The sequence below is a fragment of the Pseudomonas sp. KBN12P06040 genome (assembly GCF_037574965.1).
In the GTDB taxonomy this organism is placed as follows: domain Bacteria; phylum Pseudomonadota; class Gammaproteobacteria; order Pseudomonadales; family Pseudomonadaceae; genus Pseudomonas; species Pseudomonas aeruginosa.
Window position 1 is genome coordinate 6,078,587 of record NZ_JBBELS010000001.1, and the last position, 55,587, is coordinate 6,134,173.

Annotated in this window: 50 protein-coding genes and 1 other RNA gene (2 of these 51 only partly in view); 18 read left to right on the forward strand and 33 right to left on the reverse strand. The window is 65.4% G+C overall.

Annotation, left to right across the window (positions count from 1 at the left end; all coding sequences use genetic code 11):
• Nucleotides 1–65: the 5' end (the start) of a YecA/YgfB family protein gene (locus tag VQ067_RS28560; protein ID WP_003099193.1), read on the reverse strand. It extends 490 nt beyond the left edge of the window; the window shows 65 of its 555 coding nt (coding positions 1–65); its start codon is at nt 63–65; the stop codon falls past the left edge of the window.
• A 188-nt stretch (nt 66–253) separates the two neighbouring features.
• On the opposite strand from VQ067_RS28560, the gene VQ067_RS28565 reads away from it, so the two are divergent.
• The 4 genes from VQ067_RS28565 (at nt 254) to VQ067_RS28580 (ending at nt 1,607) form a co-directional block, all read left to right on the forward strand.
• Nucleotides 254–463, forward strand: coding sequence for a TIGR02449 family protein (locus VQ067_RS28565; protein WP_003096314.1), 210 nt, complete (start codon nt 254–256; stop codon nt 461–463).
• Entirely contained in the window at nt 460–774 is a 315-nt protein-coding gene (locus tag VQ067_RS28570; protein WP_003096316.1) for a cell division protein ZapA, read from the forward strand. The genes VQ067_RS28565 and VQ067_RS28570 overlap by 4 nt, the downstream gene beginning before the upstream one ends.
• Before the next feature lie 33 nt (nt 775–807).
• Nucleotides 808–986: non-coding RNA, 6S RNA (gene ssrS / locus VQ067_RS28575), on the forward strand.
• A gap of 9 nt (nt 987–995) precedes the next feature.
• Complete coding sequence (locus tag VQ067_RS28580; RefSeq protein WP_003096321.1) at nt 996–1,607, forward strand: 5-formyltetrahydrofolate cyclo-ligase; 612 nt, start codon at nt 996–998, stop codon at nt 1,605–1,607.
• 50 nt (nt 1,608–1,657) lie between these two features.
• Here VQ067_RS28580 and VQ067_RS28585 read toward each other — a convergent pair whose 3' ends face one another.
• Nucleotides 1,658–1,789: a hypothetical protein gene (locus VQ067_RS28585; protein WP_003096323.1), complete on the reverse strand. Its 132-nt coding sequence runs from the start codon at nt 1,787–1,789 to the stop codon at nt 1,658–1,660.
• Nucleotides 1,790–1,973: 184 nt separating this feature from the next.
• On the opposite strand from VQ067_RS28585, the gene VQ067_RS28590 reads away from it, so the two are divergent.
• A complete protein-coding gene (locus VQ067_RS28590; protein ID WP_003096326.1) occupies nt 1,974–2,432 on the forward strand; it encodes an EVE domain-containing protein in 459 nt (152 codons plus the stop codon).
• A 9-nt stretch (nt 2,433–2,441) separates the two neighbouring features.
• Here VQ067_RS28590 and VQ067_RS28595 read toward each other — a convergent pair whose 3' ends face one another.
• The 4 genes from VQ067_RS28595 to VQ067_RS28610 all read right to left on the reverse strand — a co-directional run bounded on the left by VQ067_RS28595 (nt 2,442) and on the right by VQ067_RS28610 (nt 8,016).
• Nucleotides 2,442–3,566 (reverse strand): ABC transporter permease, encoded by a 1,125-nt coding sequence (locus VQ067_RS28595; protein WP_031757046.1) that lies wholly within the window; start codon nt 3,564–3,566, stop codon nt 2,442–2,444.
• Between the two features lie 3 nt (nt 3,567–3,569).
• Nucleotides 3,570–6,320, reverse strand: a complete 2,751-nt coding sequence (gene rbbA / locus VQ067_RS28600) for a ribosome-associated ATPase/putative transporter RbbA (protein ID WP_003110670.1) — start codon at nt 6,318–6,320, stop codon at nt 3,570–3,572.
• Nucleotides 6,317–7,390 (reverse strand): HlyD family secretion protein, encoded by a 1,074-nt coding sequence (locus VQ067_RS28605; RefSeq protein WP_003136086.1) that lies wholly within the window; start codon nt 7,388–7,390, stop codon nt 6,317–6,319. Before VQ067_RS28605 ends, rbbA begins: the two co-directional genes overlap by 4 nt.
• Nucleotides 7,391–7,596: 206 nt before the next feature.
• The gene (locus VQ067_RS28610; protein ID WP_033961851.1) at nt 7,597–8,016 is read right to left on the reverse strand and encodes a flagellar basal body-associated protein FliL; all 420 of its coding nucleotides are present in this window, start codon (nt 8,014–8,016) and stop codon (nt 7,597–7,599) included.
• Nucleotides 8,017–8,170: 154 nt separating this feature from the next.
• Here VQ067_RS28610 and VQ067_RS28615 point away from each other — a divergent pair, with 154 nt between their 5' ends.
• Nucleotides 8,171–9,148, forward strand: coding sequence for an NADPH:quinone oxidoreductase family protein (locus VQ067_RS28615; protein WP_003096329.1), 978 nt, complete (start codon nt 8,171–8,173; stop codon nt 9,146–9,148).
• A gap of 250 nt (nt 9,149–9,398) precedes the next feature.
• Nucleotides 9,399–10,748 (forward strand): glycerol-3-phosphate transporter, encoded by a 1,350-nt coding sequence (glpT, locus tag VQ067_RS28620; protein WP_033991278.1) that lies wholly within the window; start codon nt 9,399–9,401, stop codon nt 10,746–10,748.
• Between the two features lie 33 nt (nt 10,749–10,781).
• On the opposite strand, the gene VQ067_RS28625 is transcribed toward glpT, so the two are convergent.
• The 5 genes from VQ067_RS28625 to trxA form a co-directional block, all read right to left on the reverse strand.
• Nucleotides 10,782–11,750: a CDP-6-deoxy-delta-3,4-glucoseen reductase gene (locus tag VQ067_RS28625; RefSeq protein WP_003096331.1), complete on the reverse strand. Its 969-nt coding sequence runs from the start codon at nt 11,748–11,750 to the stop codon at nt 10,782–10,784.
• Nucleotides 11,750–13,216, reverse strand: a complete 1,467-nt coding sequence (ubiD, locus tag VQ067_RS28630; protein WP_003096332.1) for a 4-hydroxy-3-polyprenylbenzoate decarboxylase — start codon at nt 13,214–13,216, stop codon at nt 11,750–11,752. Before ubiD ends, VQ067_RS28625 begins: the two co-directional genes overlap by 1 nt.
• 78 nt (nt 13,217–13,294) lie before the next feature.
• Entirely contained in the window at nt 13,295–15,283 is a 1,989-nt protein-coding gene (locus VQ067_RS28635; RefSeq protein WP_033991277.1) for an acyltransferase family protein, read from the reverse strand.
• 69 nt (nt 15,284–15,352) lie between these two features.
• A complete protein-coding gene (rho, locus tag VQ067_RS28640) occupies nt 15,353–16,612 on the reverse strand; it encodes a transcription termination factor Rho (RefSeq protein WP_003096334.1) in 1,260 nt (419 codons plus the stop codon).
• 244 nt (nt 16,613–16,856) lie between these two features.
• Nucleotides 16,857–17,183, reverse strand: a complete 327-nt coding sequence (gene trxA, locus VQ067_RS28645; RefSeq protein ID WP_003096336.1) for a thioredoxin TrxA — start codon at nt 17,181–17,183, stop codon at nt 16,857–16,859.
• Between the two features lie 198 nt (nt 17,184–17,381).
• Here trxA and ppx point away from each other — a divergent pair, with 198 nt between their 5' ends.
• Nucleotides 17,382–18,887, forward strand: coding sequence for an exopolyphosphatase (gene ppx / locus VQ067_RS28650; RefSeq protein WP_003099207.1), 1,506 nt, complete (start codon nt 17,382–17,384; stop codon nt 18,885–18,887).
• Here the strand turns inward: ppx and ppk1 are convergent.
• Entirely contained in the window at nt 18,874–21,084 is a 2,211-nt protein-coding gene (gene ppk1 / locus VQ067_RS28655) for a polyphosphate kinase 1 (RefSeq protein WP_003096343.1), read from the reverse strand. The two genes, ppx and ppk1, sit on opposite strands and share 14 nt — an antisense overlap.
• A gap of 17 nt (nt 21,085–21,101) precedes the next feature.
• Nucleotides 21,102–22,115: a porphobilinogen synthase gene (hemB, locus tag VQ067_RS28660; protein WP_003096352.1), complete on the reverse strand. Its 1,014-nt coding sequence runs from the start codon at nt 22,113–22,115 to the stop codon at nt 21,102–21,104.
• Nucleotides 22,116–22,358: 243 nt separating this feature from the next.
• On the opposite strand from hemB, the gene VQ067_RS28665 reads away from it, so the two are divergent.
• The 3 genes from VQ067_RS28665 (at nt 22,359) to VQ067_RS28675 (ending at nt 24,351) form a co-directional block, all read left to right on the forward strand.
• Nucleotides 22,359–22,949: a DedA family protein gene (locus tag VQ067_RS28665; protein WP_003096354.1), complete on the forward strand. Its 591-nt coding sequence runs from the start codon at nt 22,359–22,361 to the stop codon at nt 22,947–22,949.
• A gap of 164 nt (nt 22,950–23,113) precedes the next feature.
• Nucleotides 23,114–23,782, forward strand: a complete 669-nt coding sequence (gene elbB / locus VQ067_RS28670; protein WP_003099212.1) for an isoprenoid biosynthesis glyoxalase ElbB — start codon at nt 23,114–23,116, stop codon at nt 23,780–23,782.
• Nucleotides 23,783–23,877: 95 nt separating this feature from the next.
• Nucleotides 23,878–24,351, forward strand: a complete 474-nt coding sequence (locus VQ067_RS28675) for a thioesterase family protein (RefSeq protein WP_003111254.1) — start codon at nt 23,878–23,880, stop codon at nt 24,349–24,351.
• Here the strand turns inward: VQ067_RS28675 and VQ067_RS28680 are convergent.
• From VQ067_RS28680 to VQ067_RS28705, 6 genes are all read right to left on the reverse strand, one after another.
• The gene (locus VQ067_RS28680; protein ID WP_003099218.1) at nt 24,336–24,818 is read right to left on the reverse strand and encodes a YaiI/YqxD family protein; all 483 of its coding nucleotides are present in this window, start codon (nt 24,816–24,818) and stop codon (nt 24,336–24,338) included. The two genes, VQ067_RS28675 and VQ067_RS28680, sit on opposite strands and share 16 nt — an antisense overlap.
• A 66-nt stretch (nt 24,819–24,884) precedes the next feature.
• Nucleotides 24,885–26,786, reverse strand: coding sequence for a cytochrome c/FTR1 family iron permease (locus tag VQ067_RS28685; RefSeq protein WP_023980291.1), 1,902 nt, complete (start codon nt 26,784–26,786; stop codon nt 24,885–24,887).
• A gap of 104 nt (nt 26,787–26,890) precedes the next feature.
• Complete coding sequence (locus VQ067_RS28690; RefSeq protein ID WP_003096365.1) at nt 26,891–27,520, reverse strand: LysE family transporter; 630 nt, start codon at nt 27,518–27,520, stop codon at nt 26,891–26,893.
• 229 nt (nt 27,521–27,749) lie between these two features.
• Nucleotides 27,750–28,508: a TerC family protein gene (locus VQ067_RS28695; protein ID WP_003096367.1), complete on the reverse strand. Its 759-nt coding sequence runs from the start codon at nt 28,506–28,508 to the stop codon at nt 27,750–27,752.
• Between the two features lie 6 nt (nt 28,509–28,514).
• Nucleotides 28,515–29,093 (reverse strand): mechanosensitive ion channel family protein, encoded by a 579-nt coding sequence (locus VQ067_RS28700; RefSeq protein WP_003111256.1) that lies wholly within the window; start codon nt 29,091–29,093, stop codon nt 28,515–28,517.
• A complete protein-coding gene (locus VQ067_RS28705) occupies nt 29,093–31,009 on the reverse strand; it encodes an ATP-binding cassette domain-containing protein (protein WP_023098227.1) in 1,917 nt (638 codons plus the stop codon). The genes VQ067_RS28700 and VQ067_RS28705 overlap by 1 nt, the downstream gene beginning before the upstream one ends.
• A gap of 45 nt (nt 31,010–31,054) precedes the next feature.
• Between VQ067_RS28705 and VQ067_RS28710 the strand changes: the two genes are divergently transcribed.
• Nucleotides 31,055–31,534, forward strand: a complete 480-nt coding sequence (locus VQ067_RS28710) for a TIGR02444 family protein (RefSeq protein WP_003096377.1) — start codon at nt 31,055–31,057, stop codon at nt 31,532–31,534.
• On the opposite strand, the gene VQ067_RS28715 is transcribed toward VQ067_RS28710, so the two are convergent.
• On the reverse strand, nt 31,531–32,604 hold the full coding sequence (locus tag VQ067_RS28715) for an AlgP family protein (RefSeq protein ID WP_060853551.1): 1,074 nt from the start codon (nt 32,602–32,604) through the stop codon (nt 31,531–31,533). The two genes, VQ067_RS28710 and VQ067_RS28715, sit on opposite strands and share 4 nt — an antisense overlap.
• Nucleotides 32,605–32,729: 125 nt before the next feature.
• On the opposite strand from VQ067_RS28715, the gene VQ067_RS28720 reads away from it, so the two are divergent.
• The gene (locus tag VQ067_RS28720; protein ID WP_009314493.1) at nt 32,730–33,359 is read left to right on the forward strand and encodes an FKBP-type peptidyl-prolyl cis-trans isomerase; all 630 of its coding nucleotides are present in this window, start codon (nt 32,730–32,732) and stop codon (nt 33,357–33,359) included.
• Nucleotides 33,360–33,420: 61 nt separating this feature from the next.
• Here the strand turns inward: VQ067_RS28720 and rsd are convergent, their stop codons facing one another.
• The 8 genes from rsd to algZ all read right to left on the reverse strand — a co-directional run bounded on the left by rsd (nt 33,421) and on the right by algZ (nt 40,875).
• Nucleotides 33,421–33,903, reverse strand: coding sequence for a sigma D regulator (rsd, locus tag VQ067_RS28725; RefSeq protein WP_003120370.1), 483 nt, complete (start codon nt 33,901–33,903; stop codon nt 33,421–33,423).
• A gap of 279 nt (nt 33,904–34,182) precedes the next feature.
• Nucleotides 34,183–34,674 carry a disulfide bond formation protein B gene (locus tag VQ067_RS28730; RefSeq protein WP_003099230.1) on the reverse strand — a complete coding sequence of 164 codons (492 nt, stop codon included), beginning with the start codon at nt 34,672–34,674 and terminating at the stop codon, nt 34,183–34,185.
• Nucleotides 34,675–34,853: 179 nt separating this feature from the next.
• Nucleotides 34,854–36,092 (reverse strand): heme biosynthesis protein HemY, encoded by a 1,239-nt coding sequence (locus VQ067_RS28735; protein ID WP_009314494.1) that lies wholly within the window; start codon nt 36,090–36,092, stop codon nt 34,854–34,856.
• Nucleotides 36,089–37,219, reverse strand: coding sequence for a uroporphyrinogen-III C-methyltransferase (locus tag VQ067_RS28740; protein ID WP_009314495.1), 1,131 nt, complete (start codon nt 37,217–37,219; stop codon nt 36,089–36,091). The genes VQ067_RS28735 and VQ067_RS28740 overlap by 4 nt, the downstream gene beginning before the upstream one ends.
• A gap of 26 nt (nt 37,220–37,245) precedes the next feature.
• Nucleotides 37,246–38,001: a uroporphyrinogen-III synthase gene (locus VQ067_RS28745; protein WP_003114032.1), complete on the reverse strand. Its 756-nt coding sequence runs from the start codon at nt 37,999–38,001 to the stop codon at nt 37,246–37,248.
• On the reverse strand, nt 37,998–38,939 hold the full coding sequence (gene hemC, locus VQ067_RS28750) for a hydroxymethylbilane synthase (RefSeq protein WP_009314496.1): 942 nt from the start codon (nt 38,937–38,939) through the stop codon (nt 37,998–38,000). Before hemC ends, VQ067_RS28745 begins: the two co-directional genes overlap by 4 nt.
• Nucleotides 38,940–39,047: 108 nt before the next feature.
• Nucleotides 39,048–39,794, reverse strand: a complete 747-nt coding sequence (gene algR, locus VQ067_RS28755) for an alginate biosynthesis regulator AlgR (protein ID WP_003096397.1) — start codon at nt 39,792–39,794, stop codon at nt 39,048–39,050.
• Nucleotides 39,795–39,798: 4 nt separating this feature from the next.
• The gene (gene algZ, locus VQ067_RS28760; RefSeq protein WP_003096404.1) at nt 39,799–40,875 is read right to left on the reverse strand and encodes an alginate biosynthesis two-component system sensor histidine kinase AlgZ; all 1,077 of its coding nucleotides are present in this window, start codon (nt 40,873–40,875) and stop codon (nt 39,799–39,801) included.
• Nucleotides 40,876–41,099: 224 nt separating this feature from the next.
• Between algZ and argH the strand changes: the two genes are divergently transcribed.
• Complete coding sequence (argH, locus tag VQ067_RS28765) at nt 41,100–42,494, forward strand: argininosuccinate lyase (protein WP_033953682.1); 1,395 nt, start codon at nt 41,100–41,102, stop codon at nt 42,492–42,494.
• A gap of 143 nt (nt 42,495–42,637) precedes the next feature.
• Here argH and VQ067_RS28770 read toward each other — a convergent pair whose 3' ends face one another.
• The 5 genes from VQ067_RS28770 to VQ067_RS28790 all read right to left on the reverse strand — a co-directional run bounded on the left by VQ067_RS28770 (nt 42,638) and on the right by VQ067_RS28790 (nt 51,172).
• Complete coding sequence (locus VQ067_RS28770; RefSeq protein WP_019485038.1) at nt 42,638–43,261, reverse strand: hypothetical protein; 624 nt, start codon at nt 43,259–43,261, stop codon at nt 42,638–42,640.
• Between the two features lie 578 nt (nt 43,262–43,839).
• Nucleotides 43,840–47,109 (reverse strand): hypothetical protein, encoded by a 3,270-nt coding sequence (locus tag VQ067_RS28775; protein ID WP_003096407.1) that lies wholly within the window; start codon nt 47,107–47,109, stop codon nt 43,840–43,842.
• Nucleotides 47,106–49,181 (reverse strand): type VI secretion system Vgr family protein, encoded by a 2,076-nt coding sequence (locus VQ067_RS28780; protein WP_023096313.1) that lies wholly within the window; start codon nt 49,179–49,181, stop codon nt 47,106–47,108. The genes VQ067_RS28775 and VQ067_RS28780 overlap by 4 nt, the downstream gene beginning before the upstream one ends.
• A gap of 199 nt (nt 49,182–49,380) precedes the next feature.
• Nucleotides 49,381–49,899: an Hcp family type VI secretion system effector gene (locus VQ067_RS28785; protein WP_003083317.1), complete on the reverse strand. Its 519-nt coding sequence runs from the start codon at nt 49,897–49,899 to the stop codon at nt 49,381–49,383.
• Between the two features lie 292 nt (nt 49,900–50,191).
• Nucleotides 50,192–51,172, reverse strand: coding sequence for a magnesium transporter CorA family protein (locus VQ067_RS28790; RefSeq protein ID WP_003096411.1), 981 nt, complete (start codon nt 51,170–51,172; stop codon nt 50,192–50,194).
• 101 nt (nt 51,173–51,273) lie between these two features.
• Between VQ067_RS28790 and VQ067_RS28795 the strand changes: the two genes are divergently transcribed.
• From VQ067_RS28795 to VQ067_RS28810, 4 genes are all read left to right on the forward strand, one after another.
• Nucleotides 51,274–51,549 carry a hypothetical protein gene (locus VQ067_RS28795; protein ID WP_003114340.1) on the forward strand — a complete coding sequence of 92 codons (276 nt, stop codon included), beginning with the start codon at nt 51,274–51,276 and terminating at the stop codon, nt 51,547–51,549.
• Nucleotides 51,550–51,681: 132 nt separating this feature from the next.
• Entirely contained in the window at nt 51,682–52,449 is a 768-nt protein-coding gene (locus VQ067_RS28800; RefSeq protein WP_003096415.1) for a substrate-binding periplasmic protein, read from the forward strand.
• A 42-nt stretch (nt 52,450–52,491) separates the two neighbouring features.
• The gene (locus VQ067_RS28805; protein ID WP_003096418.1) at nt 52,492–52,725 is read left to right on the forward strand and encodes a TIGR02647 family protein; all 234 of its coding nucleotides are present in this window, start codon (nt 52,492–52,494) and stop codon (nt 52,723–52,725) included.
• Between the two features lie 148 nt (nt 52,726–52,873).
• Nucleotides 52,874–55,587, forward strand: the 5' portion of a protein-coding gene (locus VQ067_RS28810) for a class I adenylate cyclase (protein ID WP_340080951.1). It continues 139 nt past the right edge of the window; 2,714 of the gene's 2,853 nt are visible here — the first part of the coding sequence; its start codon is at nt 52,874–52,876; the stop codon falls past the right edge of the window.

Here is a 55,587-nt window from a genome sequence, read left to right on the forward strand (position 1 = left end):
ACCGGCATGGCCGCCTCGGCGAGAAGGGAGGAAAAGGCGCTGTAGGCGGAATTCTGAGTGGACATCTCGGGACCCTGACGGCTGGGCGCCATTGGGGCGCTACACGTGAAATGAAGATGGTTATCCTAGCACCGCCCGCCCCGGCAAGACCATGCGACCGGTTGCCGGCGCGCCGGCCCGGCCGGGGCATTGGCCCCGACCGGGGACGATCCTATATAGTTGTCCAATCACCCCAATTCCCAAGCGAGAGCCCATGGAAGACGCCGATCTGCAATTGTTGACGGCCAAGTTCGACCAGCTGCTCCAGAAGCTGGAACAGCTCAAGGCGGAGAACCGGCTGCTGCGGGCGAACGAAAAGTCCTGGCGCGAAGAGCGCGCTCATCTGATCGAAAAGAACGAAATGGCGAGACACAAGGTCGAAGCGATGATTTTGCGTCTGAAAGCCTTGGAGCAGGACACATGAGCCAGTCGAATACCCTCACCGTGCAGATTCTCGACAAGGAATACTGCATCAATTGCCCGGACGACGAGCGCGCCAACCTGGAAAGCGCCGCCCGTTACCTGGACGGCAAGATGCGCGAGATCCGCTCCAGCGGCAAAGTCATCGGCGCCGACCGGGTTGCCGTGATGGCCGCCCTCAACATCACCCACGACCTGCTGCACCGCAAGGAGCGCCTGGACCAGGAAAGCAGCTCGACCCGCGAGCGCGTGCGCGAACTGCTCGATCGCGTCGACCGCGCCCTGGCGAATCCGGCCGATGCCGGCGAAGCCTGACCCGGGCACGGCCAATTCGGGTATACTGGCCTCCGCTCCCTGGTGTGTTGGCCAGTCGGTGATGTCCCTGAGCCGATAACTGCAACAACGGAGGTTGCCAGTTGGACCGGTGTGCATGTCCGCACGACGGAAAGCCTTAAGGTCTACTGCAACCGCCACCTTGAACTTTCGGGTTCAAGGGCTAACCCGACAGCGGCACGACCGGGGAGCTACCTTTCCACATGATCGAATCGCAAGACCTCAGCCGCCCGGCCCTGCGCCGCAAGCTCCGCCAGGCGCGCCGCGCGCTCTCCCCCCTGCAGCAACGCCTCGCCGCCCGCGCCCTCTATCGACAACTGGCGCAGCATCCCCTTTTTCGCCGTGCCCGCCATATCGCCCTGTACCTGCCCAACGACGGCGAGATCGACCCGCGTCCGCTGCTGCGTGCGGCGCAGAAGCGCGGCAAGGCCACCTACCTGCCGGTGCTGGCGCCCTGGCCGCGGACGCGCATGGTGTTCCAGCGGGTCGGCAGCGGCGAACGCTGGACCCGCAACCGCTTCCGCATCAGCGAACCGCTGGCCGACGCCGGCCGCCAGCGCAAGGCCTGGGCGCTGGACCTGGTACTGCTGCCGCTGGTGGGGTTCGACGAACAGGGCGGGCGCCTGGGCATGGGCGGCGGCTTCTACGACCGCAGCCTGGCCTACCTGGCGAGGCGCAAAAATGGTCACAAACCGACGCTGATCGGCCTGGCCCATGAATGTCAGAAGGTGGATCGACTGGCGCTGGCCAGCTGGGACATTCCCCTGGCGGGAACGGTGACCGATGCGGGCTGGTACGTGGCAGGGAAACGCTAGGAAGGAGGGAGAACCCTGGGTACCGCGTTCCATGCGATACCCGGCGAGTCTTACGGCTGTTGCGTCACCTGGGCGGGCGTACTGGCCTGTCGTTCCCAGAGGCTCTGGGTATAACCGGTGGTGACGACCCCAAGTCCGAAGATGATGACCAAAACCCACAGCAAGTCTGGCTTGCGCTTCATCGATTGCCTCCCCCTTCCAGGCAATTTTCGAGGCCGGTCCTTGCGATTATCTTATCGCCTGAGCACCCTGCCCCGCTGAAAAACGGCATTTTCCGATAAGCTGAAGTCATACGCAATTACACCGGCGACCGGTGGTCACGCGCAGACGTTTCCTACGTACATCTACGAAAGAGGAGCAAAGTTCATGCCTGCCTACTGGCTGATGAAATCCGAGCCGGACGAACTCTCGATCCGCGACCTGCAGCGCCTCGGAACCGCCCGCTGGGATGGCGTGCGCAACTACCAGGCGCGCAACTTCATCCGCAGCATGAACCCCGGCGACCTGTTCTTCTTCTACCACTCCAGTTGCCCGCAGCCCGGCATCGCCGGTATCGCCCGCATCGAGGGCGAAGCCTATCCCGATCCCACGGCCCTGGATCCCGCCAGCCCTTACCACGACCCCAAGGCCAGCGCCGAGAAGAATCCCTGGAGCGCCCGCGACGTCAGCTTCGTCGAAGCCTTCGCCGAGGTCGTTCCACTGGCCCGGCTGAAGGCGCAGGACGCCCTGGCCAACCTCGCCCTGGTGCAGAAGGGCAGCCGTCTCTCGGTGATGCCGGTCAGCGCCGAGGAATGGCAGGCGATCCTGCCGCTGGCGAAACGCTGAAGCCATCGCTCAGGCCATCTGCGAGATGGTCCGGCGGAAACGCCAGAGCGCGCCGAAGAAGAACGCCGAACCGATCGCCACGATGCCGGCGAACTGCGGCCAGACGATGTCGAAACCGGCGCCGCGGAACAGGATCGCCTGGGCCAGGCTGACGAAATGCGTGGTCGGAGCCGCCAGCATGATGTTCTGCACCAGTTCCGGCATGCTTTCCCGTGGCGTGCTGCCGCCCGAAAGGATGTTCAGCGGCAACAGCACGAGGATGGTCAGCAGCCCGAGCTGAGGCATCGAGCGCGCCACCGTGCCGAGGAATATGCCCATGGAGGTGGTGGCGAACAGATGCAATCCGGCGCCGAGCAGGAACAGCCCCACCGAGCCGCTGATCGGCACGTCCAGCCAGCCACGCACCACCCACTGCAACGAGAGCCCCGCCGCCACCAGCACCACCAGCCCCATCGACCAGACCTTGGCCATCATGATCTCGAAGGCCGACAGCGGCATCACCAGCAGGTGCTCGACGGTGCCGTGCTCGCGCTCGCGGATCAGCGCGGCGCCGGTGAGGATGATCGACAGCATGGTGATCTGGTTGATCACTTCCATCACCCCGCCGAACCAGGCCTGGGTCAGGTTCGGGTTGAACTCCATGCGCACCTCGATCTGCGCCGGCATGCTCGGCTCCGCGCGGTAGCGGCTGACGAACTCGCGCACCTCGGTGGCGACGATGTTCTGGATGTAGCCCGCGCCGGAGAACGCCTGCCCGGTCTGGGTCGCGTCGACGTTGACCTGGATCGAGGGCTTGCGCCCGGCCAGCACGTCGCGCTGGAAGTCCGGCGGGATATCGAGGGTGAAGGTATACAGGCCGACGTCCATGCCGCGATCCATCTCGGCATGCCCGATCATTTTCGGCGGCCGGAAGTACGGGGGCTGGAAGGCATTGACGATACGCGACGAGAGTTGCGAGCGGTCCTCGTCGACCACCGCGATCGGCGCGTGATGCAAGGTTTCCGGAATACCGGTAGCGGAACTGTAGACGCCCAGGGTGAAGGCCCAGACGATCAGTGCCAGCATCGCGTAGTCGCGGCCGAGGCTGCGGAACTCCTTGATGCCCAGGTTGAAGATGTTGGCCAGGCTGCGCATCGCTCAGTCCTCCTGCTTCTTCAGGCAGGCCACGCTGAGCAGGGTCAGCACCACGATGGAAGCGGCAAGCGGCAGGTAGTAGGCCCAGAGATCGGGCAGGCCCAGCGATTTGGAAAAGGCGCCGCGGCTGACCACCAGGAAATGCGAGGTCGGATAGAGCTTGCCGATCCAGGCCGCCGCACCTTCCAGCGAGGACACCGGGTGGATCAGCCCGGAGAACTGGATCGCCGGGATCATGGTGGCGATCGCCACGCCGAATACAGCGGCGATCTGGCTGCGCATGAACGTCGAGAGGAACAGCCCGAGGCCGGTGCTGGTGACCACATAAAGGAAAGCGCCGATGGTCAACGCCAGGAAGCTGCCCTTGAGCGGCACGCGAAATACCACGATGGCCAGGACCAGCATCAGCAGGAAGTTGATCATGCCCATGGCGACGTAAGGCAACTGCTTGCCGACCAGGAACTCCAGGCGCGTCACCGGGGTGACATAGAGGTTGGTGATCGAGCCCAGTTCCTTTTCGCGCACCACGCCGAGGGCGGTGAGCATGGCCGGGATCATGATCAGCAGCAGCGGGATCACCGCCGGCACCATCGCCTTCAGGCTTTCCACGTCGGGGTTGTAGCGATAGCGCACCTCGGTGCTGGCCGCCGCGCTGGCCTCGGCCCCACCCACCTGCCGCGAGAGGTCCGCCAGGTAGCTGGTGTGCAGGCCCTGCACGTAGCCGAGCACGGTGTTGGCACGGGTCGGCATCGCTCCGTCGATCCACACGCCGATGGCAGGATCGGAGCCACGCTTGAGATCGCGCCCGAAGTTCGGCGGGATCTCCACCGCCAGGCTCAGCTCGCCGCTGCGCAGGCGCCGGTCGAGGTCGTCCGGGTCGGTGATCGGCGCATGTTCGACGAAATAGCGCGAGCCGGCGATATTCAGCGCGTAGGCCTGGCTGGTGGTGGTCTGGTCACGGTCGAGGACCGCCCAGGAGAGGTCCTCGACGTCCATGTTGATGCCGTAGCCGATGATGAACATCAGCAGCGCGGTGCCGAGCAGGGCCAGGGTCAGGCGGATCGGGTCGCGGCGCAGTTCCATGGCTTCGCGGCGCGCATAGCTGAACAGCCGCAGGGGGCTGAAGCGTTGGCGTTGCGCCTGGCGCCCCTGGCCATCGCCGGGCTGCTCCGCGACGGCCGGCGCCTCGGCCGGTTGCGCTGGCGCGGCGGCACCGGCGGCTTCTTCCAGGTACGCGATGAAGGTCGCTTCCAGGGTCGGCAGGCCACGCTGGCGCACCAGCTCATCGGGAGTATCGCTGGCCAGTACCTTGCCGGCATGCATCAGCGAGATGCGATCGCAGCGCTGGGCCTCGTTCATGAAGTGGGTGGAAATGAAGATGGTCACCCCGTCGCGGCGCGACAGCTCGACCATCAGTTCCCAGAAGCCGTCGCGAGCCACCGGGTCGACCCCCGAAGTGGGCTCGTCGAGGATCAGGATCTCCGGCTTGTGGATCACCGCCACCGCCAGCGACAGACGCTGGCGGATGCCCAGCGGCAGGTCGTCGGGCAGCTCGTCGGCCACCTTCTCCAGGTCGAAGCGCCGGAGCATTTCGCCGACCCGTGCCGGGATACCATCCGCCGGCAGGTGGAACAGCCGGGCGTGCAGCACCAGGTTCTGCCGCACGCTCAGCTCGGCATACAGGGAAAAGGCCTGGGACATGTAGCCGACCCGGCGACGGGTCGCCATGTCGCTGGCGTCCACCGCCTGGCCGAACAGCGCGCACGTGCCTTCGCTGGCCGGCAGCAGGCCGGTGAGCATCTTCATGGTGGTGGACTTGCCGCAGCCGTTGGAGCCGAGGAAGCCGAAGATTTCCCCACGCTCGATACGGAAGCTGACGTGATCGACCGCGACGAAGTCGCCGAAACGACAGGTCAGGCCCTCGGCCTCGATGGCGATCCGCGGCGCGCCTTCGCTCTGCGGTCGCGGCGGGATCACCAATCGATGGTGGCCGGCGCGCTTGCTTTCCGGCAGCAGGGCGATGAACGCCGACTCGAGGCTCTGCGTCCCGGTACGCTCGCGCAGCTCCTGCGGCGTACCGGTGGCCAGGACCTTTCCGTCATCCATCGCCACCAGCCAGTCGAAGCGCTCGGCTTCCTCCATGTAGGCGGTGGCGACCAGCACGCTCATGCCTTCGCGGCCCGCGCGGATACGGCCGATCAGCTCCCAGAACTGGTTGCGCGACAGCGGGTCGACGCCGGTGGTCGGCTCGTCGAGGATCAGCAGGTCGGGATCGTGGATCAGCGCGCAGCACAGCCCTAGCTTCTGCTTCATGCCGCCGGACAGCTTGCCCGCAGGACGCTCGGCGAACGGCGCCAACCCGGTGCTTTGCAGCAGATCGGCGATGCGCCGCTCGCGCTCGGCCTTGTCGTGGCCGAACAGCCGACCGAAGAAGTCGACGTTCTCGAACACCGAGAGCGTCGGGTAGAGGTTCTTGCCCAGCCCCTGGGGCATGTAGGCGATGCGCGGGCAGACCGCCCGGCGGTGGCGGCGGTCGCGCATGTCGCCATCGAGCACGCGGATCTCGCCATCCTGCATCTTCCGTGCGCCGGCCAGCAGCGCCAGCAGGCTGGATTTGCCGACCCCGTCCGGACCGATCAGGCCGACCATGCGGTTGGCCGGGATCTCCAGGCTGACGTCGTCCACCGCGCGCGTCTCGCCGTAGCGCAGCGAAACGCCCCGGAGGCTCGCCACGCCGCTCCCGCCAGCGGTCATTGCGGAACCTTGATCTGCAGGTTGGCCGGCCACTCGACCTCAGGGTCCAGTCGCAGGTAGGCCATTCCGGGCACGCCGGTCTTGACGTAGGTGATGTATTTTTCCAGCAGCGCCGGATCGAGCCGCGCCTTGACCCGGAACATCAGCTTCTCCCGCTCGTTGGCGGTTTCCACCGTTTTCGGGGTGAACTGGGCGACGCTGGCGACATAGGAAACCTTGGCTGGGATCACGTAGTCCGGCACCGCGTCGATCACCAAGCGCACTTCCTGGCCCAGTCCGACCCTGCCGGCCTGCATGGATGGCAGGAAGAAAGTCATGTAGACGTCGGCCAGGTCGACCATGTTGAGCAGCTTGCCACCGGCCGGCAGCACTTCCCCCGGCTGTGCCACGCGGTACTGCACGCGGCCGTTGCGCGGCGCCTTGAGCAGGCTGTCGTCGATATCCGCCTGGAGCCGGGCGACGCTGGCCTTGGCCGCCTCGATGGCCGACTGCGCCTCGATTACCTGGGAACGCCCGGCCTCGATCGCCGCCTGCGCCGAAATCACTTGCGAGCGTGCCGCGGACAACGCCGCCTGGGCGCTCTGCAGGGTCGCCCGATCGTCGTCGAGTTGCTGTTGCGGCAGGGCATTGCGCTTGACCAGCGCCTCGGTACGGGTGAAGCGCTTCTGCGCCGCTGTCAGCTCGGCCTGGCGCTGCGCCACCACGGCCTGGGCGGTGCTCTTCTCGCTCTCGCGCTGGGCCACCAGCGAGGTCGCGGTGAGCTTGGCGTTCTCCGCCTGGCGCACCTGGGCCTGGGCCTGGGCCAACTGCGCCTCGAGCACCTGGGTATCCATCCGCGCGACGATTTCGCCGGCCTTGACGAAGTCGCCCTCGTCGACCTTGATCTCGGCGACCCGCCCGGGAAGCTTGGCCGCCACGTCCACCTCGGTGGCCTCGATGCGTCCGTTGCCGCTGGCGAATCCCTCGCCCAGGCCGGTCGGTCGCGATACCTGCCAGACCAGCACGCCTACGCCGAGCAGCGCCGCCACGACCAGGGCACGGCTCAGCCACCGTTTGCTTTCCTGTTTCATCCCTTCTCCTCGCACGTTCGGCCAGGCCGCGGCGATGACGCTCACGCTGGAAAGCGCGGCCGCCGCGGACTTCACTGGCTCGATTGTCCCTCCAGGGCGGCGCGCAGGTGTTGATGCACGTCAGACGCGCCCGACCGAACCTCACAGGAAAGCAGAATCCCCGGTGCCTCGCATCCGGGAGCGCGGGACAGAACGGATAGTTGACCTCAGGGCTGGACGATGAGGTTGTTGAACAGCAGGTCGGTCACCAGCGGCTTGCCCTCTTCCTGCTCGAGGGTCTGCTGGACCTGCTTCAGCGCCTCCTGGCGCAGGCTTTCCTTGGCCTCGACCGTACCCAGGCTCTGGTCGGTCTGCTGGGCGAACAGCATGATCAACTGGTTGCGGATCAAGGGCTCGTGATGCTCGACCTTGGTCGCCGCGTCCTTGTCGGCCACCTGCAGGGCGATGTCGGCCTTGTAGTACTGCAGGCGCGGCCCGCCGCCGTAGTTGCCGACCAGCGCCGGGGTCAGGTCGACGTAGACCGGCTTGTTCGCGCCCTCGCCTTCCGGCGCGGCCTCCTCGGCCGAGGCGAACGACGGGAACAGACTCAGGCACAGGGCCAGCGACAGGGCAATGGGGGTTCTCACGGGCGCATCTCCTCGACGAATGCCGGCAAGCATAGCCAGACTCTCGGCCGGGCCCAAGCCCGGGGTTTATGGACAACCATCAGTTGCGGCGATGCTGATTGACCCCCGGCGTCTCCCTCCTACACTGGCCGGACCGCAAACTGGAGCGTCCCCGATGAAAGCCGTCCTCTGCAAAGCCTTCGGCCCGGCCAGCAGCCTGGTCCTGGAAGAAATCGCCAGCCCGAGCCCGGCGAAGAACGAAATCCTCCTCGATGTGCACGCCGCCGGGGTCAACTTCCCCGACACCCTGATCATCGAGGGCAAGTACCAGTTCAAGCCGCCCTTCCCCTTCTCCCCGGGCGGCGAGGCGGCCGGGGTGGTCGCCGCGGTCGGCGAAAAGGTCGCCCACGTCAGGCCCGGCGACCGGGTCATGGCCCTGACCGGCTGGGGCAGCTTCGCCGAGCAGGTCAAGGTGCCCGGCTATAACGTGATGCCGATTCCCGAAGGCATGGACTTCGCCAGCGCCGCCGCCTTCGGCATGACCTACGGCACCTCGATGCACGCCCTGAAACAGCGCGCCAACCTGCAACCCGGCGAGACCCTGCTGGTGCTCGGCGCTTCCGGCGGGGTCGGGCTGGCTGCCGTGGAGATCGGCAAGGCCATGGGCGCCCGGGTGATCGCTGCCGCCAGTACCCCCGACAAGCTCGCCGTGGCCAAGGCCGCCGGCGCCGACGAACTGATCAACTACAGCGAAGGTAGCCTGCGCGAGCAGCTCAAGGCCTTGACCGGCGGCCAGGGCGTCGATGTGATCTACGATCCGGTGGGCGGCGAACTGTTCGAGGAGGCCTTCCGCAGCATCGCCTGGAACGGACGGATGCTGGTGGTCGGCTTCGCCAGCGGCAGCATCCCTTCGCTGCCGGCCAACCTGACCCTGCTCAAGGGCGCCTCGCTGGTCGGCGTGTTCTGGGGATCGTTCGCCCAACGCCAGCCGCAGGACAACGCTGACAACTTCCGCCAGCTGTTCGCCTGGCACGCCGAAGGCAAGCTGAAACCGCTGGTGTCGCAGCGCTTCCCGCTGGAACGGGCCGGTGACGCCATCGACGCCCTCGGCCAGCGCAAGGCGGTCGGCAAGGTGGTGGTGGAGGTTCGCTGAGCCACGAAGGCGGCGAGTATTGCCTCCCGCCCCTGCGGAGAAAGGCATGGCGGGCCGGAGCGATACACCGGCCGAGGCCCACGCTGTCAGATGTTTTTCCCCTATGAAGGCCCCGGTTTCCGACCGGGGCTTTCTTATTTCCGACCAATGCACTCAACCTGTAACATTTCCGCTATTTTTTCATTTACGAAAAATGTAGTGTTCGCAACCGCGTAAAAAAGGCGCGACACAACAACAAGCGGAGCTCGCGATGTTCGGAATCTTTCGTCCCGCGCCACACCAGGCGCCACTGCCCGATGCCGAGGTGGACAGCACCTACCGGCGCCTGCGCTGGCAGATCTTCGCCGGTATCTTCATCGGCTACGCGGGTTACTACCTGCTGCGCAAGAACTTCTCCCTGGCCATGCCCTACCTCATCGAGGACGGCTACAGTCGCGGCCAGCTGGGCGTCGCGATGTCGGCCATCGCCATCGCCTACGGCCTGTCGAAATTCATCATGGGCCTGGTCTCGGACCGTTCCAACCCACGGGTCTTCCTGCCGTTCGGCCTGTTGGTGTCGGCGGCGGTGATGTTCATTTTCGGATTCGCGCACTGGGCTACCTCCAGCGTCGCCATCATGTTCGTCCTGCTCTTCATTAACGGCTGGGCCCAGGGCATGGGCTGGCCGCCGAGCGGACGGACCATGGTCCACTGGTGGTCGCAGAAGGAGCGCGGCAGCGTGGTCTCGGTGTGGAACGTCGCCCACAATGTCGGCGGCGGCCTGATCGGCCCGCTGTTCCTGCTCGGCCTGGCGCTGTTCGGCGACTGGCGCTCGGCCTTCTACGTGCCGGCCATCGTCGCCGTGGGCGTAGCCGTGTTCGCCTATTTCGCCATGCGCGACACCCCGCAATCCTGCGGCCTGCCGCCGATCGAGAAGCATAAGGACGACTACCCCGAAGGCTACGACGAACACCACGAGCGCGAGCTGTCGACCAAGGAGATCTTCGTCACCTACGTGCTGCGCAACAAGCTGCTCTGGTACATCGCCCTGGCCAACGTGTTCGTCTACCTGCTGCGCTACGGTGTGCTCGACTGGGCGCCGACCTACCTCAAGGAGGCCAAGCACTTCAACGTCGACAAGTCGTCCTGGGCGTACTTCTTCTACGAATGGGCGGGGATTCCCGGCACCCTGCTCTGCGGCTGGCTGTCGGACAAGCTGTTCAAGGGCAATCGCGGCGCCACCGGCGTGGTGTTCATGATCCTGGTGACCGTCGGCACCCTGATCTACTGGCTGAACCCGGCCGGCAACCCGGCGATCGACATGGCCGCGCTGATCATGATCGGCTTCCTGATCTACGGCCCGGTGATGCTGATCGGCTTGCAGGCCCTGGAGCTGGCGCCGAAGAAAGCGGCCGGCACCGCCGCCGGCTTCACCGGTCTGTTCGGCTACCTCGGCGGTTCGGTGGCGGCCAACGCCCTGGTCGGCTACACGGTGGACCACTTCGGCTGGGACGGTGGCTTCAAGCTGCTGATCGGCGCCTGCCTGCTGGCCATCCTGTTCCTCTGCCTGACCCTGCGCAAACCCGCGGTCCAGGCCGCGACGCAGCAAGCCGGCGGATGACGCGGCGGCTCCGGCGCCAGGCCGGAGCCGCGTTCAGTCCCGCGGCGCGTAGGCGAACACGTCGGCGCGCATCTGGTGCGCGTCCATCCCTGCTTCGACCAGGGCATCCAGGGTCGCGTAGACCATCGCCGGCGAGCCGCTGGCGTATACATGCAGGCTCGACAGGTCGGCGAAATCCTCGCGCACCGCCTCGTGCAGCAAGCCGCAACGCCCCTCCCAGCCACAGAGGTCGCTGACCACCCGGTGCAGGAACAGGTTCGGCAGGCCTTCCCACTCCGTCCAGTGCGGCAGTCGGTAGAAATCCTCCGGACGCCGAACGCCCCAGTAGAGATGTACAGGATGGGCGAAGCCGGCGGCGCGGCAGTGCTCGATCAGGCTGTGCATCTGAGACATGCCGGTTCCCGCAGCGATCAGCACCAGCGGACCGTCGGGCAGTTCCGCCAGGTGCGCGTCGCCGAACGGCAGCTGGATCCGTGCCAGGCGCTCGCGCTGCAACTGCGCGATCAGCGCGACGGCACTGTCTTCCTTGGCCAGGATGTGCAACTCAAGGTCGCGTCCCGCATGCGGCGCGGAGGCCAGGGAAAACGCCGCGCTGTCGCCGCCGTCACGCTCCAGCAACAGGTACTGCCCGGCGTGATAGCGTGGCGGCTTGCCGGCCGGCGCGCGCAGGCCGACCCGGTAGACGTCGCCGCCGACCTCTTCGCAGAAGCTCAACTGGCAGGTCAGCTTGCGCAGAGGCAGTTCACCCGGCGCCAGCACCCCGTCCCAATGCAGCACGCAGTCTTCCAGCGGCTCGGCGAGGCAGGTGAAGAGTTCGCCATGATCGCGTACCTCGCCGTTCTGGCGTACCCGCCCCTCCACCAGCAGCGCCGCGCAGATATGGCAGTTGCCGTTGCGGCAGCTCTGCGGACAGTCGTAGCCGAGCCGCCGGGCGCCATCGAGGATGCGTTCCCCCGGCAGCAGCTCGAGGCAGGCGCCGGACGGTTGCAGGACGATACGCATCAGTCGATCCCGAGGCTCGACCAGAGCGCATCGATGCGCCGTGTCACCGCTTCGTCCTTGACGATGGCGCGCCCCCATTCGCGGCTGGTCTCGCCCGGCCACTTGTGGGTGGCATCAAGCCCCATCTTCGAGCCGAGGCCGGAGACCGGCGAGGCGAAGTCGAGGTAGTCGATGGGCGTGTTGTCGATCATCACCGTGTCGCGCTTGGGGTCCATCCGCGTGGTGATGGCCCAGATCACATCGTTCCAGTCGCGCGCATCGATGTCATCGTCGGTGACGATGACGAACTTGGTGTACATGAACTGCCGCAGGAACGACCAGACCCCGAGCATCACGCGCTTGGCGTGCCCTGGGTACTGCTTCTTCATGGTCACCACCGCCATCCGGTAGGAACAACCTTCCGGCGGCAGGTAGAAATCGACGATTTCCGGGAACTGCTTCTGCAGGATCGGCACGAACACTTCGTTCAGCGCCACCCCGAGGATCGCCGGCTCGTCCGGCGGACGCCCGGTGTAGGTGCTGTGGTAGATCGGTTTCTGCCGGCGGGTGACGCGCTCGACGGTGAACACCGGGAAGCGATCGACCTCGTTGTAGTAGCCGGTGTGATCGCCATAGGGACCTTCGTCGGCCATCTCGCCGGGGTGGATCACCCCTTCGAGGACGATCTCGGCGCTGGCCGGCACCTGCAAGTCGCTGCCGCGACACTTGACCAGCTCGGTACGATGCCCGCGCAACAGGCCGGCGAAAGCGTATTCGGAAAGGGTGTCCGGCACCGGCGTCACCGCACCGAGGATGGTCGCCGGATCGGCGCCCAGCGCCACGGCTACCGGATAGGGCTGGCCCGGATGCTTCTGGCACCACTCGCGGTAGTCCAGTGCGCCGCCGCGATGGCTGAGCCAGCGCATGATCACCTTGTTGCGGCCGATCACCTGCTGGCGGTAGATGCCCAGGTTCTGCCGTTCCTTGTTCGGCCCGCGGGTAACGGTCAGGCCCCAGGTGATCAGCGGCCCGACATCGCCCGGCCAGCAGGTCTGGACCGGCAGCCGGCCGAGGTCGACGTCCTCGCCCTCCTCGACCACTTCCTGGCAGGGGGCGTCCTTGAGCACCTTCGGCGCCATGGACAGGACCTTCCTGTACATCGGCAGCTTGGCCCAGGCGTCCTTGAGGCCCTTCGGCGGCTCGGGCTCCTTGAGTTGCGCCAGCAGCTTGCCGATCTCGCGCAGCGCGCCGACGTCCTCGGCGCCCATGCCCAGCGCCACGCGCTCCGGCGTACCGAACAGGTTGCCAAGTACCGGCATGTCGAAGCCGGTCGGCTTTTCGAACAGCAATGCCGGGCCCTTGGCGCGCAACGTGCGGTCGCACACCTCGGTCATCTCGAGCACGGGGGAAATCGGCACCTGGATGCGCTTCAACGCACCGCGCTGCTCCAGCTGGGCGATGAAATCGCGGAGATCCTTGAACGTCATTGGCCTAACCATTCACTGCAAGACCCCACATCCTACCTGCTCCCGGCCCATCCGGCAGCAGGCAAACGCGGCATTCGGTCACTGCTGGCTGGCGATCCGCGAGTCGTCGAGGCTCTGTAGCATCGGCTCGAACAAAGGCCCGAGTTCATGGGCCCCCTGGGTCGAAAGGTGGTTGTTATCCATGTACAGCGACCAGCCATCACGTTCGGCGAAACAATCCAGGCCATCGCAGAGCACGCTGGAGGGGTCGATCACGCTCACCCGCGGGTTGCCTTCGGCCAGCGCATCGAACAGCGCATTCACGTAGGCGACGCGCGCAGTGTGCTCAGCGAAGGGAAAACGTGCGCGCCCGACATCCTCCCCGCTCAGACTCAGCCGCACCAGCCGCGCCGGTGCCTTGAATGGCAGCAGCGGTACGTCCTTGACCAGCCAGACATGTACGTCGGCCGCGTTCAGCCTTTCGATCATCCCGCTCAGGCGTTGCCGCAGCAGCGCCTCGGCGATCGAGCTGTCCGGCGTGTCGTCCGGCTCGCGGAGAATGTTGCGGGTGCCGTCCTGCGAGTCGCCGTAGACATACATGTCCCAGCGCCCGGCGAGGATCACCCCGCCCGGCCGCTGCTGTTCGACGAACTCGAGCATCTGCTGGTTGAAACGCAGGCAATTGTCCTTTTCCAGCATCCCCAGCAACGGCGGACAGCCCGCCAGCGAAGCCTGCCAGATCGGCACCCGGCGACTGGCAGCCAGTTCGCGCAGCAGCGGGCTCAACGCCGCGGAATGGCTGTCGCCCCAACTGACCAGCAGCGGTCGTTCGGCAGCCAGTTCCGCCGGGAAGCGGCAGATGCTTTCCTGACTGAGCGCCTTCTTGTCGAACATGCAGTCGGTCTGCCCATCGCGCCACTTGGACGCCTTGGCATAACGCAAGGCTTCCTCGGAAAGACGCGACGGCACGCCGTCGTAATGCCGCACCAACTGGCCGACGACTCCCAGCAGCAGCAAGCTGCACAGCGCCGCGCCAAGCATCTGCCGGCGCCCGGCGAACAGCTTGCGCTCGCGGAACGGTGCCTCGACGTAGTACAGCGACAGTGCCGCCAGGCCGATGCTCGCCGCCAGCAACCCCAGGCGTGCCGGCAGGCCCAGGGTCTCCAGTGCGTGGTACTGGACGAAGACGTACAGCGGCCAGTGCCAGAGGTACAGCGAATAGGAGATCAGACCGAACCAGACCAGCGGTTGCCAGCCCAGCAGGCGGCGAGCCCAGGTGTCACCGGCGCCGTTGGCCCAGATCAGCAGGGCGGTGCCAAGCACCGCCGGCAGCGCCGCGAGGCCGGGGAAAGGAGTGTCGCTGTCGTAGAAGAACACCGGCAGGAGAGTCGCCGCTATCCCGAGGGTGGCCGCCAGTTGCAGGGACCACTGCGAATGACCGCGGCTACCGCCCGGCAGCAATGCCAGCGCGGCACCCGCCAGGAGTTCCCAGGCGCGCATCGGCAGGAGGAAGAATGCACTGCCAGGTCGCTGGTTCACCGCCCAGACGCTGGCCGCCAGCGATAGCGCCAGGACCGCGAGGAGGATGGCGAGCCGCCAGCGCAGCAGACGCCCGGAGACCGCGGCCAGCAGTAGAGGGAAGAGAATGTAGAACTGCTCTTCCACCGACAACGACCAGGTATGCAATAGCGGCTTGAATTCGGACGCGGCGTCGAAATAGCCATCCTGCTTCCAGAACAGGATGTTCGAGGCGAACATCGTCTGGTAGCGAACCGAACGCCCTAACTCTTCGTAGTCGCGCGGCGCCATGAGGAACCAGCCGATCACCAGGCTCGCCGCCATCATCACGAACAGCGCGGGGAGAATGCGGCGTGCCCGGCGCGCCCAGAAGTCGACGAAGCTGAAACGTCCGGCCTGCTGCTCGCGCCGGATGATCGAAGTGATCAGGTAGCCGGAAATGACCAGGAAAACATCGACGCCCACATAGCCGCCGGTGATGCCCCCCAAGCCAAGGTGGTAGAACACCACCGGCAGAATGGCCAACGCTCGCAAACCATCGATGTCCCTTCGATAGGCCAGGCTCGACATCCACGTCCCTCCAGATATGCAAAAGGCGCCCCGGTCAACCGGAGCGCCTTTGTTTGGTACTCTCGAAGACTACTTTCGTTTCATCGAATCGAAGAACTCATCGTTGGTCTTGGTCTGCTTGAGCTTGTCGATGAGGAATTCGATCGCGGAGATCTCGTCCATCGGGTGCAGGATCTTGCGCAGGATCCACATGCGCTGGAGCTCGTCCTCGCTGGTCAGCAGCTCTTCGCGGCGGGTACCCGAACGGTTGATGTTGATGGCCGGGAACACGCGCTTCTCGGCGATCTTGCGATCCAATGGGAGTTCCATGTTGCCGGTACCCTTGAATTCCTCGTAGATCACCTCGTCCATCTTCGAGCCGGTTTCCACCAACGCCGTGGCGAGAATCGTAAGAGAACCGCCCTCTTCGATGTTCCGCGCGGCGCCGAAGAAGCGCTTCGGCTTCTCCAAGGCATGGGCGTCGACACCGCCGGTGAGCACCTTGCCGGAGCTGGGGATCACGGTGTTGTAGGCCCGCGCCAGACGGGTGATGGAGTCGAGCAGGATGACCACGTCCTTCTTGTGCTCGACCAGGCGCTTGGCCTTCTCGATCACCATCTCGGCGACCTGTACGTGACGGGTCGGCGGTTCGTCAAAGGTCGAGGCGACCACTTCGCCGCGCACGGTGCGCTGCATTTCGGTCACTTCCTCAGGGCGCTCGTCGATCAGCAGTACGATCAGGTGGCATTCGGGGTTGTTGCGGGTGATGTTGCTGGCGATGTTCTGCAGCATGATGGTCTTGCCCGCCTTCGGCGGCGCCACGATCAGGCCGCGCTGGCCCTTGCCGATCGGCGCGCAGAGATCGATGACGCGGCCGGTCAGGTCTTCGGTGGAGCCGTTGCCGGCTTCCATCTTCATCCGCTCGTTGGGGAACAGCGGCGTCAGGTTCTCGAAGAGAATCTTGTTCTTCGCATTCTCCGGACGATCGAAGTTGATCGAGTCGACCTTGAGCAGGGCGAAGTAGCGTTCGCCCTCTTTCGGCGGCCGGATCTTGCCGATGATGGTGTCGCCCGTGCGCAGGTTGAAGCGCCGGATCTGGCTCGGCGAGACATAGATGTCGTCGGGGCCGGCCAGGTAGGAAGAGTCGGCGGAGCGCAGGAAGCCGAAGCCGTCCTGAAGAATCTCCAGCACGCCATCGCCGGAGATCTCTTCACCACTTTTCGCGTGCTTCTTCAGCAGGGCGAAGATGATGTCCTGCTTGCGCGAACGGGCCATGTTTTCCAGGCCCATGGCATCGGACATTTCCAGCAGTTCGGCAATCGGCTTTTGCTTGAGTTCGGTCAGATTCATAGGAAAGAGATAGGTACGCAGAAAGAGGAATTGGAGAAAGCGTCGAGCTTGGGAAAGCCGTGTCGCAAGGGGGCGACAGGAGCGCTAGAAAGTTCGAGTAGGAAGTGCGTCCGGGACGGCATGCAGAAGGCGACGGAAAAAACGTCGCGAACCCGAATTTAACACCGTGGCCGCGTGGCGTCTATAGAAACGCAAAAAAAAGCCCCGCGAATCGCGGGGCTTTCCAGCGAGGCCTGGGCCCGGCTCAGATATTGGCGTCGAGGAAGGCCGCCAACTGCGACTTGGACAGTGCGCCGACCTTGGTCGCCTCGACATTGCCGTCCTTGAACAGCATCAGGGTAGGGATGCCACGCACGCCGTACTTCGGCGGGGTGTCCTGGTTCTCGTCGATGTTCAGCTTGCAGACCTTCAGCTTGCCCTGATAGTCCCTGGCGACTTCGTCCAGCACCGGCGCGATCATCTTGCACGGACCGCACCACTCGGCCCAGTAGTCCACCAGCACAGGGCCGTCGGCCTTCAGCACGTCCTGCTCGAAGCTGGCATCAGTAACGTTGACGATATGTTCGCTCATGAAATCTCTCCGTAGTCGGACGCGAATTGAAACGCGAAAGTGCCGACCATCATATCCCGCCTTGACCCTCGCCGGAAGGCGCAGCCGATTGAGAGTCTCTATCGTTGGTCGGCTGATTCCCGATTGATCGGCTGCCGCATTGGCGACCCTCGCCCTATCGTGGCAGGATGGCGCAGTTTTCCAATGGACTTGCAAAGCATGCCGCAAAAACCTGCCGAGGCATTCCCGCTGATTGCCGCCCTGGACCTGGGTTCCAACAGTTTCCACCTCTGTCTGGCCAAGGCCAATATCCACGGCGAAGTCCGCATCCTCGAACGGCTGGGCGAGAAGGTTCAACTGGCCGCCGGCCTCGACGAGGAGCGCAATCTCAGCGAGGAGGCCACCCAGCGTGGCCTCGACTGCCTACGCCGCTTCGCCCAGTTCATCAGCGGCATGCCCCAGGGTTCCGTACGCGTGGTCGCGACCAACGCCTTGCGCGAGGCGCGCAACCGCAGCGATTTCATCCGTCGTGCGGAAGAGGTTCTCGGCCATCCCGTGGAAGTCATCTCCGGCCGCGAGGAAGCCCGCCTGATCTACCTCGGCGTCGCCAACAGCATGCCCGACAGCGGCGGTCGCCGGCTGGTCAGCGACATCGGCGGCGGCAGCACCGAGTTCATCATCGGCCAGGGTTTCGAGTCCGAGCTGCGGGAAAGCCTGCAGATGGGTTGCGTCAGCTACACCCAACGCTACTTCCGCGACGGCAAGATCACCCCGGCCCGCTACGCCCAGGCGTACACCGCCGCACGCCTGGAACTGATGGGCATCGAGAACAGCCTGCGGCGCCTCGGCTGGCAACAGGCGGTCGGCGCCTCCGGCACCATCCGCGCAGTGGCGCTGGCGATCAAGGCCGGCGGCCACGGCAACGGCGAGATCAGCCCGGACGGACTGGCCTGGCTGAAGCGCAAGGTGCTCAAGCTCGGCGACGTGGAGAAGCTCGATCTGGAAGGGATCAAGCCGGACCGCCGGACCATCTTCCCGGCCGGACTGGCCATTCTCGAAGCGATCTTCGACGCGCTGGAACTGGAACAGATGGTTCACTCCGAGGGCGCCCTGCGCGAAGGCGTTCTCTACGACCTGGTCGGCCGTCACCAGCACGAGGACGTGCGCGAACGCACCATCAGTTCGCTGATGCAGCGCTACCACGTCGATCCGGAGCAGGCTTCGCGGGTGGAGGCCAAGGCCCTCAAGGTGCTTGCCGAAGTCGGCGACGCCTGGGAGCTGAACGACGAACTGCACCGCGACCTGCTGAGCTGGGGCGCACGGGTCCACGAGATCGGCCTGGACATCGCCCATTACCACTACCACAAGCACGGCGCCTACCTGATCGAGCACTCCGACCTGGCTGGCTTCTCGCGCCAGGACCAGCAGATGCTGTCGCTACTGGTACGCGGCCACCGCCGCAACATTCCGGCGGATAAGCTGGCGGAGTTCGCCGCGGAAGGCGACAAGTTGGTGCGCCTGTGCATCGTGCTGCGCTTCGCGATCCTCTTCCACCACATTCGCGGCACCCAGGAAATGCCCTCGGTGCGCCTGAAGGCAGAGCCCAAGAGCCTTTCGGTGACCTTCCCCGAGGGCTGGCTGGAAGCCAACCCGCTGACCCAGGCCGACTTCGCCCAGGAAGCCGAATGGCTCAAGCGGGTCGGCTACAGCCTCAACGTGCGGTAAGCACCGGCGCGGCCAGCTTCTCCAGCAGGGTCGCCTGGGTATTGCGGGGGTTCTGGTTACCGGTGGGGCTGAGCCGCTGGTAGCTACCGTCGGCCTGCAACACCCAGGCCTGGGTGTTGTCGGTCAGATACGTTTCCAGTTCCTTCTTGACCCGCTGCACCAGCTTCTTGCCTTCCACCGGGAAGCAGGTCTCGACGCGCATGTCGAGGTTGCGCTCCATCCAGTCGGCGCTGGATAGATAGAGCTTCTCGTCGCCGCCGTTGAGGAAGTAGTAGATGCGGCTGTGCTCGAGGAAGCGTCCGATGATCGAGCGCACGTGGATATTGTGCGAGACCCCCGGGATGCCTGGCCGCAGGCAGCACATGCCACGCACCACCAGGTCGATCCTGACCCCGGCCTGGCTGGCCTTGTACAGGGCGCGGATGACCTTCGGATCGGTCAGCGAGTTGACCTTGGCCATGATGTGCGCCGGCTGGCCGAGCGCCGCCTGGGCCGCCTCGCGGTTGATCATTTCCAGCAGGTTCTTCTTCAGGGTGAACGGCGCATGCAACAGCTTCTTCATGCGCAGCGTCTTGCCCATCCCGATCAGTTGGTTGAACAGCTTGTGCAGGTCCTCGCAGAGCGCCACGTCGGCGGTCAGCAGGCTGTAGTCGGTGTACAGGCGAGCGTTGCCGGCATGGTAGTTGCCGGTGCCCAGGTGCGCGTAGCGGCGCAGTTCGCCGTCCTCGCGACGGAGGATCAGCATCATCTTGGCGTGGGTCTTGAAGCCGACCACGCCGTAGATCACTACCGCGCCGGCCTGTTGCAGGCGGCTGGCCAGTTGCAGGTTGGACTCTTCGTCGAAGCGGGCGCGCAGCTCGATCACCGCGGTGACCTCCTTGCCGTTGCGTGCCGCCTCGACCAGGGCGTCGACGATCTCAGAGTTGGCACCGCTGCGGTACAGGGTCTGCTTGATCGCCAGCACGTTCGGATCCTTGGCGGCCTGGCGCAGCAGGTCGATCACCGGGGTGAAGGATTCGAACGGGTGCATCAGCAACACATCGAGCTTGCTGAGGACGTTGAAGAGGTTTTCCTTCTTCTGCAAAAGACGCGGGATCGCCGGGGTGAAGGGCGGGTACTGCAGCTCCGGATGGCTTTCCAGGCCGGTGACGCTGAACAGGCGGGTCAGGTTGACCGGGCCGCTGACCTTGTACAACTCGCTTTCGGACAGGCCGAACTGCTTGAGCAGGTAGTTGGTCAGGTTCTGCGGGCAGGTATCCACCACCTCCAGGCGTACCGCATCCCCGTAGCGACGCGAGAACAGCTCGCCGCGCAGCGCGCGGGCCAGGTCCTCGACATCCTCGGTGTCCACCGACAGGTCGGCGTTGCGGGTCAGGCGGAACTGGTAGCAGCCCTTCACCTTCATGCCGGGGAACAGGTCGTCGGCGTGGGCGTGGATCATCGACGACAGGAACACGTAGTTGTCGCCCTCGCCGCCAACGTCTTCCGGCAGCTTGATGATCCGTGGCAGCAGGCGCGGCGCCGGGATGATCGCCAGGCCGGAGTCGCGGCCGAAGGCATCCATCCCCTCCAGCTCGACGATGAAGTTGAGGCTCTTGTTCACCAGCAGCGGGAACGGGTGGGTCGGGTCGAGGCCGATCGGGGTGATGATCGGCGCGATCTCGTCGCGGAAGAAGCGCCGCACCCAGGTCTTGATCTTCAGCGTCCAGTGACGCCGGCGGATGAAGCGGATCTGGTGCTTGGCCAGCTCCGGCAACAGGGTCTCGTTGAGGATCCGGTACTGCCGCGATACCTGCTCGTGGACCAGCTCGCTGATCCGCGCCAGGGCCTGGTGCGGCAGCAGGCCGTCGGCGCCGGCCTGCTCGCGGGCGAAGGTGATCTGCTTCTTCAGGCCGGCGATGCGGATCTCGAAGAATTCGTCGAGGTTGCTCGAGAAGATGAGGAGGAACTTCAGCCGCTCCAGGAGCGGGTAGGACTCGTCCAGCGCCTGTTCCAGCACGCGGATGTTGAACTGCAACTGGGAGAGCTCGCGATGAATGTACAGGCTGCTGTCATCCACGCTGGGAACCACCGCAGGTGGCGTTTCCACCGGGATCGTTTCGGCCATCTTCACTTCTGCTTCGCTTTCCACGTTCGCCACTACGGTTTCGTCGGCGGCGATACGTTCGATCTCATCAAGTCCTTGCTGCGTATTCATTCATCTTCCCGAGGGGGTCAACGCCCCCGTCTTAATTGTTCTGCGGCCTGCTTGGCGAAGTAGGTCAGAATGCCATCGGCGCCGGCACGTTTGAAGGCGGTAAGGGATTCGAGGATCACCGATTCGGCCAGCCAGCCGTTCTGGATGGCGCCCATGTGCATCGCATACTCGCCGCTGACCTGGTAGACAAAGGTCGGGGCGCGGAATTCATCCTTCACCCGACGCACGATGTCGAGGTAGGGCATGCCCGGCTTGACCATCACCATGTCGGCGCCTTCGGCCAGGTCGGCGGCCACTTCGTGAAGTGCCTCGTCGCTGTTCGCCGGATCCATCTGGTAGGTGGCCTTGTTGCCCTTGCCGAGGTTCGAAGCCGAGCCGACCGCATCGCGGAACGGACCGTAGTAGGCGCTGGCGTACTTGGCTGAGTAGGCCATGATCCGCACATTGGTGTGACCGGCAGACTCCAGGGCCTCGCGGATCGCACCGATGCGACCGTCCATCATGTCCGAGGGCGCTACCACCTGGGCGCCGGCCTCGGCGTGGGACAGCGCCTGCCGTACCAGCACGTCGATGCTGACGTCGTTGAGGACGTAACCATCGTCATCCAGGATGCCGTCCTGGCCATGGGTGGTGAACGGGTCGAGCGCCACGTCGGTGATGATGCCCAGCTCCGGAAAGCGCTCGCGCAGGGCGCGGGTGGCGCGCTGGGCGATGCCTTCCGGGTTGTATGCCTCGGCGGCGTCCAGGGACTTCTTCTCCACCGGGGTCACCGGGAACAGCGCCAGCGCCGGAATGCCCAGGGCCACCCACTCTTCCGCCTCGATCAGCAACTGGTCGATGGACAGGCGCTCGACGCCGGGCATCGACGGAATGCTTTCACGCTGGTTGACCCCATCGAGGACGAACACCGGCAGGATCAGGTCGTCGACGGTGAGGACATTCTCGCGGACCAGGCGGCGGGAGAAGTCATCGCGGCGATTGCGCCGCAGGCGGGTGTAGGGATAGGCGCGGTTGGCGGGAGTGAAGCTCACGGTTTACTCCAGGGCCCAGATAACGGGCACAGTGTGACAGTTATAGTCCCTGATTATGACGGATTGGCAACAAGCGACGACAGTGACTCAAGGTCGCGGCATCCTGCCGCACCGCCAATCATCGCAAAAAGCCAGCGGCAAAGGCCATTCATTGCACAATCAATGACCTGGGCCGTGACGATCGCGCTTTCCCCACGCCCTCAACCGAGTTAGGCTGCGCGTTCATTTCGCTTCGCTGCCCCGATGATGCTCCAACAATTCCTGCAGGACTTCGGCTATTTCGCCCTTTTTCTCGGTACTTTCTTCGAGGGCGAAACCATTCTCGTGCTGGCCGGGTTCCTTGCCTTCCGCGGCTACATGCAGTTGGATACCGTGATTCTCACCGCCTTCCTCGGCAGCTACGCCGGTGACCAACTCTGGTACTTCCTCGGACGCCGCCACGGCCGCCGGTTGCTGGCGCGCAAGCCGCGCTGGCAGAAGCTCGGCGACAAGGCGCTGGACCATGTGCGCCGCCATCCTGACCTGTGGGTGCTGAGTTTCCGCTTCGTCTACGGCCTGCGTACGGTGATGCCGGTGGCCATCGGCCTGTCCGGCTATCCACCGGCCCGCTATCTTCTTCTCAACGGCATCGGCGCCATCGTCTGGGCCGCCGCGCTGGGCTCCGCCGCCTACTATTTCGGCAGCGTACTGGAAGGCATGCTCGGCAACATCAAGAAATACGAACTCATGGTCCTCGGCGGCCTGATCGTGCTGGGCCTGCTGCTCTGGCTATGGCGGCGTTTCAAGACACCGCGCGGCAACGGCGCGGGCGGCAACGCCGACAAATCCGAGTGAACCCGCGCCGGCGCGACTGAACAGCCGGCCCCTTCGCACACTCCAACTCCTTGTACCCTCCGCTCCGGCTGGCCGCCGGGGCCGGCGGCTCGCTATGCTTGCGCGATACCGACCCCGGCCAGGCCCGTCCGGTCCGGATCCTGCGTTCCCAAGGAGTAAGCCTCATGCACAAGAAAGTTGCCGTCATCCTCTCCGGTTGTGGCGTCTACGATGGCGCGGAAATCCACGAAAGCGTGATCACCCTGCTCCGCCTCAGCCAGCGCGGCGCCGAGGCACAATGCTTTGCGCCGAACATCGCCCAGCACCATGTGGTCAACCACCTGACCGGCGAGGAAATGCCGGAAAGCCGCAATGTCCTGGTCGAGTCCGCGCGTATCGCCCGCGGCGAAGTCAAGGACCTGCGCGAAGCCCGCGCCGAGGACTACGACGCGCTGATCGTGCCCGGTGGCTTCGGCGCTGCGAAGAACCTCAGCGACTTTGCCATCAATGGCGCGCAATGCCAGGTGCAGCCGGACGTGCTGGCGCTGGCCAAGGCTTTCGCCGAAGCCGGCAAGCCAGTCGGGCTGATCTGCATCGCTCCGGCGATGGCGGCGAAGATCTACGGCGCCGGCGTCCAATGCACCATCGGCAACGACGCCGACACCGCCGACGCGCTGAAGCAGATGGGTGCCGAGCACATCGACGCGCCGGTGGACGAGATCGTCGAAGACAGCGCGCGCAAGCTGGTGACCACCCCGGCCTACATGCTCGCCCAGTCGATCGCCGAAGCCGCTTCCGGGATCAACAAGCTGGTCGACCGGGTGCTCGAACTGGTGGACCAGGACAAGGCCTGATCGGCCAAGCACGAGGGCGGTCGCGCCGCCGCCCTTTTCAAATCCGTGCCGCTACGCCAGCGTGCGTCTCGAAACCATCGAATCGAGACGCCGCGATGAGCGAAACGCCCTCCTCCGCCCTGCCTGACGACGTCCACCAACTGGTGGCGGATTTCTTCCAGCGCATCCCCTTCAACCGCATGCTCGGCATCCGCGTGGCGAGCCTCGGCCGCGAGCGGGTAGTCCTCGACCTGCCGATGAAGGACGAACTGATCGGCAACTTCGTCCAGGGCATTCTCCACGGCGGGGTGATCTCCAGCCTGCTCGACGTCACCGGCGGAGCGATGGCCCTGATCGGCGCCCTCGAACGGCATCGCGAACTGCCAGGCCACGAGCGCATGGCGCGGCTGTCGAAGCTCGGCACCATCGACTTGCGCGTCGACTACCTGCGCCCGGGACGCGGCCGGACGTTCACCGCCCATGCGGTGCCGCTTCGCTCGGGCAACAAGGTCGCAGTGGTGCGCTCGGAACTGCATAGCGACGACGGCACGCTGGTCGCCGTCGGTACCGGTACCTATCTGTGCGGCTGACTCGCGCGTAGATCGGCTTCCCGCTGCAGGCGGGTGAGCAGGCGGTCCAGGGCGTTGGCGAACGCCTGGCGGTCACGCTCACCGTAGGGCGCCTGGCCGCCGCCCATCTGCCCCTGGTCACGCAGGTCGGCCATCAGGTTGCGCATGGCCAGCTTATCGCCCATGTTCCGCGCGTCGAACTCGCGGCCGCGAGGATCGAGGGCGGCAACCTGTTTCTTGATCAGCCGATCGGCCAGCGGTACGTCGCTGCAGATCGCCAGGTCGCCCGGCTCGGCCTGCTCCACCAGGTAATCGTCAGCCGCATCCATCCCGCTTTCCACCACCACCAGACGCACGCAGGCGAACGGCGGCTTGACCTGCGGCTGGCCGGCGACCATCCAGACTTCCAGCTTGCGCTTGAGGGCGAACTTGCAGACCAGTTCCTTGGCCGCCTTGGGGCAGGCGTCGGCATCGATCCAGATACGCATGAACGGACTTCCGTAGAAATGACGACGGCCAGTATCGCACTGGCCGTCGTGGTTGCGCGAACCCGCTCAGTCGGCCGCGTTGGCCGCCGCACGCCGGCGCTCGACGATCCGGCTACGTCCGTAGAGCAGCGCGATGGCCACCAGCGCCATGGCCTGGGCCGACAGCGAATAGGCGTCGGCCTTGATCCCCAGCCAGTCGAAGTCGAAGAACGGCACCGGACGGGTGCCGATCACCCCGGCTTCCTGCAAGGCGATGACGCCATGTCCGGCGAACACCACCGAGAGCGCACAGAGCAACGCCGCGTTGATGCTGAAGAACAACCCCAGCGGCAGTTTCGCCGAGCCACGCAGGATCACCCAGGCCAGGCCGATCAGTAGGACCACGGCGGTCGCTGCGCCGCCGATCACGGCATTGTGCCCGGCCGGTCCGGCCTGCAACCAGAGGGTTTCGTAGAACAGGATGACCTCGAACAACTCGCGGTAGACCGAGAAGAACGCCAGCACTGCGAAGCCGAAGCGTCCACCACCGCCCACCAGGCTGCTGCGGATGTAGTCCTGCCAGGCTGCCGCGTGGCGGCGGTCGTGCATCCAGACGCCGAGCCAGAGCACCATCACGCAGGCGAACAGCGAGGTGAAGCCCTCCATCAGCTCGCGCTGGGCACCGCCGATATCGATCACATAGGCGGCCAACGCCCAGGTGGCGAAGCCAGCGACGAAGGCCAGCCCCCAGCCGACGTGCACGCCACGCACGGCACTTTCCTGCCCGGTATTGCGCAGGAAGGCGAGGATGGCGGCAAGCACCAGGATTGCCTCTACCCCTTCGCGCAACAGGATCAACAGGGCGGAAACGAAACTGATGGAGAAACTCAGCGAGTCGCCGCCAAGCTGCTTGGCGGCCTCTGCCAGCTTGCCCTTGGCCAGCTCCAACTGTTGCGCCACCTGGGTTTCCGGGAGGCCATCGCGCAACGCCTGGCGGTAGGCCATCAGCTGCTTCTCGGTGGAGCGGCGCAAATCGGCGTCGACGTTGTCCAGCGAGCTTTCCACCAGCTCGAAGCCTTCCAGGTAGGCCGCCACCGACAGGTCGTAGGCCTGGTCGCGGTCGCCTTCGCGATAGACCGCGAAGCTCTTGTCCAGGGTGGCGGCGGTATAGTCGATCAACTGCCCAGGACCGCGCTGCTCCAGCGGCGGATGCGCACGCAGGGCGCGGAAGCTCTCCGCAGCGGCCTCGCCGTCGTGCTCGGCGACTTCGGCCGGAGTCTGCGTGGCCAGGGTCGCCAGCGGGTAGGCATGGGCCTTGTCCGGCTGCGCACTGCCGGCGCTCAGGCCGGCCACATAGCTGGCCAGGTCCCAGCGCTGGCGTTCGTCGAGCTGGTCGGCGAACGCCGGCATGTCGGTGCCGGCCACGCCCAGGCCGATGACGTTACGCAGGTCGTAGAGGCTCAGGTGGTCGAGGCGCTGGCGATCGGTGAGGTTCGCCGGCGGCGGTTCCAGGCCGATGCCGGCGGGGCCGTCGCCCTTGCCCGCATCGCCATGGCAGATCGCGCACTGCTGGGCATAGATCGGCGCTGCGCGGCTCGGGTCGGGGGTGATCGCGGGGGTCTGCACCACCTGGTAGATATCCGCCACCCGTGCCTCGAGGTTGCGCGCCTGGAGGGCCACGTCCCTTCCCGGCAAGCGCTGCTCGATGGCCTGGCGCAGGCTGGCGACGCCCCTCTCCAGCTCGGCGCGCTCGGGGCGCATCGGCAGGGTCAGGACCAATGCCTGCAGGTTGCCGACGAATTCCACCTGTTCCTGGTATTCGCTGGGGTCGACGATCTTGCCGTCAGCCACGGTCGGCGGATAGTCGGCCGCCAGGTAACTCAACAGATGCAAGGCTTGGGAGGGGTCGACGGCCGTGTCGGCAATAGCTCCAAGGCTGAACACGCAGACCAGCGGCAGCAGCCACAGCAGGATTTTCGGAGGGTGCATGGCGAAGACGAAGTGAGAATGGAAGAGATTAAATTGTCCCTTCGCCTTCCCGCCCATGCAAGAAATACTCTGTAACAATCACGCCCGTCGGCGTGTCGGGCGGCTCAGAGCGGCGCTCGGCGTACCGTCGCCAGCAGCCCCGCGGCGCCGACGAACAGGCTGGCGAAGGTACGGTTCACCAGCTTCTGCTGGCGCGGCGAACGCAGTACGCGTAGCACGCGCGCAGCCAGTCCGGTGTAGCCGGCCATGACGATCAGGTCGACGACGATCATGGTGCCGCCCATGATCAGGTACTGCGCCAGCAGCGGCTGGTGCGGGTCGATGAACTGCGGCAGCACCGCGAGCATGAAGATCACCGCCTTGGGATTGCTGGCGTTGACCAGGAAACCACGCAGCACCAGGGTCAACGGTCGCCCTAGGGGTCGTTCGCCATCGGTGCTCAAGGCCTGTGGCGGCGCCTGCCACTGGCGCACCGCCAGGTAAACCAGGTAGGCCACGCCGAACCACTTGATCAGGCTGAAAGCCAGTGCCGAGGTCGCCAGCAACGCACCGACGCCGGCGGCGACGATGGCGATCTGCAGGGCCAGGCCGATCTGCAGGCCCAGCGCGTTCCAGTAGCCTCGCGCAAAGCCGTACTGCAACCCGCAGGACATCGAGGCGATGGCTCCGGCGCCCGGCGACAGGCTGATGGCCCAGCAGGCGAGAAAGAAGGCGAACCAGGTACTGACGAGCATTGCACACCTCGGAAAGCGAACGCGGCTGGCGGCGGGAACGAAAAAGCCAGTGTGCACCAAGGCGGAGCAGCCGCACAGGTTTTCCGACCACGCGCCTCGCCCAACCTTTGCGGGCGCAACCTGGCGGACAGAAAAAACCCGGCAGATGCCGGGCTTTCCCGAGGATACGCGCTCAGCCATGTTGGGCGGACCACCGCGATGCGGCTATTCGCCCTGGCCCCGAACGCTCTCAGTCCGGCGAACCCTTGCGCAGCTTCACCGGCTCTTCGCCGCGCTTGCGCGCCATGGCCCCGCGCAAGCGGATGTTCAGCGCCTCCACCGCCAGGGAGAAGGCCATGGCGAAGTAGACGTAGCCTTTCGGCACGTGCACTTCGAAGGACTCGGCCACCAGCACGGTTCCGACCACGATGAGGAACGACAGGGCGAGCATCTTCAGCGATGGGTGTTTCTCGATGAAGTCGCTGATGGTGCCTGCCGCCAGCATCATCACGCCGACCGAGATGACGATCGCCGCGACCATCACCGGCACGTTCTGCACCAGACCGACGGCGGTGATCACCGAGTCCAGGGAGAAGATGATGTCGATGATCGCGATCTGGACGATGATGCCCATGAAGCCGTGGGCCTTGCCGCCGCTCTTCTGCTCTTCTTCCGCGCCTTCCAGGCTGTGGTAGATCTCCATGGTGCTCTTGAACAGCAGGAACAGGCCGCCGAAGAAGAGGATCAGGTCACGCCCGGAGATGCCCTGGCCGAACAGGTGGAACAGGTCGGTGGTCAGGCGCATGACCCAGGTGATCGAGAGCAACAGCAGGATCCGCGTGCCCATGGCCAGGGCCAGGCCGAAGAAGCGCGCCTTCGGTTGCTGGGCCGGCGGCAGGCGCCCGACCAGGATCGAGATGAAGATGATGTTGTCGATGCCGAGGACGATTTCCAGGGCGGTCAGGGTCAGGAACGCGACCCAGATTTCAGGACTGGCGAGCCATTCCATAGATAGTTATTTCCCGTTTTTTGTTGGAGTTGAAAAACCTGGCCCACGCCAGCGACGCACGGCTTTCTGGAAGAACAGGCTGTTGGGAACCTGCAGCAGCGGGCCCGGCGAGCCATCCTCGAGGGTTTCTTCCAGTGTCGTATACAAGAGATTGATGGCAACCACGCGTCCGGTGACGCCCGGTTTGTCGGCGCTATCGATCAGCTCCACGCGGTCGCCGATGCGGAACGGTCCGACGGTGAAGATCAGCAACGCACAGAACAGGTTGGAGAGCACGCTCCAGATGGCGAAGAAGGCTACCGCCGCCACCGCGGCGAAACCGGTCAGCGCGGTCCACAGCACTTCGGCGGACACGCCCAGGCGCTCCAGCACCATGATCAGTGCGCTGACCATGATCAGCCAGCGCAGGCCGCCACGCAGCGGCAGGAGCAGCTCCGGCGGCACCGGATAACGCTCGCCGATACGGGTCACCGTGCGTCGGACCAGGCGCTGGAGCAGCCAGGCGACCAGCAGGATGAGCAGGATCTGCAGCGCCACCACCAGCGGCCCGCTCCAGGTCTGCGTCAACACCTGCAAGTCTTCCATCACTCACTGGCCTCCAGTTCTTTCTGCAGGGCTTCGAGGGTTTCCAGGGCCTCCAGCCAACGTTCCTCCAGCTCGCCTTCGCGAACCTTCAGGCTCGATTGTTCGGACAGCAACTCGCGCAATTCGTCCTTTCGCGATACGTCGTACAGGGCGCTGTCGCCCAGCCGCGCCTCGATAGCGGCTAGCTTTTCGTGCAGGCCGCCGAGTTCGCGCTCCAGCTTGTCGGCCTCGCGCTTGTGCGGCGCCAGCTGCTGGCGCAGCGCGGCCGCTGCCTGGCGCTGGGCGCGCTTGTCGGTGCGTTCGGACGGCGCGCCCGGCGCGGTCTCGGCCTGCGGCGCCTTGCGCGCGCGATAGTCGACCAGCCAGCGGGCGTAATCGTCGAGATCGCCATCGAACGGCACCACGCGCCCATCGGCGACCAGGAGGAATTCGTCGGTGGTGCTTTTGAGCAGGTGCCGGTCGTGGGAAACCACCAGGACCGCCCCGGAAAACTCCTGTAGAGCCAAGGTCAGGGCCAGGCGCATTTCCAGGTCGAGGTGGTTGGTCGGCTCGTCAAGCAGCAGCAGGTTGGGCTTCTGCCAGGCGATCAGCGCCAGGGCCAGGCGCGCTTTCTCACCACCGGAGAAGTTCAATACCGGCTCGTCCACCCGAACGCCGCGGAAGTCGAAGCCGCCAAGGAAGTCCTTGAGGGTCTGTTCGCGCTCGCCGGGGGCGATACGCTGCAGATGCAGCAACGGGCTGGCCTGTGGGTCCAGCGAATCGAGCTGGTGCTGGGCGAAGTATCCGATGGCCAGGTTCTCGCCGCGCAGCAGGCGGCCGCCCAATTCGGGCAGGTCCCCGGCCAGGGTCTTGATCAGGGTCGACTTGCCGGCGCCGTTGGGACCGAGCAGGCCGATCCGCGCACCGGGCACCAGTTGCAGCTTGACCTTCTCCAGCACCGCCTTGTCGCCATAGCCGAGACGGCCTTCGCCGAGATCCAGCAACGGCCGGGAGATCTTGTCCGACTCGCGGAAACTGAAATTGAACGGCGAATCGACATGTGCCGGCGCCAGTTCCTCGAGACGCTCCAGCGCCTTGATCCGGCTCTGCGCCTGGCGCGCCTTGGTGGCCTTGGCCTTGAAGCGGGCGATGAAGCTTTCCATGTGCGCACGCTGCGCCTGCTGTTTCTCGTAGGCCTGCTGTTGCTGAGCCAGCCGCTCGGCGCGGGTCCGCTCGAAAGCGGAATAGCCGCCGCGGTAGAGGGTCAGCTTGCGGTTTTCCAGATGCACCACATGGCCCACCACCGCATCGAGGAAGTCGCGGTCGTGGGAGATCAGCACCAGAGTGCCGGGATAACCCTTGAGCCACTCTTCCAGCCAGAGGATGGCGTCCAGGTCGAGGTGGTTGGTCGGCTCGTCGAGCAACAGCAGGTCGGACGGGCACATCAGCGCCTGCGCCAGGTTCAGGCGCATCCTCCAACCGCCGGAGAAATCACCGACCCGGCGCTCCATCTGCTCGCTGCTGAAGCCGAGTCCGGCCAGCAGCCTGCGCGCCCGTGCATCGGCGGTGTAACCGTCGGCGTTGTCCAGTTCGGTATGCAGGCGCGCCAGGGCAGAACCGTCGTGCGCCGCTTCGGCGGCGGCCAGTGCCGCCTGGATCTCGCGCAGGCGACTGTCGCCGTCGAGCACGTAATCCACCGCCAGGCGATCCAGGGTATCGACCTCCTGGCGCATGTGCGCGATGCGCCAGTCGGCGGGCAACAGGCAGTCGCCGGCATCCTGGCCGAGCTGGCCGCGCAACAGCGCGAACAAGCTGGACTTGCCAGCGCCATTGGCCCCGATGAGACCGGCTTTCTGGCCGGCGTGCAGGGTCAGTTCAGCAGCTTCCAGGAGGCGCTGCGGCCCGCGCTGTAGCGTAAGATTGAGGAGTCGGATCATGGCGGCGGAGTTTATCAGTTTCGCCCTTGCGGAGCGTGAGGCTGTATGACTGGAAATGTCTGGAAATTCGCGGTGGACGTCTATGCCCAGCCGGGCGTGGAAACGGCTTGCCTCGCGCTTCAGGAGCAAGGTGCGGACGTCTGCCTGTTGCTGGTCGCCGCCTGGCTTGGAAGGCGCGGTGTGAGCTGCTCGAAAGAACGCGCCCAGATCCTGGAGAACGCCGCGCGCCCCTGGCGCGAAACGGTCATCGAACCCCTGCGCAGATTGCGTTGCGCCTGGCGCGAAGCGGCAACCCACGATGCCTGCCTGGCCGAACTCCGCGAGGAAATGAAGGCCCAGGAACTACGAGCGGAACGGGAACACCTGCAACGCCTGGCCGACCTGGCCACAGCCTGGCTGGAGGGCCAGGAGGCGAATCGTAATGCGGATGCCTGGCTGCAAGCCTGCAGCCGGGACATCTGCACGGAAGCAGAGCGCCGGGCTTTGCTGGTGCTTGGCTCGGCGGCTTTGCAGACAGCGCCTTAGGAGGCGCTGGTCGGGGCGGCGCCGTTGCTGCCCGCGGCAGGCGTTGCCGAAGCAGCGCTGGAGGCGGCTGCCGGGGCGCTGGGAGTCGCCGCAGGCTTCGCAGCAGGAGCGGTGGCGGGCTTGGCTGCGGCAGGTTTCGCGGCTACGGGTTTCGCCGCAGGCTTGGCCACCGGTTTCGCCGCAGGCTTCGCAGCCGGCTTGGCTGCAGGCTTCGCGGCCGCGGGTTTCGCCACAGGCTTGGCCGCCGGCTTGGCTGCGGGCTTCGCGGCTGCGGTTTTCGCCGCGGGCTTGGCCGCCGGTTTCGCCACAGGCTTCACCGCCGGCTTGGCTGCGGGCTTCGCGGCTGCGGTTTTCGCCGCGGGCTTGGCCGCCGGTTTCGCCACAGGCTTCGCCGCCGGCTTGGCTGCGGGCTTCGCGGCTGCGGTTTTCGCCGTGGGCTTGGCCGCCGGTTTCGCAGCAGGCTTCGCCACCGGCTTGGCTGCGGGCTTCGCGGCTGCGGTTTTCGCCGCGGGCTTGGCCGCCGGTTTCGCAGCAGGCTTCGCCGCCGGCTTGACTGCGGGCTTCGCTGCCGCGGTTTTCGCCACAGGCTTGGCCGCAGGCTTCGCCGCTACGGTTTTCACCGCAGGCTTGGCTGCCGCCTTCGCAGCAGGTTTGGTCGCGGGTTTCGCCTTGCGGCTCTCCAGAGCCTTGCCAGCAGCTTCCTTCACCTTGCCGACACCCTGCGCCAGCTTGAGGCTTTCCTGTACGTCACGCTTGAGGCCGACGATGTAGGTACGGGTGTCCGCCTGCCGGGCCTTCAGGGTATCCAACGCTTCTTCCAGGTCGCTGATGGTCTCGCGCGCCTTGGCCTGTGCCTTGGTCTTGCCGGCCTTGGCAGCATCCTGCAGCTTGGTGCGAGCCTTGTGCAGTTTTTCCTGGGCTTTGCCACGTTGCTTTTCAAGTTTGGCCAGGAGCTTTTCCGAATCGACCAGCGCTTGTTTGCACGCACCTTCCAGGTGCTCGACAAGGCTGTGGGAAAGTTGCTGCAACAGGTGCAAGGGGGTGGTGACGGGCTTCTTGTTGGCCGACATGACGTGCCTCCAGGCGGACGTGGTTGCGCCCATACTAGACCCGCACACCCCCTCTCGCCAACGGGTTCGATGTGCTACAAGCGACGTGCGCCAGGATTGCCCGCCGATTCGTCTGGAGAAACCGCATGCCGCGCCGCCTTTTCATCGGTCTTTTTCTACTGCCGCTGCCGCTTTTCGCCGCGCCCCCCAAGGACGAACTGGCCTATGCCGTAGGCGCCCGCCTGGGCACGCGCCTACAGCAGGAAATGCCCGACCTAGAGCTATCCGAACTACTTCTCGGACTGCGCCAGGCCTATCGCGGCGAGGCACTTGAAATCCCCCCCGAACGCATCGAACAACTTCTGCTGCAACACGAGAACGCCACGACGGAAACACCGCGGATCACACCCGCCGAGGCCCGCTTCCTGGCCAACGAAAAAGCCCGCTTCGGCGTCCGCGAATTGACCGGCGGCGTCCTCGTCAGCGAATTACGTCGTGGCCAAGGTAACGGCATCGGCGCGGCAACCCAGGTACACGTCCGTTACCGCGGCCTGCTCGCCGACGGTCAAGTGTTCGACCAGAGCGAAAGCGCCGAGTGGTTCGCCCTGGACAGTGTGATAGAGGGATGGCGCACAGCGTTGCGAGCGATGCCTGTCGGCGCGTGCTGGCGAGTGGTGATTCCTTCGGCGCAAGCCTATGGCCACGAAGGCGCTGGCGACCTGATCCCGCCCGACGCTCCGCTGGTCTTCGAGATCGACCTGCTGGGCGTCCGCTAAAATGCAAAAACGGCGCTCTCCCGCATGGAGACGCGCCGTTTCGTAACGACTCGCCGGTGAATCAGACCGGTACTGCCGAACCCTCTGCGCCGCTCTGGCTGTGGGCGTTGTGCAGGACTTCGATGAGGCAGTCCTCCAGCTCGAAGCGTTCGTGCAACTGTTGCCGCAGGACCTTCAGCTCCGCGATGAGGCAGGCTCCTTCACGGCAATCGCCGTTGTCGCAGCGATCGTTGAAGTTCAGCGCGGATTCGGTGATGGCTTCCAGCCGGGGGAAGATCTGCTTGGCCAGCTCCAGGCCGCGCTGATCGCCGAAGGCCTTGCCTTCCGCCGTCAGTTGCTCGTAGACCTCGAAGTGTCCGGCAGATACGTAGTCCAGCAGCAATTGGCAAAAATGCTGGAGTTCTTCGGCGTTGGGCGCCGGTGCCTGAATACCGCTCAGGGCATCGAAGGCCTGCACCAGTTGCTGGCGCTCATGCAGCCAGCGATCGATCAGTTGGTGCACGCCCCCCCACCGCTCTTGGGCATTACGGCAGCTTTCGAGCATGTTGTCCTCGCTTCCCTCTTCGGACGTCCCGGAGAATCATCGTCCGCTCCGAGACGCATTGCTGACGCACTCTCTGCGCTCTGTGGGAGAACGCCTGTGCAAGGGGCGGACTCCGGCGCTACGGAAAGCCAGATTATGCCCCCGGGATGACCCCATCAAGACGCCCGTACAGAAAAATTCATACGGATGTTTGATCGGTATCCCGCATCCGCTCTGGTTTTCGCCAAATCGATACGGCCGACGCTCGAGAGCTGACGAAAGGCCACGGGACAGCCCGCGTCAGGCACGTCGGAGGAACTGCACGATGGAGAAACCGAGATAGGCAACGAACGCCAGCAGGCTCCATTCCGGAATGCTCAGGGTGAACAGCGTCCAGCTCACCTGGGCACAATCCGCGGTGCCATGCAGGACCAGGCGGATCACTTCCTGGAAGGGAAGCGCCTGCATCATGTAGTCGAGGCTGGGCAGGCAGGCCGGCAGTTGGTCCAGCGGAACGGTCTGCAACCATACCTGGCGGGCGGCCGTGGCCCCGCCGCCGAGAGCGAGCAGGAACACCAGCACGGAGTAGATACGCCGCCCACGCAGGCCGGGCCCCTGGATCGCGCCAGCGAGGCAGGTCAGGCCGATCAGGATGAAGAAGATCCGCTGCACGACGCACAGCGGGCAGGCCTCCAGGCCAACCACATGTTCCAGGTACAGCGCCCCGCCCATGATGGCGACGCAGGCCAGGAACGCGAGAAGGAAAAGCTGACGGGGGCTGGCCAGGGGCATGGCGGATCCACAGGTACACAGGGGAAAGGCCGCCTACGGTAGTGGAAAGCCTCCGGCCGTTTCAAGCCGCAAGGCAGCTCTGCGGCAAGACATCCCGAATCATGCCGGGCGCCCGCGACAAGCCGCCACAGTCCTGCCGATGGAGCCGAACGGGGAACGCCGGGTGGCGTTCCCCATGCTCAAATGCCCGCCACCACCACGGGCAGCCCCGGAGTACGCCGATCGAGCAGGACCAGGCCCTCCTGGAACAACTGGTTGCTGCGCTCGACCTCGCCGAGCTGCGCCAGCAGGCGTCCCAGCTCGGCGCAGGTCTCGGCACTGCGCTGGAAGCTCAGGCTGGCCTCCAGGTATTCCCGGGCCTTGCCCCAGAGCTTGTTGATCAGGCACAGGCGCCCCAGGGTCAGCAGCAGGCCGGGATCGTTCGGATGTTCCTTGAGCCAACCTTCCGCGGCCTGCAATTGCTTGCCCGGATCGCGCCCGCGCACCTGCCCGTAGAGTTGCACCAGGGTCGCGTCGAAGCCTTGCTTGAGCGCATGGCGGAGGACTTCCTCAGCCTCTTCCTCGGCGCCCAGGCGAAGCAGTTGGGCGGCATAGCCCGCGACGATCGCCGGGTCTGCACGCAGCGCCGAAGGCACGTTCTGCCAGCGCTGGGTCAGCGGCTGCAACGCCGTCTCGCCCTCGTTCAGTCCACGCTCGCCGGCTTCCTGCAAGGAAGCCACCCAGGCACGGCGTTCGAGGTCGCGCAGTTCGGAATCCTTCAGCACACGCTCCTTGCGCAGCTCCGGCAGCAGGACGCAAATGGCCTGCCAGTCGTGCTGGGTGACGTACAGCTGCTGCATCAGCCGCAATACCGTGCGGTGCTGCGGCTGGAGCCCGTGCAGCTCTTCGAGGGTATTGCGTGCCTGCGGGTAGTCGCCGCGATTGATCAGCAGTTGCGCACGGGTCAGGCCGACCAGCAATTGGGCGTCCGGCTCGCGCTCGCGAGCCCGGTTCAGCAGGTCGTCGGCCTCGTCGTAACGTTCGAGTTCGTTGGCGGCCCGCGCCGCGCCGAGGTAATGCATCAGCGGCCGCTCGCCCATCTCCGCCGCCCGCCGCAAGTGACGCAGTGCCTGCGGCCAGTTGCCTTCGCCGAGATCGCGCAGGCCGCTGTGCTCGGCCATCTGCACCCGACGCCGGCGGTTGTAGCGCGACCAGGGGTTTACCACCCGCCCCGAGCTGCCGAGCAGGCGCAGGACCAGGCGCACCAGCACCACCAGCAGCCAGACCACCGCCAGCAGGGCGAGGAACGACCACAGGCTGGATTCGTAACGGAAGCTCTTGTAGGCGATCAGCACATAGCCGGCCTGCTCGGAGATCGCCAGCCCAACCAGCGTGGCGACCAGCACCACCGCCAGAACCAGGAGGTAGATGCGTCTCATGGACGGCCCTCCGTGGCCGGAGCCGCCTGCGCCTCGGGCACCAGGTTGCCAGCGGCCTCGCGGCGCGACACGTAGGCCTGCAAGGCGCTCAGGGCCGGTGCGAGGTCAGGGACCTGCACGGTGACCGGCTGCTTCGCCAACTCATCGATACGCAACTTCAACGCGCGGCTGTCGGCCAGCTCTACGTTGAAATAGCCGTCCAGCACGTCCTGGGCCTGCTTCAGCGCCTGCTCGTAGACTTCCTGCTTGCCATTCAGCGCCGCCCACTGGGCTTGCTCCAGGGCCAGGCCGATGGTCAGGCGCACCTGCGCCAATTGCTCGCCGGCCAGCAGCGGACGAATGTCCTGGCCGGCATTGAAATCGATGCGGATGTAGCGCGAGATCTTCTCCCACCACAGCTCCCAGGTGCTGTTGCCGTCGCCCCAGGCGACATTGCTGGCACCGCTTTCGCCTTCCTTGAAGGTCGGCGTGAGCGGTTGCAACTGGTTGACCTGCTCGCGCAACGCCGCCAGTTGCACGAACAGCCCGGTACGGTCCGGCTCCGGCAACGCGCGCAGGGCCTCGAGGCTGGCCGCCAGCTTGGCGCGGGCGGCATAGGCGCCGGGATCGTTCTGCGCGCGCAGGATGTCATCGGCGCCCTGCACCAGTTCGGTGGCGCTGCCCACGTCCTGCAAGGCGGACAGGCGCAGGCTGGCCAGGCGCAGCAGGTGTTCGGCCTCGGCCAGTCGCCATTGCTGGCGGCTCTGGCCGAGGACCTTCTTCAGTTGCTCGCTGAGATGCTGCTGGTCGCCCTGCAACTCCACCACAAGGCGTCGCCGGGCCTCCAGTTCGTCCGCGGTGGGCAAAGCGTCCAGGCGGGCAACCAGTTGCTGGTTGCGCTGGGCCAGGGATTCAGTCTTGCCACGGGCATCTTCCAGCTGCGCCAGCTGGTCGCGCTCGGTGCCCTGCAACTGCTGGACCTGCCAGAAGCTCCAGCCACCCGCGCCGAGTCCCGCCACGCCAACCAGCAGGGCGAGCAACGCCAGGCCGGTGGCGGTACCGGAACGCCTGGATGCATCGGGTGCAACGGGAGAAGGGGTGGAAGTGGAAGTTCTTGCGTCGTCTTGGGGAGTGACTGCTTCGCTCACAGGTCCATCCTTTGGTCAAGAAAGTTCTAGGCGGCGCTCGTCAGGGCCGCCAGCAAGGCCGGCGCGCTCGCGCCCCGGCAATCAATCACCCGTTGCGCACCCAGTTCGCGCGCCATCTCGGCGACCCGCGGGCTGGGTACGAACAGCGGCAACCGGCCTATCTCGGGCCAATCGGCTGCCGCCAACTGATACAGATTTTGCAAACCCTGTCCACTGCTGACCACCAGGCCGTTCAGGCGTTCCGCCCGCACCCTTGCCAGCAGCTCTCCGGCCGGATAGTCCGGAGCCCGGCGCCGGTAGAGTGGCAGGTAGTCCACCTGCACGCCTTGGCCGCGCAGGCGCTCGGCGAGGAATTCTCGGCCACCTTCGCCGCGCATGATCAGCACTTTCGGATCGTGCACGCGCAGGGAATCCTGGAACGCCGGCAGCGCCAGCAACGCTTCGCTGTCGTCGCCCTGTTCAGGGTAGGTTACGTCGAGGCCGTAGGCCTCGAGGATCGCCGCGGTCGCCGCGCCGACGCTGCACCAGGTCTGCTGCGGCGGCTGCGGCCAGTAGCGGTCGAGCCGCTCCAGCCCCAGGCGCGCCGCCGGCTTGCTGACCACCACCACCGCGCAGTAGCGGTCCAGGTCGAGCATCAGCGTACGCTGCTCCGGGGTTTCTTCCAGCGGATCGATCGCCAACAGCGGCAAGCTGCTGCTATGGACGCCCGCCTCGCCGAGGCTGGCGGCCAGGGCCGCGCACTCCTCGTCGGGACGCGTCAGCAGGAGCCGCCAGCCGCTCACGGATGTCCGGCCTCGCCGTAGACGGCTTCGAGAATCGCTTCGGCGCCCTGCTCCAGCAGGTCCTCGGCCACCCGCACGCCCAGCGCCTCGGCTTCCGCCAGTGGCGCCCGCCCCTCGGCGCGCAGCAACTGGGTGCCATCAGGCTGGCCGACCAGGCCGCGCAGCCACAGCTGGTCGCCCTCGCGGATGGCGTAGCAGGCGATCGGCACCTGGCAACCGCCGTTGAGCCGCTTGTTCAGCGCGCGCTCGGCAGTGACCCGCAGAGCCGTGTCGGTATGGTGCAAGGGTTCCAGCAAGGCATGCAGGGCGCTGTCGGCCGTACGGCATTCGATGCCGACGGCGCCTTGTCCGCCGGCGGGCAGGCTGTCGTCGACACTGATCGAGGAGCGGATGCGCGACTCGAAGCCGAGGCGGATCAGGCCGGCGGCGGCGAGGATGATCGCGTCGTATTCGCCGGCATCCAGCTTGGCCAGGCGGGTATTGACGTTGCCCCGCAGGAAACGGATCTGCAGGTCCGGCCGGCGCGCCAGCAGCTGCGCCTGGCGGCGCAGGCTGGAGGTGCCGACCACGCTGCCGGCTGGCAGTTGCTCGAGGCTGGCGTAGGTGTTCGAGACGAAAGCGTCACGCGGGTCTTCGCGCTCGCAGATGGTGTAGAGGCCGAGCCCCTCGGGAAAGTCCATCGGCACGTCCTTCATCGAATGCACCGCGATGTCGGCGGCGCCTTCGAGCAGGGCGGTTTCCAGTTCCTTGACGAACAGGCCCTTGCCGCCGATCTTCGCCAGCGGTGCGTCGAGCAGCTTGTCGCCGCGACTGGTCATCGGCAGCAGGGTGACGGTCAAGCCGGGATGCGCCTGTTCCAGGCGCGCCTTGACGTATTCGGCCTGCCACAAGGCGAGGGCGCTCTGGCGAGTGGCGATGCAGATTTCGCGGGACGACATGGGATATTCCGTGCACAGGGATGCGCCCATGATAACAGTTCGAACCCGAGTGCGCGGACGCTGGGCCCGATAGCCGCACCCGGGTCGCTGGCGAACCGCCGACCGCCGTCAGAGCTGATGCATCAGACGCCTGACCCCGGCCACGTGCCGCCGGCTGACGGTCAGCGCATCGCCGTCGAGGCCTTTCAGGTAGAGCTGGAAATGCCCCAGCGGCGTACGCTGCAGGCGTTCGATCCGTTCGCGGGCGACCAGCGCGTTGCGGTGGATGCGCACGAAGCGCTCGCCGAACTCGTCTTCCAGCGCCTTCAACGGCTCGTCCAGCAGCACCTCGCCCTGCGCATGGCGCAAGGTCACGTACTTGTGGTCGGCAATGAAGAAGATCACCTCTTCCAGCGGGATCAGCTCGATCCCCTTGCGGGTCCGCGCACTGATGTGGCTGCGCGGACCGCTGCCGCCGGAGGCCGGGGGCTTGGTCAGCGCGGCCAGTTGCACGCGGTTCGGTCGCGAGGCTTTCTTCAACGCCTCGGCCAGGTCTTCGCTGCGCACCGGCTTGACCAGGTAGCCCACGGCGCTGACCTGGAAGGCTTCCAGGGCGAATTCGTCATGGGCCGTGCAGAAGATCACAGCCGGCGGCGCTTCCCGCTCGCAGAGTCTGGCCGCGACCTGGAGGCCGTCCAGACCGGGCATGCGGATATCCAGCAGGACGATATCGGGCTTGAGGCTGTCGATCAGCGTCAGCGCTTCTTCGCCATTGCTGGCCGAGGGCTCGAGGACGCGATAGCCGTCCAGTTGCCCTACCAATCGGGCCAGGCGCTCTCGCGCCAGAGGTTCGTCATCGACAATCAGGACATTCATAAGCTCAGGCTTCCTGCATGAGTCGCGCACATGGATAGCGTAGACAGGTGTAGTGCCGTCCGTCACGGCGCTCGACGCTGAGACTCGCTTTAGGCCCGAAAAGTGCCCCAAGTCGTGCATCGATATTGTGTAACGCCTGTCGCGTGCCTTTCGACGGGGGCGACTCGAGCGCCTCGTCGTAGGGGTTGCTCACACATAGCTGGAACACTCCTTCACGATAAACCGCCTCGACCTGCACCAGGCCACCTTCGACCCGCGGCTGGATGCCATAGATAAGCGCATTTTCCAGCAGCGGCTGCAAGGTCAGTTGGGGGATCGGCAGGTTGGCCGGCACCCCGTGCACCTGCCAGTCCAGTTGCAGGCGATCGCCAAGACGATACTGCTCAATGGAAAGATAGCGCCTTGCCAGCGCCAGTTCCTCCTCCCAGGAAACTAAAGTGCCGGGCTTCGCCAGGCTGGCCCGGAACAGGTCGGACAGGTCCAGCACCGCATGCTCGGCCTTCAGCGGGTCCAGCTCGATCAGGCTGGCGATGCTGTTCAGGCTGTTGAACAGGAAGTGCGGGCGAATCCGCGCCTGCAGCGATTCCAGGCGCGCCTGCAACTCGGCCTGCTGCTGCCGGCGCCACTGGCTCTGCAGGTAAAAGTAGCGCAGCACCAGGGCGGACATGATCAGCGCGATCAGCGCGTGCCGCAGATACAGATTGACCTCGCCGGCACGCGTCAGTTCTCCGCCCAGTTGATAGTGCTCGGCGACCGCCGTGCAGCCCAGGGTGAGGGCCACCACCAACAGGCAGCAGGCACTCCCCGCCAGCGCCACCGGCAGGCGCGCGAGCAATGGCCGCAGGCGGCAGAACAGCGCCGCCGAGAGCAGTACGATCCACTGCACGAACAGCGACGCCAGGGCCAGGCGCACCCAGTTGAAGCTCGGCGTCATCGGCTCCGCCAGCACCAGCACCAGCACCAGCAGCTCCGCCAGCAGCACCAGGGTGAACAGGGCTTCGGCTTCGCAGAGCTCGGGAATGAAGAAGTCGTCTTGGACGGCCGGCCGGGTCGAGCGGCCGGGCTTGAATCGGATAGGCATCGACAGAGTTTCCGCAAGGCCCGGGGCGCCCGCAAGACAGCCGCGGGCGTACGGGCGAAATAAAGCACCGAAATGCCATCTGCCGCAAAAAACCGCGAAACAGCGCTCGTTCCGGCTTCGTCGACGAGCCGCCGGTTTTTCCTCCCGGCCTGCTATCATCGTCGCACTTTGCCCGTCACGCAGGCCGCGCGGCCTGTCCGTTTCTTGTTGCAGCGAGAGATACCATGAGCGTAGAGAAGACCAACCAGTCCTGGGGCGGCCGCTTCAGCGAGCCCGTCGACGCCTTCGTCGCCCGTTTCACCGCCTCCGTCGACTTCGACAAGCGTCTCTACCGCCACGACATCATGGGTTCCATCGCCCACGCCACGATGCTGGCCAAGGTCGGCGTGCTGAGCGACGCCGAGCGCGATGCGATCATCGACGGCCTGCAACAGATCCAGGCGGAAATCGAAGCCGGCAGCTTCGACTGGCGCGTCGACCTGGAAGACGTGCACATGAACATCGAGGCGCGCCTGACCGACCGCATCGGCGTCACCGGCAAGAAGCTCCACACCGGCCGCTCGCGCAACGACCAGGTGGCCACCGACATCCGCCTCTGGCTACGCGACGAGATCGACACCATCCTCGCCGAGATCACCCGCCTGCAGGAGGGCCTGCTGGGCCTGGCCGAAGCGGAAGCCGACACCATCATGCCCGGTTTCACCCACCTGCAGACCGCCCAGCCGGTGACCTTCGGCCACCACCTGCTGGCCTGGTTCGAGATGCTCAGCCGCGACTACGAGCGCCTGGTCGACTGCCGCAAGCGGGTCAACCGCATGCCGCTCGGCTCGGCGGCCCTGGCCGGCACCACCTACCCGATCCAGCGCGAGATCACCTGCCAGTTGCTGGGCTTCGACGCGGTTGGCGGTAACTCCCTGGACGGCGTCTCCGACCGCGACTTCGCCATCGAATTCTGCGCCACCGCCAGCCTGGCGATGATGCACCTGTCGCGCTTCTCGGAAGAGCTGGTGCTGTGGACCAGCGCGCAGTTCCAGTTCATCGACCTGCCCGACCGCTTCTGCACCGGCTCCTCGATCATGCCGCAGAAGAAGAACCCCGACGTGCCGGAGCTGGTACGCGGCAAGTCCGGCCGGGTGTTCGGCGCCCTCACCGGCTTGCTGACCCTGATGAAGGGCCAACCGCTGGCCTACAACAAGGACAACCAGGAAGACAAGGAACCGCTGTTCGACGCCGCCGACACCCTGCGCGACAGCCTGCGCGCCTTCGCCGACATGGTCCCGGCGATCCGGCCCCGGCGCGAGATCATGCGCGAGGCGGCACGCCGCGGTTTCTCCACCGCCACCGACCTGGCCGACTACCTGGTGCGCAAGGGCCTGCCGTTCCGCGACTGCCACGAGATCGTCGGCCACGCAGTGAAGTACGGCGTAGACAGCGGCAAGGACCTCGCCGAGATGAGCCTCGACGAACTGCGCCGCTTCAGCGAGCAGATCGACGCCGACGTCTTCGACGTGCTGACCCTGGAAGGCTCGGTCAACGCCCGCGACCATATCGGCGGCACCGCGCCGAACCAGGTCCGTGCCGCCGTCACCCGCGGCAGAAAACTGCTGGCACAGCGCTGAAGTCGCGCCCAGTGCCCGGCAGACCTCCCTGTCCTACCCGAGACTTGATCGCACGGCGGGACAGGAACGCCCTTGTAGGTCGACAGCCACTCTAGTGAAAGTCCTTCTTCGCTAACCGGTCGCAATGGCGGAATAACTCAGCATCAGTGCTCATCATTGAAATCATCGGCCCTGGGCGTGGCAAAAATGCCCTTGGCTTCCTGGCGCCGGTAATAGGCTTCGATGCTTAGCCCGGGATCGATGCGCGCCCTGACGATGCAGGGCTGCTGTTGCCAGGGATACCCATGCAGGCGTCGGTCCAGCTCCTTGCGCTCCTTGGCTGGCCAGCCCTGGTAGGTGCGCTTGCGCCAGTAATGGGGATCGCGTCCGGTATGCCGATCATGCTCGGCGGTGACCGGATCTAAGGGGCGGCTCGGCTCCAGGACCGGCAGGTCGGGCAACGGCTGGGTCACGTCCATGTAGCGTTGCAGGCAGTCCCAGAAGGCCAGGGCATTGGCCTTGTCGAGACCGAGGGAGTGGACGCGGGTGGCCAGACAGACCTTGTTGTCGGTATAGCGGTGATGCAGCCAGAGCGCATAGTCGTGGCTGCCGTAGCCACTGGGGAGCAATTGCAGCACCGGATCGAACTCGTCGAAGGGAGCGACGAACAGGCGGCGAAAGCGACGCTTGAAGCGGAGCATGCCGTCCAGGCGATTGAATTCACTGCCATCGTGCTTGAAGACTTTGCTGTAGAGCCAAAGGATGGCGTTGAAACCGACTGCACCCATAAAATAAGTAGATACGCCTATCCAAATTGCTATTTGCAAACCATTGGTTCCAAATATTGTTCCATACTGGTACAAAGCCAATGGGATTGAGAATAAAAAACCCGAAATCTGAATAACGTGAAGATACTTTTTATTCGAAAGAAAGGTGACCATGGATATTACTGAAACAGCCACCACAAAGAATGAGCAAACCAAGGTGTAGAGTTGCTGCATGTCCCTCCTCCACTCTCCGGTGGCTTCTCCCATGATGCCAACCCCCAAAGCAATCCATACAAAAAAATAGCACAGCATCCTAAGCGTGAATATTATATAAGGAATTCTGCTGGAATTCTGAAACTGCCAACGCATAGAGTTGCAATATGCCTTAGCACCTCCAACCTCTGACTTATCCTCAGTCCCGATCGAAAGCTGCCCTACAATCTCCATTTCCGGATCTAGATTGGCGTAGTTCCCAAAGGCAAGATGGGTGTCAAAAATACCATTACGGTTAGACTCCTCCTTCCACCTTGGCGGCGGTAAAGAGTCGTTGACTTCACTGCGATAAGCACTGGCTGAGTACGTGGCATCCATGTGTACGGTCATACGTTGAACTCACTGTTCTCTATCAACCAATAAGGTGGCGCAGCATGTGGGCCCAAGTCATCCGGGGGAAGGTACCGATTGGCGGATGTGAATGCACTCCAACTCTTCGGGCTGGGTTGAGGCAGGACAAGCCGCTCCTCAGGCTGGTCGGCATTGAGTTCGAACTGTGCGCTGATCTTCAAACCCTGGGTCATGCGCACGCTATAGCGGGCCCGAGGAGACAACTGCGGAATCGGTAGGCTGGCCGGCAGCACGTAGAGCACGCTGGCAGCATCCAACGGCAAGGCTTCGAGCTTGGCGGGGCCCGCGGGGACCCGATGGTAGCGCTTGACGCCGAACAGGGTGCCCGGATCGATCGGCAAGCTGCTGAGAAACTCCTGGGCCACCAGGCGGAACGCCTGCTGGCCATTCTCGAACATGGCCAGGAGCGGGGAACTCAGCACCACGGCCCAATCGTTTGCCTCCAGCGCCTGCAACTTGGGGTCGATGCAGGATAGCGCAGTGCGGCTGACCGCTTGGCGACCCCGTTCCGCTTCCTGCAAGACAGATCGATGCGCCGCCGGCGCCAATTTGCGCCAGTCTTCCAGGCGATGGACAAAGACCCGCGGATGGCCGAGGACTCCCAGCAATTGGCGATAGGCCGTTTGCGGGTCTTTCAGATGGACGAAGCGCTGGTCCTGGCCCATCAGCGAATCGAGCAGGCCAGCCTCGGCGAATTGCCGGCCGAAGGGGCCTTTCTTGACGATGGTTTCCGCATCGCTGTCAGTCAGTAGATTAGCGACCACAGTGCCTCCGATCGCCAAAACCGCACCAGCCAGCAAAGCATAAGGGTTTACTATCCATCCTAGGACGTAGGCACCCCACAGGCCCCCACCCACTGCGGCCACACCGTAGGCTGCAGCCGCATCGCTATCTCCCTGCCTCAAAGCTCGGTAGCCATCCCATACACTGATGCCTGCACCAAATAGTGTGGCTGCGCCACCAAGCCCACGTAGCAACCCTAACTTAGGGCTGCCGGTTTGAACTTCTAGATTCCTGGCCCACCGAGGGGATATTTGGGCTACCGATATACGTGGGGTTTCTAGATACTTTGCAGTAGATGGTCCGAAAAGCAGCTTTGCATGGCTTCCTCCAGCGGCTGTTAAATCGATTACTGCACCGACAGCCCCGATCGTTCCTCTGTGCTTTTCTCCACTGTCTATAAAGCCACTGTGTGCCTGCACCTGCACATTCAAGTTATAAATCGCAAACCCCAGCATCATCGTCGGCACGATGCGAGTGTTCTCCATCACCTGGGTCAACGTGCCTAACTGCGTACGGAATTTCGTGTAGGCAAGCAGGTCCGGGTGATCCTTGGGTACCGCCACCACCATGACGTTGCGCAGGTTGGCGCGACTCATGCCGGTGCCGCGGGGACTGGTGCCGGCCAGGGGATTGCCGGCACCGTCCTGGACGATGGCGCGCCGATAGCTCTTGCGCCTCAGTTCCTGGCGCTCGACCTCGGTCAGACCGTTGCGCAGGCCGGCTCCGCGCACGCCGACGACAACCATGTCGAGCGGTACCTGACCGTCGGGCAGCAGGCGGATACCTTTCATCTTCACCGAGAGGGCGCTGAGAGTATTGAAGGTCGGTGCGAACAAGCGGTCGAGCTGGATCTGGGTGGCGCCCTGGGACAGCCGGCCGAGTTGCTCGACTACGCTGGCGCCGAACACGTCCAGCAGGTCGCCGAGGAAGTAGGCGAGGCTCTTGCCGGCGCTGGGCTGGTCGACCTCGCCCAGCAGACTGGCTCCCAGCATCAGCGTGCTGAGGCCCATCGCGTCGGGGTCCGGTGTCCGTGGGCTATCGCGCAACGCCTGCAGGCGCCGAACCGGCTCGGGAAGTTGTCCTTCGTCCTTGGCCAGGAGCATGGCACCAAGCGGGTGGCTGGCCTGCAGAACCGTGCTGACCACCCGCTCGACATGGGCCGCCAGCGCCCGGTAGGCGGTACCGCTGTACAGTGCGTCGCAGCGGTCGGGAAGCTGGTTCAGCGCAGCCAGTGCCTCGCTCATCAGGCTGTAGGGCTCCAGCAGGGCTTCGTCGCACTGGTGGGTCCAGTCCTGCAACACCGGGTGCAAGGGGCCTTCAAGCAGGGCGACCAGATGCTCGACCTGATGCGTCAGGTGGATCCGGCAAGACTGTCGCTCCTCGGCGAAGATCGCCTCGTCCAGTTCGGCCTGATCGACCTCGCCCCTGAGCTTGGCGAGCGGGCCGTCGAGCATGTTGCTCAGCACCTGTGCATAGCGTCCGTTGGGACGGTGCGGCAGCAGTGCATTGAGGCTGCGCAAGTAGGCAGCGCAGTGGCGCGCCTGCGCCGCAGCGTGGCGCAAGGCGAACAGCGAGTCGTCGAGCATCAGCCCGATGAGGTTGGGATGGCCACGCAGCTTGAGGGTTTCCAGTACGTCCTCTCCGGCCTCCAGAGTAGGTAGCGCAGAGGGCGGAGCCTGCTTCAGCAGGGGCGCCAATTCCTGCTGGCGTCGCTGCAACTGGCACACCAGCGACTCTTCGCGAAAGGCGGCGAACGCAGGTGTGAATTCCGCCGGGTCTTCCAGCGCGCTCTCGACGTTGAAGTCGCGAGGTCGCAAACCCTGGGCGTGATGATCAATGACCAGCGCGGGATGATGGATGGAGGCTTTCCAGTGCTGGTTGGCCACCGAGGCGTTCCAAGCGGACGCCATCTGCTGGCAGCGCCGGTTGACCCGCTGCGGGTCCTCCTCCAGCCAGTCGATGTACGACCAAGGCCAGGGAGTTTCGCTATAGGCCATGGTGTAGCGTGGGATCACGAACTGCCCCTTGACCAGCACCGGCACCAGGATCAGCGCTTGTGTCTTGCCTACGGCCGGACGCTTGTCCGCACGCTGGCTGCGCCCCTGCAGGAGGTCGACTTCAAACAGGTTGCCCTTGCCATCACACTCCAGTTCGCGCCACAGCTTGCCGTCCTGGAACAGGTAGATCCGTCCCGCCCGCGGTAGCGCGCCGGCGGGCAGCTGGTCGCCATAACCGGCCTTACCCAGCGTTGGCAGGCGGACCAGCGGCATCACGGCCAGGAAGGTGTTCTGCTGGATACGCTCGTGCTCCTCATGGCCGAGCATATCGCTGGCCACCGGAATCTGCAGGATACCGCCGTCCTGTCGCTCGACGTTCAATGCCAGTCGTGCACGCCGATCGTTCTGGTAGGCGGTGCGCTTGCGCACGCCTTCGTCGATACTCTGGTCCTGGAATCCGCTCATGCCTCGCTCTCCGGTGGCAACAGTACGACCTGGCTTCCTTGCGCCGGGTCTCCCCAGACATCGACGATCAATTGTTCCGGCCCCTTCCGCTCGGGACGGCTACGCGCCGGGTTGTCCAGTACCTGGCCCGCTGTCGCCGCATCCGCGTCGAGCGGCGGCCCCGGCAACAGCGGCGCCGCGCCGCTGCCGTTGCCCGGGCTGCCGCCGGAGTTGACCCGGACGTTGGCCCCGGAGAGGGTCACGCCGCTGGCGTCGAGCTTGAGGAAGCTGCCACCGCCCTTCAGGGTCAGTTCGGCGCCGGCCTCCAGCACCACCTTCAGGCCGCTGCTCAGGTGGATCTCCTGGCCGGCCTCGACAAACTGGCCGCTGGCGATCTTCAGGTGCTGGTCGTTGGCTACGGTGAGGTGGTCGCTGGCGCGGACCTCCACCTTGCGCTCGGCGTGGGTGGTGCGGTGTTCCTCGGCCTTGAACTCGCTGTAGCTGTTCGCCTCCACGGTGTCGTGGCGTTGGTGACCGACGCGGATCTTCTGGTCGTGCTCGATGTTTTCGTCCCAGTCGCGCTGGGCATGGACGAAGATCTGCTCCTGGCCCTTGCGGTCCTCGATGCGCAGCTCGTTGTAGCCACCGCCGCCAGGGCTGCTGAGGCTCTTGAAGACGCTGCGGGTCTTGTGCGCCGGCAGTTCGTAGGGCACCGGATGTTCCCTGTGGAACAGGCAGCCGGTGACCAGCGGCTGGTCGGGGTCGCCTTCGAGGAAGGTCACCAGCACCTCCATGCCGACCCGCGGGATGGCGATGGCGCCGTAGTTCCTTCCCGCCCAGCCGGAGGCAACGCGTAACCAGCAACTGCTGCTGTCGTCGGCCTGGCCCTCGCGATCCCAGTGGAATTGCACCTTCACCCGACCGTAGCGGTCGCAGTGGATTTCCTCGCCCTTCGGACCGGTCACCACCGCGCTCTGCGTGCCGAGGATGCGCGGCTTCGGCGGTGTCAGCGGAGGACGGAAGAACGCCTCCCAGGGCGTGGCCTGGAAGCGGTTGCGGTAACCCTGCCGGAAGTCGTCCGGGCTCGCCGAGGTGTCGGAGACGATGCTTTCTTCCAGCACCTGCGGCTGCCGCCCCTCGTGAATCACCTCGGTGAGCAGCCAGAGGTCGTTCCAGCCCGCCTGGGGATGGGCGGCCAGCGGCAGGAAGTGGCCGCTGAGCAGCAACGGTTGGTCGCTGCGGCCCTCGGCCAGGCGGTAGTCGCTGCGCTGCCGTTCGAGGGCACGCCTGGCCAGGTGCTTGCCGCGCTCGCGGTCGACGAAGCGACCGGGATAGTCGTAGTCCTCGAGGTCCGGCCGGGCTTCGCCGCGGGCGGCGCTTTCCAGCGTCAGGCGCGGTTTCTCGAAGTCGTAGTCGCGGCGGGTGACGCGGCTGGTGCGGGTTTCCAGGCGTACGCCGAAGCGCTTGACCGCCGGCCGGTCGGCGACCAGGCCGGAGTCCTGCTGGTAGGCCACCGGCGCGAGCCGCGGGAACACCGTCTGGTCGTCGCCGAACACCAGCAGGTGCGCCGTGGCGCTGTGCTGGAAATGAAAGTGGATGCCCTCCTCGCAGCACAGGCGCTGGACGAACTGCAGGTCGCTCTCGTCGTACTGCACGCAGTATTCGCGCTCGGGGTAGCGGGTGCCGAGCTGGAAGCGGTAGGCGTCGGCGAGGATGCCGTGTTCCTCCAGCACCCGGCCGACGATCTGCGGCACCGTGAGATGCTGGAAGATGCGCTGGTTGGTGCGTTGGGCGAGGTAGGCCAGTTGCGGGACGAGGGTGATGCGGTAGCGGGTCAGGCGCTTGCCCGAGTCGCCCTGTCCGGCGCTGCGCACCAGGCCGTGGATACCGTTGCCGGCGGGCCCGAGGGTAAGGAAGGCGGGTTTGTGCAGCAGGCTTTCGAGGTCCGGCACGGGGCGTTCGCCGACCAGCTCCAGGTCGAAGGCGAACGGCTGGCTGATGGCTTCGCGGCCGCTGAAGGAGAGCACCTGCAGGTCGAGGGCGAGGCCGTCGATGGCGAGGCTGAAATGGGTCTGGTTGGCTGCTGCGAACATCCGTTGTCCCTCACTGGCGCAGGCGACCGATTCGATTGTCCTGCCTGGCGCGGGCGAGACAAGGGCGCGCAGGCTCGATCGGAAGCTGCCTACAACAAACAAAGCGGCATCGACCCGGCGCGGGCTTTCCTGGCCACGGCGCTATGGGTCATCGAGGGCACGACGGCCAGCGAGGCTGGCCGCGTGCGGCGGCCGCGGCTCAGCCGGCGACCGGGGAGCGCCAGTCGTCGGAGCCGGAGGTGCCGGAGACTTCGTGGGTCCAGGTGATCTTGCGGTAGGTGAAGTGCACGTCTTCCAGGTGGGTGAAGTGGGCGTTGCCCGGGTCCTGGCAGTTGTGCATGTAGTCCTTGATGTCGACAATGATCGCGTCTTCCAGGACGGTGGTGTAGTAGTGCTCCTGGGTGCCGGCGGCGGAGGTGCGGTACCACTGGATCTCGACCTTGGTCAGGCGCTCGCCGGAGGTCAGGGCGGCCAGCAGCAGCGGCGAGGCCTTGTCGAAGACCTTGGTGATGACCACCGGCTTGTGCACGCGCTGGCCGGTCGGCTGGCCGGACTGCGGGTCGCGCGGGATGATCACTTCGTGGTTGAAGCCCTGGACCATCACCTGGTCCTCGTGGCCTTCCTGGTAGGTGTTGCCGACCGAATCCTCGGTGAAGGCGCCGGCGGTGATCAGGCCCTGCTTGGTGCCGGTGATGGACATATAGGCGGGTGTTGCCATGGATGCATTCCTTGTCAGTGGTAGCCGGGACGACATGTCCTGGTGCGGCAGCTACCCAACAAGCTTCGTGCCAATAAAATATTTACCTTTTAAATCAATTTGTTGAAGACTTTCCCGGCCCGCACGAACGTTTTTCCCCGGGTTTATCCCGAAAAAGTGAGCAAGTTGTTGCACAGTGCTATGCAAGAACTTGCTCACTTCATCGAAGACCCCGCCAGACCTTGGCCCCGGCGTTGTATCCACAGCTTTTCCCGAAGTTATCCAGCAAAAAGTTGCACACCTGCCGAGTGCCTCAGAGCCAGTTCTTGAACTTGAACCAGAGGTACGGAAGGATCGCCGATACCACCATCATCCCCAGCGCCATCGGATAGCCGATGGACCAGTCCAGCTCGGGCATGTCCTTGAAGTTCATGCCGTAGACCGTGCCCACCAGGGTCGGCGGCAGGAACAGTACGGCAGCGATGGAGAACACCTTGATGATGCTGTTCTGCTCGATGTTGATCAGGCCAAGGGTCGCGTCGAGGAGGAAGTTGATCTCGGTGGACATCTTCGCCAGGTACTCGTCCAGCGAGCGCACGTCGCGCTCCACGGTCTTCGCCAGCACCTTGGCCGGCTCGGAAAGCCAGCCGTTGCAACCCTGGCGGAAATAGCTGTTCATCCGATTGATGCTGAGCAGGCTGTCGTTGAGCTTGGACAGCAGCGAGCTGCTGCGCCCGAGGTGCTTGATGATCTGCTGCAGGTCGGTCTTCGGCTTGCGGGTCTGGGCGGTGGACTCGGCGAAGATCTCCCGCGACATGCTGCTCAGTTGCCCCTGTACGGCCTCCAACACGTCGGCGATGCGGTCCACCAGGCTGTCCATCATCAGGGCGAACAACTGGGTGCTGCTGCGGTTGGCGTCGAGCTGGCGGATGCAACGGTTCTCGAACTCGCGGAACGAACGCAGGTCGGCGTAGCGCACGGTAATCAGCCATTTCTCGCTGAGTACGAAGGTCACTTCCTCTGTGCTCGGCCGGTGCTCGGTGATCCCGCCGACCACCGAAGTGGTCATGTAGAGGACGTTGCCGTCCTCGTAGAAGCGCGACGAATCCTCGATCTCGGCCATCTCCTCGCGGGTCGGGATGTTCACCTGCAGGTGGGATTCGAGCAGGCGCTCCTCTTCGGGGGTCGGGTGATGCAGGTCGATCCACAGGGTGCCCGGCGGCAACCCCCGCTGGGCATCGTCGTGCTGGCGTCGCTCCAGGCGGTCGCCGGAAAGGATGTAATAGGTGATCATGTCGGGTATCGCTACCTTCGCGGCCATCCGTTGGCCAAGCAGGGTGGACAACTTCCCGCCGCCGCACAAGCGGTACTTTGCGCCAGAACGAGGAACGCCCGATGAGCGAACAGGACGACAACCAGGAAGACGGCTTCGCCGAGGAAAAACTGATCCAGGCCATCGAGAACCAGATCGAAAGCGAGAATCCGCCGGCGGCGCGCGCCGTGTTCAACAAGCTGACCCTGGTCGGCTACGAGCGCGACGAGGCACTGGGCATGATGGCCTACGTGCTGGCCCACGAGATCAACGCCATGCTCGCCGCCGACCGCGCTTTCGACAGCGCCGGCTACGAGCATGCGCTGCGTGCCCTGCCGACGTTGCCGGACGACGAATGAGCGGAGCCGGGCCGACTGGTGCCGGCGAATGCCCCTCGTATCCATACGGTTTTGTTTCGCCAAACGCCTGCCGCTCTGGTAGAAAGGTGGCGCCCACTCTCCGTGCCACCTGCTTTCGCGGAGCGATACCGGATGCGATCCTGGTTCCACTTCCTGCCCATCTGCCTGCTGCTGGCCCTTTCCGGCCCGGCAGCGGCCGTCCCGACAGAACCCCTGGTGCTCGGCGCCGAAGACGACTGGTATCCCTATACCGCCTACAAGGACGGCCGCATCCAGGGCATGAGCGCGGACATCGTGCGGGCCGCCTTCAGGGCTGCGGACACGCCGGTCCAGCTCAATCCCTACCCCTACTCCCGCTGCATGAAGCTGGCCCTGAAAGGCTTGATCGCCGGCTGCTTCAACACCTCGCCGAACCCGCACATCCTCGCCGACTACCGTCTGCCCCGGCATCCGTTGTTTCGCGCGGAGATCCAGCTCTGGGCGCGACGCGACGAAGCGCGGCCGGTGAATGCGGAGCAGGCGCTGAGCGGACGGAAAGTCGCGGTGACCCTCGGCTATGAATACGGCGACGGCTTCGATCGCCGCCACGACCTGGTGCGCATCCCGGTGCGCAAGGACTACTACGGTTTCCTCATGCTCCAGCGAGGCCGCGTCGACTACGCCCTGGCCTACCGCAATACGGCTCGCCAGTTGTTCAGCGAACATCCCGAACTGGAAGGCCAGTTCCAGCCGGTGGCCACGGTCCACCGCCCGGAGCTGTACCTGTCGTTCTCGCGCCGCCACCCGCAGGCCGAGCATCTGCTCGAACGCTTCGACCTCGGCATGCAGCGCATCCTCGCCAGCGGCGAGTACCAGAAGATCCTCGACGGCTGGAGCCAGGCCGCCGACGCTACGCCCTAGTCCAACTACACTCACCGGTGCTCAACACCGTAAGGAGCCGACATGGCCTTCACTCCCGAGCTGATCGACGAACTGGAACTGCTGGCGCTCTTCAACCTGAACAACACCCAGGAAGGACTCAAGGTCCATCACACCGCCGACGGCAAGGCCGTCGCCGCCGCCCGACGCCTGCACGACAAGGGGCTGATCGACCAGCCCGACGGCGGCTACCTGACCAGTCTCGGGCTGGACGCCGCGGAGCAGGCACAGGGCCTGCTGACCATCCTCAAGGGTTGACGGAAGCGGCCATCGCGACCTGCTCCCGACAGGCCGCGACGGTTGCCCCGGTTCGCGGTGCGGCGCTCAAGCCGCCGCGCTTCCGGGCGATACAATGGCATGACCGGAGCCAGGCACGGCGCCTGGCCTTGCCTGTGCCCGGACGCCCATGAACCGACACCCCGCACTCAGCCTTGATCTCGACGATGGCATCGACCGCAAGGTCCTCGGCCAGTTGCGCCAACGCTTCCTGGCGGTCAATGCCGGTCGCCTGCAACGCGCCCGGCAGGCGTTGTCCAGCCGCCAGGAGCGGGTCCTGCGCCTGCTACCGCTGCTGTTCCACATCAACCATCCGCTGCTGCTGGGCTACCTGTCGGCCAGCACGCCAGCGGGCCTGAGCGGTTTCGAAGCGGACGACGAAGTACTCGCCGAAGCCCAGCGCCTGGCCCGCTCGTTTGTCTACAAGCCACGCAGGCAAGAACCCGCACAGCAGCCGATCCACGGCCTGTTCCTGATGGGCAGCCTGGGGAGCCTGGCCCAGGAGGAACAGAGCGATCTCGACCTCTGGGTCTGCCATGCCCCAGAACTGGAGCCCGGCGCGCGCCAGGAGCTGCGCCGCAAGTGCGCGTTGATCGAGGACTGGGCGCGCAGCCAGGGCAGCGAGGTGCACTGTTTCCTGATCGACGTCGCCCGCTTCGGCCAGGACGAACGCGAAGACCGGAAGGAGCCCGGCGGCGACGGCAATACCCAGCACTTCCTGCTGCTCGACGAGTTCTACCGCAGCGCGATCTGGCTCGGCGGACGCACCCCTCTGTGGTGGCTGGTGCCGCCGGCCCATGAACGGCGCTACGACGAATACTGCCGGACCCTGCTCGGCAAACGCTTCATCCGCGCCGAAGAGGTGCTCGACCTCGGCCACCTGGCGCACATCCCCGCCCGGGAGTTCATCGGCGCCGGCCTCTGGCAGTTGTCCAAGGCCATCGATTCGCCCTACAAGTCGCTGCTCAAGCTGCTGCTCACCGAGGCCTACGCCAGCGAGCACCCGCGGGTCCGCTGCGTCGCCCTGCGCCTCAAGGAGCAGGTATTCGCCGGCCAGCTCGATCTCGACGAACTGGACCCCTACGTCCTGGTCTATCGCCATCTCGAACGCTACCTGCGGGAACAGCAGGCGCCGGAACGCCTGGAACTCGTGCGGCGCTGCCTGTACCTCAAGGTCGGGCGCAAGCTCGGCGGTCGCCAGCGCCAGGCGCAGAAGGGCTGGCAGCACCTGTCGATGGAGCGGCTCGTCGCGGAATGGCAATGGGAGCCTCGCCGCTTGGCCCTGCTCGACAGCCGCAGCCAGTGGAAGATGCGCCAGGTGATGGAAGAGCGTCGCACGGTGGTCAACGAACTGACCTACAGCTACCGCCTGCTGTTCCAGATCGCCCGCCAGCAAGGCGCTGACAGCGGCATCGACAGCCGCGACCTGGGCCTGCTCGGACGCCGCCTGTATGCAGCCTTCGAGCGCAAGGCAGGCAAGGTGGAGAACATCAACCCGGGGATCGCCCCGGATCTCGGCGAAGACGTCCTGACCCTGGTCCAGCTGCCCGCCGACGACGACCGCGAGCAGGCGCAGTGGGCGATCTTCCCCGGTGCCCTGGGCGCTCACCAGTGGCCTGACTACGCGCCGCTGAAACGCAGCCTCAGGCTGGTCGAGCTGCTCGCCTGGTGCCATCGCAACGGCGTCATCGACAGCGCCACCCGGCTGTCCCTGCATCCCGGCCAGAGCGACCTCGGCGATGCCGAACTGGACAATCTCCTGGGCAGCCTGCGGCAGTTCCTGCCGGTCCCCCTGGCGACCGTGGACGACGCCGACCTGCTGCAACCGCGTCGGCTCAAGAGCGTCCTGCTGCTGGTCAACGTCGGTGTCGACCCGCTGCGCCACCACAGCCAGATGAACCTGCACATGGCTACCGGGCGTACCGACGTGCTCGGTTATGCCGGGGTGCGCGACAACCTGGTGCTGACCCTCGACCAGCTCAGCCTCAACAGCTGGAACGAACTGACGGTGCGCCATTACGCAGGCCCCCAGGCGCTGCCCGAGTGCCTTGCCGAGTTCCTCGACGCCGTCCGCGAAAAGCCCGGAAGCCCGCCGCAGCCGCCCGAACTGATGGTGCGCTGCTTCTGTCGCAACCGGGCCGCCGCCATCGCCGTGCGGGTCGAAGAGCTGTTCCGCGAGACCTACGGGCAACTGCTTGGCGGCCAGCCGAGCCGCTACCTGCTGCAGATCCGCCAGCAGTACCACCTGCTGGAAATGTCGCCGGAAGCGGTCAGCCACGAGAGCCTGCCCGACCTGCCGAGCCTGCTCCAGCACCTGGGCCGCGAGCGCGATGGCTACAGCGCCCTGAAGCTGGATCGCCACGCCCTGGAAGGCGAGGACCTCGGGCTGATCCTGTCCATGGGGCGGCCGGACTGCATCCAGGTGTTCTACCGGCGCGACTTCGACAGCGCCGAGATCAGCCTGCTCGACGAACGCAACGCGCTCTGGCGCCAGCGCCAGGCGTTGCGTGACGAACGCAGCCTGCTCGCACCGCTGCAGCGCTTCCTGCAATCGCTGCTGTACCGGCGCAACGCCCTGTCGCTGGCGGAACAGGTGCCGGCCTCGCTGGATATCCGCTACTACGAGTTGCTCTCCAACGACGGCAGATTGCACGTCGAGCCTCGCGAAGCGCCGGAGGCCCTGGCCGGACCCGCGTTGTACGAGCTACAGGCGCTACTCGAACGCGGCGAACGCAAGCGCGTGCAGGTCACCCTGTACTGCGACCACCAGGAGTTTTCCGAACTGGAGTACGGCGCCGGCCTGTTCAAGGCGGTCGCCCGGCATATCCTGGCGCATCGCGCGGA

What these genes read in the sequence shown, in the direction of transcription:
- VQ067_RS28785 (WP_003083317.1), bottom strand. Translation starts at nt 49,899, where the DNA reads ATGGCAACACCCGCCTATATGTCCATCACCGGCACCAAGCAGGGCCTG.
- VQ067_RS28570 (WP_003096316.1), top strand. Translation starts at nt 460, where the DNA reads ATGAGCCAGTCGAATACCCTCACCGTGCAGATTCTCGACAAGGAATAC.
- VQ067_RS28605 (WP_003136086.1), bottom strand. Translation starts at nt 7,390, where the DNA reads ATGAAACAGGAAAGCAAACGGTGGCTGAGCCGTGCCCTGGTCGTGGCG.
- VQ067_RS28590 (WP_003096326.1), top strand. Translation starts at nt 1,974, where the DNA reads ATGCCTGCCTACTGGCTGATGAAATCCGAGCCGGACGAACTCTCGATC.
- elbB (WP_003099212.1), top strand. Translation starts at nt 23,114, where the DNA reads ATGCACAAGAAAGTTGCCGTCATCCTCTCCGGTTGTGGCGTCTACGAT.
- VQ067_RS28795 (WP_003114340.1), top strand. Translation starts at nt 51,274, where the DNA reads ATGAGCGAACAGGACGACAACCAGGAAGACGGCTTCGCCGAGGAAAAA.
- rsd (WP_003120370.1), bottom strand. Translation starts at nt 33,903, where the DNA reads ATGCTCGAAAGCTGCCGTAATGCCCAAGAGCGGTGGGGGGGCGTGCAC.
- VQ067_RS28715 (WP_060853551.1), bottom strand. Translation starts at nt 32,604, where the DNA reads ATGTCGGCCAACAAGAAGCCCGTCACCACCCCCTTGCACCTGTTGCAG.
- VQ067_RS28685 (WP_023980291.1), bottom strand. Translation starts at nt 26,786, where the DNA reads ATGCACCCTCCGAAAATCCTGCTGTGGCTGCTGCCGCTGGTCTGCGTG.
- VQ067_RS28595 (WP_031757046.1), bottom strand. Translation starts at nt 3,566, where the DNA reads ATGCGCAGCCTGGCCAACATCTTCAACCTGGGCATCAAGGAGTTCCGC.
- hemC (WP_009314496.1), bottom strand. Translation starts at nt 38,939, where the DNA reads ATGTCGTCCCGCGAAATCTGCATCGCCACTCGCCAGAGCGCCCTCGCC.
- VQ067_RS28770 (WP_019485038.1), bottom strand. Translation starts at nt 43,261, where the DNA reads ATGGGTGCAGTCGGTTTCAACGCCATCCTTTGGCTCTACAGCAAAGTC.
- VQ067_RS28665 (WP_003096354.1), top strand. Translation starts at nt 22,359, where the DNA reads ATGATGCTCCAACAATTCCTGCAGGACTTCGGCTATTTCGCCCTTTTT.
- ppx (WP_003099207.1), top strand. Translation starts at nt 17,382, where the DNA reads ATGCCGCAAAAACCTGCCGAGGCATTCCCGCTGATTGCCGCCCTGGAC.
- VQ067_RS28775 (WP_003096407.1), bottom strand. Translation starts at nt 47,109, where the DNA reads ATGAGCGGATTCCAGGACCAGAGTATCGACGAAGGCGTGCGCAAGCGC.
- VQ067_RS28615 (WP_003096329.1), top strand. Translation starts at nt 8,171, where the DNA reads ATGAAAGCCGTCCTCTGCAAAGCCTTCGGCCCGGCCAGCAGCCTGGTC.
- VQ067_RS28695 (WP_003096367.1), bottom strand. Translation starts at nt 28,508, where the DNA reads ATGGAATGGCTCGCCAGTCCTGAAATCTGGGTCGCGTTCCTGACCCTG.
- VQ067_RS28735 (WP_009314494.1), bottom strand. Translation starts at nt 36,092, where the DNA reads ATGAGACGCATCTACCTCCTGGTTCTGGCGGTGGTGCTGGTCGCCACG.
- VQ067_RS28585 (WP_003096323.1), bottom strand. Translation starts at nt 1,789, where the DNA reads ATGAAGCGCAAGCCAGACTTGCTGTGGGTTTTGGTCATCATCTTCGGA.
- VQ067_RS28625 (WP_003096331.1), bottom strand. Translation starts at nt 11,750, where the DNA reads ATGCGTATCGTCCTGCAACCGTCCGGCGCCTGCCTCGAGCTGCTGCCG.
- VQ067_RS28790 (WP_003096411.1), bottom strand. Translation starts at nt 51,172, where the DNA reads ATGATCACCTATTACATCCTTTCCGGCGACCGCCTGGAGCGACGCCAG.
- VQ067_RS28565 (WP_003096314.1), top strand. Translation starts at nt 254, where the DNA reads ATGGAAGACGCCGATCTGCAATTGTTGACGGCCAAGTTCGACCAGCTG.
- glpT (WP_033991278.1), top strand. Translation starts at nt 9,399, where the DNA reads ATGTTCGGAATCTTTCGTCCCGCGCCACACCAGGCGCCACTGCCCGAT.
- VQ067_RS28690 (WP_003096365.1), bottom strand. Translation starts at nt 27,520, where the DNA reads ATGCTCGTCAGTACCTGGTTCGCCTTCTTTCTCGCCTGCTGGGCCATC.
- VQ067_RS28710 (WP_003096377.1), top strand. Translation starts at nt 31,055, where the DNA reads ATGACTGGAAATGTCTGGAAATTCGCGGTGGACGTCTATGCCCAGCCG.
- algZ (WP_003096404.1), bottom strand. Translation starts at nt 40,875, where the DNA reads ATGCCTATCCGATTCAAGCCCGGCCGCTCGACCCGGCCGGCCGTCCAA.
- algR (WP_003096397.1), bottom strand. Translation starts at nt 39,794, where the DNA reads ATGAATGTCCTGATTGTCGATGACGAACCTCTGGCGCGAGAGCGCCTG.
- rho (WP_003096334.1), bottom strand. Translation starts at nt 16,612, where the DNA reads ATGAATCTGACCGAACTCAAGCAAAAGCCGATTGCCGAACTGCTGGAA.
- VQ067_RS28675 (WP_003111254.1), top strand. Translation starts at nt 23,878, where the DNA reads ATGAGCGAAACGCCCTCCTCCGCCCTGCCTGACGACGTCCACCAACTG.
- VQ067_RS28705 (WP_023098227.1), bottom strand. Translation starts at nt 31,009, where the DNA reads ATGATCCGACTCCTCAATCTTACGCTACAGCGCGGGCCGCAGCGCCTC.
- VQ067_RS28635 (WP_033991277.1), bottom strand. Translation starts at nt 15,283, where the DNA reads ATGTCGAGCCTGGCCTATCGAAGGGACATCGATGGTTTGCGAGCGTTG.
- VQ067_RS28730 (WP_003099230.1), bottom strand. Translation starts at nt 34,674, where the DNA reads ATGCCCCTGGCCAGCCCCCGTCAGCTTTTCCTTCTCGCGTTCCTGGCC.
- VQ067_RS28680 (WP_003099218.1), bottom strand. Translation starts at nt 24,818, where the DNA reads ATGCGTATCTGGATCGATGCCGACGCCTGCCCCAAGGCGGCCAAGGAA.
- ppk1 (WP_003096343.1), bottom strand. Translation starts at nt 21,084, where the DNA reads ATGAATACGCAGCAAGGACTTGATGAGATCGAACGTATCGCCGCCGAC.
- ubiD (WP_003096332.1), bottom strand. Translation starts at nt 13,216, where the DNA reads ATGACGTTCAAGGATCTCCGCGATTTCATCGCCCAGCTGGAGCAGCGC.
- VQ067_RS28720 (WP_009314493.1), top strand. Translation starts at nt 32,730, where the DNA reads ATGCCGCGCCGCCTTTTCATCGGTCTTTTTCTACTGCCGCTGCCGCTT.
- VQ067_RS28700 (WP_003111256.1), bottom strand. Translation starts at nt 29,093, where the DNA reads ATGGAAGACTTGCAGGTGTTGACGCAGACCTGGAGCGGGCCGCTGGTG.
- trxA (WP_003096336.1), bottom strand. Translation starts at nt 17,183, where the DNA reads ATGAGCGAACATATCGTCAACGTTACTGATGCCAGCTTCGAGCAGGAC.
- VQ067_RS28800 (WP_003096415.1), top strand. Translation starts at nt 51,682, where the DNA reads ATGCGATCCTGGTTCCACTTCCTGCCCATCTGCCTGCTGCTGGCCCTT.
- VQ067_RS28805 (WP_003096418.1), top strand. Translation starts at nt 52,492, where the DNA reads ATGGCCTTCACTCCCGAGCTGATCGACGAACTGGAACTGCTGGCGCTC.
- VQ067_RS28780 (WP_023096313.1), bottom strand. Translation starts at nt 49,181, where the DNA reads ATGTTCGCAGCAGCCAACCAGACCCATTTCAGCCTCGCCATCGACGGC.
- argH (WP_033953682.1), top strand. Translation starts at nt 41,100, where the DNA reads ATGAGCGTAGAGAAGACCAACCAGTCCTGGGGCGGCCGCTTCAGCGAG.
- VQ067_RS28580 (WP_003096321.1), top strand. Translation starts at nt 996, where the DNA reads ATGATCGAATCGCAAGACCTCAGCCGCCCGGCCCTGCGCCGCAAGCTC.
- rbbA (WP_003110670.1), bottom strand. Translation starts at nt 6,320, where the DNA reads ATGACCGCTGGCGGGAGCGGCGTGGCGAGCCTCCGGGGCGTTTCGCTG.